The sequence below is a fragment of the Streptomyces sp. NPDC059994 genome, from assembly GCF_042737755.1.
GTDB lineage: Bacteria > Actinomycetota > Actinomycetes > Streptomycetales > Streptomycetaceae > Streptomyces.
In genome coordinates this window covers 1-57,671 of record NZ_JBHWUR010000008.1, presented here as the reverse complement: position 1 = coordinate 57,671, position 57,671 = coordinate 1, and the positions used below count along the sequence as shown (strand labels likewise).

51 protein-coding genes and 2 tRNA genes (1 of these 53 running past the window's edge) are annotated in these 57,671 nt (G+C 69.4%); 30 read left to right on the top strand and 23 right to left on the bottom strand.

Annotated features, from left to right (window positions below):
• Positions 1 to 441, top strand: partial view of a GNAT family N-acetyltransferase gene (locus ACFWA7_RS07160; RefSeq protein WP_385821501.1) — the 3' portion only. Its footprint begins 411 nt before the window's first position; 441 of the gene's 852 nt are visible here — the last part of the coding sequence; its start codon lies beyond the left edge, outside the window; its stop codon occupies positions 439 to 441.
• Positions 442 to 488: 47 nt separating this feature from the next.
• Here ACFWA7_RS07160 and ACFWA7_RS07155 read toward each other — a convergent pair whose 3' ends face one another.
• Positions 489 to 908: a heme-binding protein gene (locus ACFWA7_RS07155; protein WP_385821499.1), complete on the bottom strand. Its 420-nt coding sequence runs from the start codon at positions 906 to 908 to the stop codon at positions 489 to 491.
• Positions 909 to 972: 64 nt separating this feature from the next.
• Positions 973 to 2,184, bottom strand: coding sequence for an MFS transporter (locus ACFWA7_RS07150; RefSeq protein ID WP_385821497.1), 1,212 nt, complete (start codon positions 2,182 to 2,184; stop codon positions 973 to 975).
• A 141-nt stretch (positions 2,185 to 2,325) separates the two neighbouring features.
• Between ACFWA7_RS07150 and ACFWA7_RS07145 the strand changes: the two genes are divergently transcribed.
• Positions 2,326 to 2,784: a MarR family winged helix-turn-helix transcriptional regulator gene (locus tag ACFWA7_RS07145; protein ID WP_385536180.1), complete on the top strand. Its 459-nt coding sequence runs from the start codon at positions 2,326 to 2,328 to the stop codon at positions 2,782 to 2,784.
• A 10-nt stretch (positions 2,785 to 2,794) separates the two neighbouring features.
• Positions 2,795 to 3,247 (top strand): GNAT family N-acetyltransferase, encoded by a 453-nt coding sequence (locus tag ACFWA7_RS07140; RefSeq protein ID WP_385536178.1) that lies wholly within the window; start codon positions 2,795 to 2,797, stop codon positions 3,245 to 3,247.
• A 71-nt stretch (positions 3,248 to 3,318) separates the two neighbouring features.
• Here the strand turns inward: ACFWA7_RS07140 and ACFWA7_RS07135 are convergent, their stop codons facing one another.
• Complete coding sequence (locus ACFWA7_RS07135) at positions 3,319 to 4,695, bottom strand: serine hydrolase domain-containing protein (protein WP_385821572.1); 1,377 nt, start codon at positions 4,693 to 4,695, stop codon at positions 3,319 to 3,321.
• Between the two features lie 170 nt (positions 4,696 to 4,865).
• Positions 4,866 to 6,335 (bottom strand): replicative DNA helicase, encoded by a 1,470-nt coding sequence (gene dnaB, locus ACFWA7_RS07130; protein WP_067162191.1) that lies wholly within the window; start codon positions 6,333 to 6,335, stop codon positions 4,866 to 4,868.
• A 441-nt stretch (positions 6,336 to 6,776) separates the two neighbouring features.
• Here dnaB and ACFWA7_RS07125 point away from each other — a divergent pair, with 441 nt between their 5' ends.
• Positions 6,777 to 8,114: an MATE family efflux transporter gene (locus ACFWA7_RS07125; protein ID WP_385821495.1), complete on the top strand. Its 1,338-nt coding sequence runs from the start codon at positions 6,777 to 6,779 to the stop codon at positions 8,112 to 8,114.
• Positions 8,115 to 8,309: 195 nt separating this feature from the next.
• Here the strand turns inward: ACFWA7_RS07125 and rplI are convergent, their stop codons facing one another.
• The 4 genes from rplI to rpsF all read right to left on the bottom strand — a co-directional run bounded on the left by rplI (position 8,310) and on the right by rpsF (position 10,020).
• The gene (rplI, locus tag ACFWA7_RS07120; protein ID WP_067162187.1) at positions 8,310 to 8,756 is read right to left on the bottom strand and encodes a 50S ribosomal protein L9; all 447 of its coding nucleotides are present in this window, start codon (positions 8,754 to 8,756) and stop codon (positions 8,310 to 8,312) included.
• A gap of 18 nt (positions 8,757 to 8,774) precedes the next feature.
• Positions 8,775 to 9,011, bottom strand: coding sequence for a 30S ribosomal protein S18 (rpsR, locus tag ACFWA7_RS07115; RefSeq protein WP_005315025.1), 237 nt, complete (start codon positions 9,009 to 9,011; stop codon positions 8,775 to 8,777).
• 43 nt (positions 9,012 to 9,054) lie between these two features.
• On the bottom strand, positions 9,055 to 9,654 hold the full coding sequence (locus tag ACFWA7_RS07110) for a single-stranded DNA-binding protein (RefSeq protein WP_385536174.1): 600 nt from the start codon (positions 9,652 to 9,654) through the stop codon (positions 9,055 to 9,057).
• A 75-nt stretch (positions 9,655 to 9,729) separates the two neighbouring features.
• On the bottom strand, positions 9,730 to 10,020 hold the full coding sequence (gene rpsF, locus ACFWA7_RS07105) for a 30S ribosomal protein S6 (RefSeq protein ID WP_067162183.1): 291 nt from the start codon (positions 10,018 to 10,020) through the stop codon (positions 9,730 to 9,732).
• A 271-nt stretch (positions 10,021 to 10,291) separates the two neighbouring features.
• Here rpsF and ACFWA7_RS07100 point away from each other — a divergent pair, with 271 nt between their 5' ends.
• The 3 genes from ACFWA7_RS07100 to ACFWA7_RS07090 all read left to right on the top strand — a co-directional run bounded on the left by ACFWA7_RS07100 (position 10,292) and on the right by ACFWA7_RS07090 (position 12,954).
• Complete coding sequence (locus ACFWA7_RS07100) at positions 10,292 to 10,612, top strand: hypothetical protein (RefSeq protein WP_371653705.1); 321 nt, start codon at positions 10,292 to 10,294, stop codon at positions 10,610 to 10,612.
• A 123-nt stretch (positions 10,613 to 10,735) separates the two neighbouring features.
• Positions 10,736 to 11,854, top strand: a complete 1,119-nt coding sequence (locus ACFWA7_RS07095; protein WP_385536171.1) for a lipid II:glycine glycyltransferase FemX — start codon at positions 10,736 to 10,738, stop codon at positions 11,852 to 11,854.
• Between the two features lie 68 nt (positions 11,855 to 11,922).
• Complete coding sequence (locus ACFWA7_RS07090; protein ID WP_385536169.1) at positions 11,923 to 12,954, top strand: alanine racemase; 1,032 nt, start codon at positions 11,923 to 11,925, stop codon at positions 12,952 to 12,954.
• 79 nt (positions 12,955 to 13,033) lie between these two features.
• Here ACFWA7_RS07090 and ACFWA7_RS07085 read toward each other — a convergent pair whose 3' ends face one another.
• Complete coding sequence (locus tag ACFWA7_RS07085) at positions 13,034 to 14,542, bottom strand: glycosyltransferase family 87 protein (RefSeq protein ID WP_385536167.1); 1,509 nt, start codon at positions 14,540 to 14,542, stop codon at positions 13,034 to 13,036.
• 119 nt (positions 14,543 to 14,661) lie between these two features.
• Positions 14,662 to 17,346, bottom strand: a complete 2,685-nt coding sequence (locus ACFWA7_RS07080) for a transglycosylase domain-containing protein (protein ID WP_385536165.1) — start codon at positions 17,344 to 17,346, stop codon at positions 14,662 to 14,664.
• A 375-nt stretch (positions 17,347 to 17,721) separates the two neighbouring features.
• Between ACFWA7_RS07080 and ACFWA7_RS07075 the strand changes: the two genes are divergently transcribed.
• The 4 genes from ACFWA7_RS07075 to ACFWA7_RS07060 all read left to right on the top strand — a co-directional run bounded on the left by ACFWA7_RS07075 (position 17,722) and on the right by ACFWA7_RS07060 (position 21,503).
• Entirely contained in the window at positions 17,722 to 18,405 is a 684-nt protein-coding gene (locus tag ACFWA7_RS07075; protein ID WP_188276669.1) for a PadR family transcriptional regulator, read from the top strand.
• Positions 18,406 to 18,455: 50 nt separating this feature from the next.
• Positions 18,456 to 19,538 (top strand): inositol-3-phosphate synthase, encoded by a 1,083-nt coding sequence (locus ACFWA7_RS07070; protein ID WP_385536161.1) that lies wholly within the window; start codon positions 18,456 to 18,458, stop codon positions 19,536 to 19,538.
• Between the two features lie 80 nt (positions 19,539 to 19,618).
• On the top strand, positions 19,619 to 20,872 hold the full coding sequence (locus ACFWA7_RS07065) for an MFS transporter (protein ID WP_385536159.1): 1,254 nt from the start codon (positions 19,619 to 19,621) through the stop codon (positions 20,870 to 20,872).
• 109 nt (positions 20,873 to 20,981) lie between these two features.
• Positions 20,982 to 21,503, top strand: coding sequence for a hypothetical protein (locus ACFWA7_RS07060; protein ID WP_385536157.1), 522 nt, complete (start codon positions 20,982 to 20,984; stop codon positions 21,501 to 21,503).
• Between the two features lie 125 nt (positions 21,504 to 21,628).
• Here ACFWA7_RS07060 and ACFWA7_RS07055 read toward each other — a convergent pair whose 3' ends face one another.
• Entirely contained in the window at positions 21,629 to 23,071 is a 1,443-nt protein-coding gene (locus ACFWA7_RS07055; protein WP_385536155.1) for a CCA tRNA nucleotidyltransferase, read from the bottom strand.
• Positions 23,072 to 23,311: 240 nt separating this feature from the next.
• Between ACFWA7_RS07055 and ACFWA7_RS07050 the strand changes: the two genes are divergently transcribed.
• From ACFWA7_RS07050 to trxA, 7 genes are all read left to right on the top strand, one after another.
• Positions 23,312 to 25,660 carry a DUF6049 family protein gene (locus ACFWA7_RS07050; protein WP_385536153.1) on the top strand — a complete coding sequence of 783 codons (2,349 nt, stop codon included), beginning with the start codon at positions 23,312 to 23,314 and terminating at the stop codon, positions 25,658 to 25,660.
• Between the two features lie 54 nt (positions 25,661 to 25,714).
• Positions 25,715 to 27,886, top strand: coding sequence for a murein biosynthesis integral membrane protein MurJ (gene murJ / locus ACFWA7_RS07045; RefSeq protein WP_385821492.1), 2,172 nt, complete (start codon positions 25,715 to 25,717; stop codon positions 27,884 to 27,886).
• A gap of 129 nt (positions 27,887 to 28,015) precedes the next feature.
• Positions 28,016 to 29,743 (top strand): protein kinase family protein, encoded by a 1,728-nt coding sequence (locus ACFWA7_RS07040; RefSeq protein WP_385536149.1) that lies wholly within the window; start codon positions 28,016 to 28,018, stop codon positions 29,741 to 29,743.
• Between the two features lie 48 nt (positions 29,744 to 29,791).
• On the top strand, positions 29,792 to 30,505 hold the full coding sequence (sigM, locus tag ACFWA7_RS07035; protein WP_385536147.1) for an RNA polymerase sigma factor SigM: 714 nt from the start codon (positions 29,792 to 29,794) through the stop codon (positions 30,503 to 30,505).
• Positions 30,502 to 31,473, top strand: a complete 972-nt coding sequence (locus ACFWA7_RS07030; RefSeq protein WP_385536145.1) for an anti-sigma factor family protein — start codon at positions 30,502 to 30,504, stop codon at positions 31,471 to 31,473. Before sigM ends, ACFWA7_RS07030 begins: the two co-directional genes overlap by 4 nt.
• A 105-nt stretch (positions 31,474 to 31,578) precedes the next feature.
• Positions 31,579 to 32,541: a thioredoxin-disulfide reductase gene (trxB, locus tag ACFWA7_RS07025; protein ID WP_385536143.1), complete on the top strand. Its 963-nt coding sequence runs from the start codon at positions 31,579 to 31,581 to the stop codon at positions 32,539 to 32,541.
• A gap of 53 nt (positions 32,542 to 32,594) precedes the next feature.
• On the top strand, positions 32,595 to 32,927 hold the full coding sequence (gene trxA, locus ACFWA7_RS07020) for a thioredoxin (RefSeq protein WP_385536141.1): 333 nt from the start codon (positions 32,595 to 32,597) through the stop codon (positions 32,925 to 32,927).
• A gap of 120 nt (positions 32,928 to 33,047) precedes the next feature.
• On the opposite strand, the gene ACFWA7_RS07015 is transcribed toward trxA, so the two are convergent.
• From ACFWA7_RS07015 to rpmH, 9 genes are all read right to left on the bottom strand, one after another.
• A complete protein-coding gene (locus ACFWA7_RS07015) occupies positions 33,048 to 33,665 on the bottom strand; it encodes a GNAT family N-acetyltransferase (protein ID WP_385536139.1) in 618 nt (205 codons plus the stop codon).
• 331 nt (positions 33,666 to 33,996) lie between these two features.
• Positions 33,997 to 35,100: a ParB/RepB/Spo0J family partition protein gene (locus ACFWA7_RS07010; protein ID WP_385821489.1), complete on the bottom strand. Its 1,104-nt coding sequence runs from the start codon at positions 35,098 to 35,100 to the stop codon at positions 33,997 to 33,999.
• On the bottom strand, positions 35,097 to 36,173 hold the full coding sequence (locus ACFWA7_RS07005; protein ID WP_385821487.1) for a ParA family protein: 1,077 nt from the start codon (positions 36,171 to 36,173) through the stop codon (positions 35,097 to 35,099). The genes ACFWA7_RS07010 and ACFWA7_RS07005 overlap by 4 nt, the downstream gene beginning before the upstream one ends.
• A gap of 278 nt (positions 36,174 to 36,451) precedes the next feature.
• Positions 36,452 to 37,171, bottom strand: coding sequence for a 16S rRNA (guanine(527)-N(7))-methyltransferase RsmG (gene rsmG, locus ACFWA7_RS07000; RefSeq protein WP_385536133.1), 720 nt, complete (start codon positions 37,169 to 37,171; stop codon positions 36,452 to 36,454).
• Between the two features lie 110 nt (positions 37,172 to 37,281).
• Positions 37,282 to 37,791, bottom strand: a complete 510-nt coding sequence (locus ACFWA7_RS06995) for a protein jag (protein WP_371653685.1) — start codon at positions 37,789 to 37,791, stop codon at positions 37,282 to 37,284.
• Between the two features lie 14 nt (positions 37,792 to 37,805).
• Entirely contained in the window at positions 37,806 to 39,092 is a 1,287-nt protein-coding gene (gene yidC / locus ACFWA7_RS06990) for a membrane protein insertase YidC (protein ID WP_385536131.1), read from the bottom strand.
• Positions 39,093 to 39,095: 3 nt separating this feature from the next.
• The gene (gene yidD, locus ACFWA7_RS06985) at positions 39,096 to 39,431 is read right to left on the bottom strand and encodes a membrane protein insertion efficiency factor YidD (RefSeq protein ID WP_385536129.1); all 336 of its coding nucleotides are present in this window, start codon (positions 39,429 to 39,431) and stop codon (positions 39,096 to 39,098) included.
• Entirely contained in the window at positions 39,428 to 39,799 is a 372-nt protein-coding gene (rnpA, locus tag ACFWA7_RS06980; RefSeq protein WP_371653682.1) for a ribonuclease P protein component, read from the bottom strand. Before rnpA ends, yidD begins: the two co-directional genes overlap by 4 nt.
• An 18-nt stretch (positions 39,800 to 39,817) precedes the next feature.
• Positions 39,818 to 39,955, bottom strand: a complete 138-nt coding sequence (gene rpmH / locus ACFWA7_RS06975; RefSeq protein ID WP_006381191.1) for a 50S ribosomal protein L34 — start codon at positions 39,953 to 39,955, stop codon at positions 39,818 to 39,820.
• Between the two features lie 394 nt (positions 39,956 to 40,349).
• Between rpmH and dnaA the strand changes: the two genes are divergently transcribed.
• From dnaA to ACFWA7_RS06930, 9 genes are all read left to right on the top strand, one after another.
• Positions 40,350 to 42,125: a chromosomal replication initiator protein DnaA gene (gene dnaA, locus ACFWA7_RS06970; RefSeq protein ID WP_385536127.1), complete on the top strand. Its 1,776-nt coding sequence runs from the start codon at positions 40,350 to 40,352 to the stop codon at positions 42,123 to 42,125.
• Between the two features lie 905 nt (positions 42,126 to 43,030).
• Positions 43,031 to 44,161 carry a DNA polymerase III subunit beta gene (gene dnaN / locus ACFWA7_RS06965; protein ID WP_385536125.1) on the top strand — a complete coding sequence of 377 codons (1,131 nt, stop codon included), beginning with the start codon at positions 43,031 to 43,033 and terminating at the stop codon, positions 44,159 to 44,161.
• 121 nt (positions 44,162 to 44,282) lie between these two features.
• Entirely contained in the window at positions 44,283 to 45,161 is an 879-nt protein-coding gene (gene gnd / locus ACFWA7_RS06960; protein ID WP_067162137.1) for a phosphogluconate dehydrogenase (NAD(+)-dependent, decarboxylating), read from the top strand.
• A 43-nt stretch (positions 45,162 to 45,204) separates the two neighbouring features.
• A complete protein-coding gene (gene recF, locus ACFWA7_RS06955; RefSeq protein ID WP_385536123.1) occupies positions 45,205 to 46,326 on the top strand; it encodes a DNA replication/repair protein RecF in 1,122 nt (373 codons plus the stop codon).
• Complete coding sequence (locus tag ACFWA7_RS06950) at positions 46,323 to 46,874, top strand: DUF721 domain-containing protein (protein WP_385821485.1); 552 nt, start codon at positions 46,323 to 46,325, stop codon at positions 46,872 to 46,874. Before recF ends, ACFWA7_RS06950 begins: the two co-directional genes overlap by 4 nt.
• Before the next feature lie 428 nt (positions 46,875 to 47,302).
• Entirely contained in the window at positions 47,303 to 49,366 is a 2,064-nt protein-coding gene (gene gyrB, locus ACFWA7_RS06945; RefSeq protein WP_385536119.1) for a DNA topoisomerase (ATP-hydrolyzing) subunit B, read from the top strand.
• Between the two features lie 44 nt (positions 49,367 to 49,410).
• Positions 49,411 to 52,023 (top strand): DNA gyrase subunit A, encoded by a 2,613-nt coding sequence (gene gyrA, locus ACFWA7_RS06940; protein WP_385821483.1) that lies wholly within the window; start codon positions 49,411 to 49,413, stop codon positions 52,021 to 52,023.
• Positions 52,024 to 52,110: 87 nt separating this feature from the next.
• Entirely contained in the window at positions 52,111 to 52,698 is a 588-nt protein-coding gene (locus ACFWA7_RS06935; RefSeq protein WP_385536115.1) for a DUF3566 domain-containing protein, read from the top strand.
• Between the two features lie 111 nt (positions 52,699 to 52,809).
• Positions 52,810 to 52,883: transfer RNA gene (locus tag ACFWA7_RS06930), tRNA-Ile, on the top strand.
• Positions 52,884 to 53,083: 200 nt separating this feature from the next.
• Here ACFWA7_RS06930 and ACFWA7_RS06925 read toward each other — a convergent pair.
• On the bottom strand, positions 53,084 to 53,473 hold the full coding sequence (locus tag ACFWA7_RS06925; RefSeq protein WP_385821481.1) for a DUF6344 domain-containing protein: 390 nt from the start codon (positions 53,471 to 53,473) through the stop codon (positions 53,084 to 53,086).
• A 209-nt stretch (positions 53,474 to 53,682) separates the two neighbouring features.
• Here ACFWA7_RS06925 and ACFWA7_RS06920 point away from each other — a divergent pair, with 209 nt between their 5' ends.
• Both ACFWA7_RS06920 and ACFWA7_RS06915 read left to right on the top strand, forming a co-directional pair.
• Positions 53,683 to 53,817, top strand: coding sequence for a DLW-39 family protein (locus tag ACFWA7_RS06920; protein ID WP_003958712.1), 135 nt, complete (start codon positions 53,683 to 53,685; stop codon positions 53,815 to 53,817).
• A 143-nt stretch (positions 53,818 to 53,960) separates the two neighbouring features.
• The gene (locus ACFWA7_RS06915; RefSeq protein WP_385821479.1) at positions 53,961 to 55,274 is read left to right on the top strand and encodes a hypothetical protein; all 1,314 of its coding nucleotides are present in this window, start codon (positions 53,961 to 53,963) and stop codon (positions 55,272 to 55,274) included.
• A gap of 22 nt (positions 55,275 to 55,296) precedes the next feature.
• Here ACFWA7_RS06915 and ACFWA7_RS06910 read toward each other — a convergent pair whose 3' ends face one another.
• The gene (locus ACFWA7_RS06910; protein WP_385821477.1) at positions 55,297 to 56,670 is read right to left on the bottom strand and encodes a protein kinase; all 1,374 of its coding nucleotides are present in this window, start codon (positions 56,668 to 56,670) and stop codon (positions 55,297 to 55,299) included.
• A gap of 24 nt (positions 56,671 to 56,694) precedes the next feature.
• Positions 56,695 to 57,243, bottom strand: coding sequence for a helix-turn-helix domain-containing protein (locus ACFWA7_RS06905; RefSeq protein ID WP_385821475.1), 549 nt, complete (start codon positions 57,241 to 57,243; stop codon positions 56,695 to 56,697).
• A gap of 151 nt (positions 57,244 to 57,394) precedes the next feature.
• On the opposite strand from ACFWA7_RS06905, the gene ACFWA7_RS06900 reads away from it, so the two are divergent.
• Positions 57,395 to 57,467: transfer RNA gene (locus ACFWA7_RS06900), tRNA-Ala, on the top strand.
• Positions 57,468 to 57,671 lie beyond the last annotated feature (204 nt).

The window sequence follows — 57,671 nt, the reverse complement described above, 5'->3', positions numbered from 1 at the left end:
CTGGCCCCCACCGTGGCGACCCGCCCCGCTACCGCCGAGGACCTGCCCGCCATCCTGCGGCTGGACGCCGATGTCTTCGGCCGCGACCGCACTCATGTGATCACCCGGCTGCCCGCCTTCGCCGACCAGCTGCGGGTCGCCGAGGATTCCGGGGGCGTCATCGGCTATGCGGCGGCCTGGCCGAACATGGAGACCCATGTCGTGGGTCCGCTGGTGGCGCGTGACACCGAGACCGCGAAGGCCCTGGTCGCCTCGCTCGCCGCGGCCACGGACCGCCCGCTGCGCACCGATGTCGACGTCCGCCACGAGGAGTTGCTCGACTGGCTGAAGGCGAACGGTCTGGAACCGATCGCCTTCAACGCGGTGATGACCCGCAACATCCCCGGTCTGCCCGGCGACTGGGCCCGTCGCTTCGCACCGCTGACGGTCGCCGCGGGCTGAACACCGGCCTGCGTCGGCGGTGGCCCGGCGGCGGACTCGACAGGGGCTCAGACGAGCCGCTGGACGGCCTCCATGGCGAAGCCGTGGTCCTGCTCGGGGGATCCGCCGCCCACACCGATCGCCCCGATCAGCCTGCCGTCGCGGTGGACGGGGACGCCGCCCGCGATGAAGAGCAGCGGCCGGTCGAGCGCGGTCGGCAGGGTGTGGAAGAGCCCACCGGGCTGGACCGCGTCGACGAGGTCGGCGGTCGCGGTGCCGAGCTGGAGCGCGGTGTACGCCTTGCGGGTGCTGGTCTCGCCCGCGATCAGTACGGCGCGGTCGTCGCGGCGGAAGGCCAGCAGATGGCCGCCCGCGTCGAGCACGGTGACGGCGACCGTGGCCCCGGCCTCCTCAGCGGCGGCACGGGCCGCCTCCACCAGGGCTTCGGCGCCCTGGATGGTGAGCGGGGCGACTGCGGTGGTGGTCATGAGGGGTGACTCCTTGGTGCGGTAGAGCGGTTGGTCAGGGGCGACCGGGATGCTTCGGAGCCGGTCAGTGGTGCGCCGCAGCGACGCCGACCGGCTCGGCCGCGGTGCCCGTGAGGATCCGGCTGTCCGTCCGCGTACGGCGTTCCAGCGCGCTGGAGACGACGGCGAGGACGACCGCCGAGGCGGCGAGCGTGGCACCGACCCAGTTCGGGGCGGTGTAGCCGAGTCCGCCGGCGATCACGAGCCCGCCGAGCCAGGCGGAGAGTGCGTTGCCGAGGTTGAAGGCGCCGATGTTCACGGCGGAGGCGAGGGTGGGGGCGCCCGCGGCCTGGTCCAGGACCCGCTTCTGCAGCGGCGGTACGGTCGCGAAGCCGAGCGCGCCGATCAGGAAGACGGTGACAGCCGAGGCCGTCTTGTCGTGGGCGGTGAGGGTGAACAGGGCCAGCACGACGGCGAGGCCGCTCAGCGACACGTAGAGCATCGGCATCAGAGCCCGGTCGGCGAACCGGCCGCCGATCAGGTTCCCGGCGACCATGCCGAGGCCGAAGAGGACCAGCAGCCAGGTGACGGAGCCGTCCGCGTAGCCGGTGACATGGGTCATCATCGGCGTGATGTAGGTGATCGCGGCGAAGACGCCGCCGAAGCCCAGCACGGTCATCGCCATGGCAAGCAGCACCTGGACGTTGCGGAACGCGGCGATCTCGTGGCGCAGGCGGACGCCCTCGGCCTTGGGCATGTCGGGGACGAGCTTGGCGACGCCAAGCAGCCCGACCACACCGAGTGCGGCCACGATGAAGAACGTCGTACGCCAGCCGATCTGCTGGCCGACCAGCGTGCCCAGCGGGACGCCGATGACATTGGCCACGGTCAGGCCGGTGAACATCATCGCGATGGCGCCGGCCTTCTTCTCCGGGGCGACCAGATCGGCCGCGACGACCGAGCCGATACCGAAGAACGCGCCGTGCGCCAGGGAGGCGACGATCCGCCCGGCCAGCATCAGTCCGAAGACGGGGGCGACGGCGGAGAGCACGTTGCCGACGATGAAGAAGCCCATCAGCAGCATCAGCATGCGCTTGCGGGAGATCCTGGTGCCCAGGACGGTCATCAGCGGGGCGCCGAGCACCACGCCGAGCGCGTATCCGGTCACCAGGTAGCCGGCCATGGGGATGGTCACGTCGAAGGTGTCGGCCACCTCCGGCAGCAGGCCCATGATCACGAATTCGGTGGTGCCGATACCGAACGCCCCGATGGCCAGGGCTAGGAGCGCGAGTGGCATGGGATGTTCACCCTTCCGGGAGATTGCACGAGCGCCTTACAAGCGTCCACAATAATTGCAGACGCGGATTAATTGCAAACGCGGGCTATTGCACTCGTGACCTATCCTGGTCTCAAGCCGCTCCGGACGGAGGACAGACGCATGACCGCGACGGACCCCGCACTCACCGCCCTCTCCCAGGGCTGGTGCGCCCTCTCCCTGCTGCACGGAAGGATCGAGGCCCATATCGAGCGGGCCCTGCAGTCGGGACACGAGCTGAGCGTGCGCGAGTACTCGCTCCTGGACGTCCTCAGCCGCCAGCACAGCGGCCCGGGCGGCCATCTGCAGATGAAGCAGGTCGCGGACGCGGTCGTCCTCAGCCAGTCCGCCACCACCCGGCTGGTCACCCGCCTGGAGGACCGCGGCCTGCTGACCCGGTACCTCTGCGACACCGACCGGCGCGGGATCTACACGGACGTCACGGAGTCCGGCCAGGAGCTGCTCTCCGGGGCCCGGCCCACCAATGACCGCGCGCTGCGCGAGGCGCTCGACGAGGCCGCGCGGAACCCGGAGCTCGCCCCGCTGGTCAGGGCCGTCGAGGAACTCCGCGTCCCCGCGTAGTCTCCGGTCCATGAGCGATCTTGAGATAAGGCCGGCGGCGCCCCAGGACATCCCGGCGATCGTGGCGATGCTCGCCGATGACCCGCTGGGCGCCCAGCGGGAGTCGCCGGACGACCTCGCCCCCTACCTCGCCGCCTTCGAGCGACTGGCCAAAGACCCCAACCAGCACCTGGTCGTCGCCGTCCGCGACAACCAGGTCGTCGGCACACTCCAGCTGACCGTCGTCCCGGGGCTGTCCCGGCGCGGCGCCACCCGCTCGATCATCGAAGGCGTACGCATCCACGCCGATGAGCGCGGCAGCGGCCTCGGCACCCGGCTCATCGAGTGGGCCGTCGGGGAATCCGGGCGCCTGGGCTGCCAGTTGGTCCAGCTGACGTCGGACGCCACCCGGATCGAAGCCCACCGCTTCTATGAGCGACTGGGCTTCGAGGCGTCCCATCTGGGCTTCAAGAAAGCCCTCTGAGCCTCCGGAACCGGAACTCGCCGAGCACCCCGGGGGCACGTGGGCACGTGGGCCACGTTTCACGTGAAACATCAGACCCCGCGCCAGCCCTCGGGGTCGACACCTCCGGGGACCACCTCGCCCGGCCCGTACGGCTCCCGGGTGAAGGCGAACGACCCCAGGTCGAGATGGCTCACCGAACCGTCCGGGCGGCGCACCGCCCGCAGGATCTCGCCCTTGTAGTAGCCGTTGAGACCGATCCAGGTGCCATCGGCCCGAGCTTCGAACCTCGCCGCACGGCCGGTTCCGCGCAGCGGCTCCAGCGCCACCATGCCATCGGCGTTCAGCCGCAGGCCGTAGGCGTAAGTCCCCCAGTACCAGGGGCCGGTGAGCTCCAGCAGGTCCGGATCGACCTCTGACAGGGGCCGCCACGGCTCAGGGAGCTTCGGTTCGGCCTCGACGACGATCCGGATGAGATCGGCGGCGACCGCCGGGGCCGTCCCCGAGGTGGCATTGGCGAGCGCGACCGCCCCGATGCCGTCCTCCACGCTGATCCACAGCCCTGCGACGAACCCGGGCAGCGAGCCGGTGTGCCCGGCGAGGGTGCGGTGGTCGTCCTGGCGGCTCAGCTGAACGCCCAGTCCGTAACCGCCCTGCCAGTCCCCCGCCTCGGGCGGAGCGGACGGCGTCCGCATCTCCCGTACGGTCGCGGCGCTCAGCACACGGTCGTCTCCCCCGGCGAGGAAGGCGGCGAAGCGGCAGAGATCCGCGGCCGTCGACCACAGCTGGCCCGCGGGGGCCATGATCCCCAGGTCCTCGGACGGCTCGGGCAGCAGGGCGTCGGCCCAGGGGTGCACGGCCCAGCCGCCCGCATGCGGGGCCAACGGCTGCGTGCTCGTCCTGTTCAGCCCCAGCGGATCGAGGATCTCGCTCTGCAGCGCCTCCTCCCAGGACACTCCGCGTACCGCCTCGACCAGCGAACCGAGCAGCGTGTAGCCCGGGTTGGAGTAGTGGTGCAGCCTGCCGACCGGGTGCAGAAACGGGTTCTCGCCCAGCACGTCCGCGAGCTCCGGGCGCAGCGCCGCCGAGCTCCGCTCCCACCATGGCGCGGGCGTCTCGGCCGCCAACCCGGCGCTGTGGCCGAGGAGTTGGGCGATGGTCACCTCACCGACCCCGGTGCCGGGCAGGTGCTTCTCCAGCGGGTCTTCGAGGTCAAGCAGCCCCTCGTCCCTCAGCCGCATCACCAGGACAGCGGTGAAGGTCTTGGTGATCGAGCCGATGCGGTACTGGACGTCGGCGTCCGGCCCGTGGCCGTCGACCGAGGTGCGCGAGCCCGTCCAGACGATCCGGCCCTCGCGCACCACCGCGGCGACCAGCGAAGGGAGCCGCCCCTCGGACTGGGCGACGGCGAGGCGGTGAATCAGAGCGCGCTCTGTACTGGGCAGCAGGTCAAGGGGGGCCGTGGTCATCGGCGGGGTGATCGGCGCATGCGGGGATGAGGTCATGGGCCAAGGTCTATCCCCAGGTCATGCGGCCGTCGACTGGTTTTTCGCCCGACACGCACGAGTCGGCACGGGCCCTTCGGTTCAGGCCCCTGTGATCGGCCCGTGCGTATCGGTTCGCGTGTGTCAGGGCCCGGTCAGGTCTGTGCCATGTCCACGAAGCGCGAGTAGTGGCCCTGGAAGGCCACCGTGATCGTGGCCGTCGGACCGTTACGGTGCTTGGCCACGATCAGGTCCGCCTCGCCGGCGCGCGGGGACTCCTTCTCGTACGCGTCCTCGCGGTGCAACAGGATGACCATGTCCGCGTCCTGCTCGATGGAGCCGGACTCACGCAGGTCGGAGACCATGGGCTTCTTGTCCGTACGCTGCTCGGGGCCACGGTTCAGCTGCGACAGCGCGATGACCGGGAGCTCCAGCTCCTTGGCGAGCAGCTTGAGGTTTCGGGACATGTCCGAGACCTCCTGCTGGCGGCTCTCGGCGCGCTTGGACCCACCGGACTGCATCAGCTGCAGATAGTCGATGACGACGAGCTTGAGGTCGTTGCGCTGCTTGAGCCGACGGCACTTGGCGCGGATCTCCATCATCGACAGGTTCGGGGAGTCGTCGATGTACAGCGGGGCCTGGGAGACGTCCGGCATCCGGCGGGCGAGCCGGGTCCAGTCCTCGTCGGTCATGGTGCCGGAGCGCATGTGGTGCAGCGCGACCCGGGCCTCGGCCGACAGGAGACGCATCGCGATCTCGTTGCGGCCCATTTCAAGGGAGAAGATCACGCTGGGCAGGTTGTGCTTGATCGAGCAGGCCCGGGCGAAGTCCAGCGCCAGCGTGGACTTACCCATGGCGGGCCGGGCCGCGATGACGATCATCTGGCCCGGGTGGAGACCGTTGGTGAGCGAGTCGAAGTCGGTGAAGCCGGTCGGCACACCGGTCATCTCGCCGCTGCGGGAGCCGATCGCCTCGATCTCGTCGAGCGCGCCCTCCATGATGTCGCCGAGCGGCAGATAGTCCTCGCTGGTGCGCTGCTCGGTGACCGCGTAGATCTCGGCCTGGGCGGAGTTGACGATCTCGTCGACGTCGCCGTCCGCCGCGTATCCCATCTGTGTGATCTTGGTGCCCGCCTCGACGAGACGGCGGAGCACTGCCCGCTCGTGGACGATCTCCGCGTAGTACGAGGCGTTGGCCGCGGTCGGCACCGACTGGACCAGGGTGTGCAGATACGAGGCGCCGCCGACGCGGGTGATCTCACCCCGCTTGACCAGCTCGGCCGCGACGGTGATCGGGTCGGCCGGCTCGCCCTTCGCGTACAGGTCGAGGATCGCCGTGTAGACGGTCTCGTGCGCCGGCCGGTAGAAGTCATGGCCCTTGATGATCTCCACGACGTCCGCGATGGCGTCCTTGGAGAGCAGCATGCCGCCCAGAACGGACTGCTCGGCGTCGATGTCCTGCGGGGGGACCCGCTCGAAGCCGGACGAGCCGCCGCCGTCCCAGGATTCACTCTCGCTGCCCCGGTCGTGCTGGTCGTCGCGGCCGCGGCCCCGTCCCTCGGCGCGGCGGGGGCGGGAGACGGGCAGACGGTCACCCGGACCGCTGTCGGCCCAGGGGTCGTCCAAGGGCTCGGGAATGCTCACCGGGCCACCTCCTCCCGTCCGCTCCGCGGACCTAGCCGTGCCACTCTTTCTACGGCACGGCACTGACAAAACGAGATGCCCGACTCCGGTTCCGGCGCGTCGGGCGCCGGTCCACGTTAGGCCCGTCGGCACCGTCAGCCAATCTGGTTATCCACAGGCCATGTGGACGACGGACCAGATGCTGTGGAGAACCCCGCAGAACCTGTGCACGGACCGGGGGACAGCACTGTGGACAAAGTCATACCCACCCCGCCAACACCCACTTGACCTGCGGGTTTTCCATCCACCGGCTGTGGGGGAGAAAAACTTTCCCGGCTGGCCCAAGATCACGACAAACGGCGCACAGCCGAACCGCACTCCGGTTCCAAGGTAAGGATCACTAATGCATTGCATCTCTTACCTGTGGAAGATTAGATTGAGTTCATGACACAGGCCCCCGTGGCACCGAAGAGCATCCGGCGCCGACACGACCGCGAGATCGTCTCCCTCGCCGTGCCCGCCTTCGGCGCACTCGTCGCCGAGCCGCTCTTCGTCATGGCCGACAGCGCGATCGTCGGCCACCTCGGCACCCCGCAACTGGCCGGCCTGGGCATCGCCGCGGCGCTCCTCACCACCGCCGTGAGTGTCTTCGTCTTCCTCGCCTACGCGACCACGGCCGCCGTCGCACGCCGCGTCGGCGCCGGAGACCTGCAGGCCGCGATCCGCCAGGGCATGGACGGCGTCTGGCTCGCCCTGCTGCTCGGCGCGGCCGTCATAGCCGTTGTCCTGCCCGCGGCCCCCTGGTTCGTCGATCTCTTCGGCGCCTCGGACACCGCCGCCCCCTACGCCGTCACCTATCTGCGCATCTCCGCGCTCGGCATCCCGGCCATGCTCATGGTGCTCGCGGCCACCGGCATCCTGCGCGGCCTCCAGGACACCAGGACGCCGCTCTATGTCGCCATCGGCGGCTTCACGCTGAACGCGGCGCTGAACGTCGGGCTCGTCTACGGGGCGGACCTCGGCATCGCGGGCTCCGCCTGGGGCACCGTGATCGCCCAGTTCGCCATGGCGGCCGTCTACCTCGCGGTCGTCGTACGGGGGGCCCGGCGGCACGGCGCCTCGCTGCGCCCCGACGCGGCGGGCATCCGCGCCAGCGCCCAGGCGGGGGTCCCGCTGCTGGTCCGTACGCTCTCACTGCGGGCCGTTCTGATGATCGCCACCGCCGTGGCCGCCCGCCTCGGCGACGCCGACATCGCCGCCCACCAGATCATCCTGTCCTTGTGGAGCCTGCTGGCATTCGCCCTCGACGCGATCGCCATCGCCGGGCAGGCCATCATCGGGCGCTATCTGGGGTCCGGGGACACCGAGGGCGCCCGCCAGGCGTGCCGGCGCATGGTGGAGTGGGGCATCGCCGCCGGAGTGGCTCTCGGCCTGCTGGTGGCCGTCGCCCGGCCGCTGTTCATCCCGCTCTTCACCGGCGACCACACGGTCCAGGACACCCTGCTGCCCGCCCTCCTCGTGGTCGCCGTCTCCCAGCCGATCTCCGGCGTTGTCTTCGTCCTCGACGGCGTGCTGATGGGTGCGGGCGACGGCCCCTATCTGGCCCGGGCGATGCTGCTGACCCTCGCCTGCTTCGCTCCGGTGGCGCTCCTGGTCCCGGTACTCGGCGGCGGGCTCACGACACTGTGGTGGGCGATGAACCTGATGATGACCGTCCGGATGGTGACGCTGTGGGCTCGTGCCCGCTCGGGACGCTGGCTGGTGACAGGCGCGACGCGCTGAGGACCGCTCGGGGAGCGTCGAGGCCCCCTGTGGACTGGTCGAGGAACAGTTGAGGGCTGGTTGAGGACCGCTGTTTCACGTGAAACACAGCATCCGAAGCGCGGCGTTTCACGTGAAACATCACAGTCGCCGCACACGGCAAAGGGCCGCACCCCGGAGGGTGCGGCCCTTCTTATGCTCTGCTGAGCGCTGCGCTTAGGCGGCGACGACCTCGACGCCAACCTTCGCGGCAACCTCGGCGTGCAGACGCACGGACACCTGGTGCGCGCCCAGGGTCTTGATCGGCGAGCCGAGCTCGACGCGACGCTTGTCCACGTCCGGGCCACCGGCGGCCTTGATCGCCGCAGCGACGTCGGCCTGGGTGACGGAGCCGAAGAGACGGCCGGCGTCGCCGGAGCGAACGGCCAGACGCACCTTCACGCCCTCGAGGCGGGCCTTGATCTCGTTGGCCTGCTCGATGGTGGCGATCTCGTGGATCTTGCGAGCACGACGGATCTGCTCGACGTCCTTCTCGCCGCCCTTGGTCCAGCGGATCGCGAAACCACGCGGGACCAGGTAGTTGCGAGCGTAGCCGTCCTTGACGTCCACGACGTCGCCAGCGGCACCGAGGCCAGAGACCTCGTGGGTGAGGATGATCTTCATTTTTCGGTCACCCTTCCCTTATCGCGCGGTGGACGTGTAGGGCAGCAGCGCCATCTCACGGCTGTTCTTGACGGCCGTGGCGACGTCACGCTGGTGCTGCGTGCAGTTGCCGGTAACGCGGCGGGCACGGATCTTGCCGCGGTCGGAAATGAACTTCCGCAGCATGTTCGTGTCCTTGTAGTCCACGTAAGCGGTCTTGTCCTTGCAGAAAGCGCAGACCTTCTTCTTAGGCTTGCGCACAGGCGGCTTCGCCATGGTGTTTCTCCTGTGTGATCAAGAAGTGGGGGTACGGGCTGCCCTAGAAGGGCGGCTCGTCCGAGTAGCCGCCGCCGGAGCCGCCGGAGCTGCCGGAGCTTCCGCCCCAGCCGCCACCGCTGGCACCCTGCTGCTGGCCGCCGCCGGCCGGCGCGCCGGAGGCCCAGGGGTCGTCGGCGGGAGCGCCGCCGCCCTGGGAGCCACCGCTGGGGGCTCCGCCCCAGTTGCCGCCGCCCTGCTGCTGGCCACCGCCGCCGTAACCACCCTGGCCGCCTCGGCCGGTGGTCTTGGTGACCTTGGCCGTGGCGTTCTTGAGACTGGGGCCGACTTCCTCGACGTCCAGCTCGTAGACCGTGCGCTTGACGCCCTCGCGGTCCTCGTAGGACCGCTGCTTCAGCCGGCCCTGCACGACAACGCGCATGCCTCGCTGGAGCGACTCGGCGACGTTCTCCGCCGCCTGACGCCAGACCGAGCAGGTCAGGAACAGGCCTTCGCCGTCCTTCCACTCATTGGTCTGACGGTCGAAGGTGCGGGGAGTCGACGCGACACGGAACTTCGCGACGGCCGCACCCGAAGGGGTGAAGCGCAGCTCGGGGTCGTCGACGAGATTGCCGACGACCGTGATGACGGTCTCGCCTGCCATGGATGAACCTCTCGGCGGGGATTGCTGCTGGCTGCTGTGTTGCTACTCGGAACCCGATTGCCTCTGAGCGGAAGCTCAGTGGGTCTCGGGGCGGAGGACCTTCGTCCGGAGGACCGACTCGTTCAGGTTCATCTGACGGTCGAGCTCCTTGACGACCGCAGGCTCGGCCTGCAGGTCGATGACCGTGTAGATGCCCTCGGGCTTCTTCTTGATCTCGTAGGAGAGACGACGACGGCCCCAGGTGTCGACCTTCTCAACCTTTCCGTTGCCCTCGCGGACAACGGAGAGGAAGTTCTCGATCAGGGGAGAGACAGCGCGCTCCTCCAGATCGGGGTCGAGGATGACCATCACCTCGTAGTGACGCATGTGGAACCCACCTCCTTTGGACTCAGCGGCCACGGTCGTTCCGTGGCAGGAGGGTCGTGATGCGTAAGCAACGGTATCCGCCGCCACTGACAATCCCGCTCCGAGGGAGAGGGACCGCGTCCTGGCCAGGGCAGACACCGGTGCAGATCGTACAGAGTACCCGCACACCCGCTTCCGGTTGAAATCCGGCGGTCAGGGGACGCAATCTGTACACATCGGGTGTGCGTGGCGCTACCCTTCGCCGCGTTCCGCTACCGCCAGGAGGTGCCTCATGGCACAGGCAGTGCGATCGAACTCGTCCGTCGTCTCCCTCTTCGCCACCGACGGCAAGCCTCATCCCCTTCAGGACGCCTTCATGGCGGTGACCGTCGTGCTGGGAGCGCTGGCGTTCAGCACCGCGTTCTTCCACAGCCTGCACCTGGTCAGCTCCTGGGCGGGCCTCATCGGGATCCTCACCGGTGCGTACGGACAGTTCATCTCGGAGACGACCCGCGAGCGGTTCCTGCTGATCCTCGGGCTCGGAGCCTCCGCGGTGGGCTTCTTCCTGGGCATGGCGCACGGCGGCCTCTTCGGCGGTGTGGTCGGCGGCTGAGAGCACCCCGCACCGCCCAGGGTCCGTGCAGCCATCCGGGGCGCTCCTCGGGCGCAGTAGGCTTCGGCGCGAGAGCCGGAGCCCCTGTACCCATGGGGACACACCTGCCGAGGAGCGCCCCGCATGAGCCTGACCCTGAGGACCATCAGCCGAGAGCAGCATCTGGCGTACATCCAGAGCCTGCCCGCGGCGAGCCACTGCCAGGTCCCGGCGTGGGCTGACGTGAAGACCGAGTGGCGCTCGGAGAACCTCGGATGGTTCGACAAGAACGGCCAGATGGTCGGCGCCGGCCTGGTGCTCTACCGCCAGCTGCCGAAGATCAAGCGGTACCTCGCGTATATGCCCGAGGGCCCGGTCATCAACTGGTACGCCCCGAACCTCGACGAGTGGCTGCAGCCGATGCTGGCGCACCTGAAGCACCAGGGTGCCTTCTCGGTGAAGATGGGCCCGCCCGTCGTCATCCGGCGCTGGGACTCGGCCGCCATCAAGTCCGGCATCCAGGACCCGGACGTCAAGCGTCTGCGGGACGTCGAGGCCACCCACATCGAGCCGCGCGCCTTCGAAGTCGCGGACCGGCTGCGCAAGATGGGCTGGCAGCAGGGCGAGGACGGCGGCGCCGGCTTCGGCGATGTGCAGCCGCGCTATGTCTTCCAGGTGCCGCTCGCCAACCGCTCGCTCGACGACGTCCTCAAGGGCTTCAACCAGCTGTGGCGCCGCAACATCAAGAAGGCCGAGAAGGCCGGTGTCGAGGTCGTCCAGGGCGGCTACGAGGACCTGGCCGAGTGGCAGCGGCTGTACGAGATCACCGCTGTCCGCGACCACTTCCGGCCGCGCCCGCTCTCGTACTTCCAGCGCATGTGGACGGTCCTCAACAACGAGGACCCCAACCGGATGCGGCTCTACTTCGCGCGCCACAACGGCGTGAACCTGTCGGCGGCGACGATGCTCGTCGTCGGCGGCCACGTCTGGTACTCCTACGGCGCCTCCGACAACATCGGCCGTGAGGTCCGGCCCTCGAACGCGATGCAGTGGCGGATGCTGCGCGACGCGTACGCCATGGGCGCGACCGTCTACGACCTGCGCGGCATCTCCGACTCGCTCGACGAGACCGACCACCTCTTCGGTCTCATCCAGTTCAAGGTGGGCACCGGCGGCGAGGCCGTCGAGTACGTCGGCGAGTGGGACTTCCCGCTCAACAAGCTGCTGCACAAGGCCCTCGACATGTACATGTCGCGGCGCTGATGGTTGCGTAATCTCGTCTCTCATACCTCTGATACACCGCAGCCACCAGAAAGGTTCCGGATCCGGCCATGGCGCTCTCCCTGTACGTCGACACCGCGCGCTGGCGGGCGCACCAGAAGTCCGTGGTCGACCAGTTCCCGGGCATCATCCCGGTCTGCAAGGGCAACGGCTACGGCTTCGGCCACGAGCGGCTGGCCGAGGAGGTGAACCGCTTCGGCTCGGACGTCCTGGCGGTCGGCACCACCTATGAGGCGGCCCGCATAAAGGACTGGTTCGGCGGCGACCTGCTGGTGCTCACGCCGTTCCGCCGGAGCGAGGAGCCGGTGCCGCTGCCGGACCGCGTCATCCGCTCCGTGTCGTCCGTGGACGGGGTGCACGCCCTGGTGGGCGCGCGCGTGGTCATCGAGTGCATGAGCTCGATGAAGCGCCACGGCGTCAAGGAGGAGGAGCTCGGCATGCTCCACTCCGCCATCGACGACGTGCGCCTGGAGGGCTTCGCCCTGCACCTCCCGCTCGACCGCACCGACGGTTCGGACGCGGTCGAGGAAGTCATCGGCTGGATGGACCGGCTGCGCGCGGCCCGGCTGCCGCTGCACACCATGTTCGTCAGCCATCTGCGGGCCGAGGAGCAGGCGCGGCTGCAGCAGCAGTTCCCGCAGACCCGCTTCCGCGCCCGCATCGGTACACGGCTGTGGCTCGGCGACCACGAGGCGACCGAGTACCGGGGCGCCGTCCTGGACGTCACCCGGGTCACGAAGGGGGATCGTTTCGGCTACCGCCAGCAGAAGGCCGCCTCCGACGGCTGGCTGGTCGTGGTCGCCGGCGGCACCTCGCACGGCGTCGGGCTGGAGGCTCCCAAGGCGCTGCACGGTGTGATGCCGCGCGCCAAGGGCGTCGCCCGGGCCGGTCTCGCGACCGTCAACCGCAATCTGTCGCCGTTCGTCTGGGACGGCAAGCAGCGCTGGTTCGCCGAGCCGCCGCACATGCAGGTGTCGATCCTCTTCGTCCCGTCGGACTCCCAGGAGCCGCGCGTGGGCGATGAGCTGGTGGCCCATCTGCGGCACACCACGACGCAGTTCGACCGCCTGGTCGACCGCTAGGCGACGGCGTCGCCGCCGGACATGACGAAGGGCCCCCGCCACCGGCGGGGGCCCTTCGCGTCGCTTCCCGGCCGCCGGGCTAGGTGCCCGGCTGCCGCGTGCCCCACTCCACCCGGGGGCCCTCCACAAGGCGAGCCGCGTGCCGGGGCGGATGGGCCGCCTGCCCCAGGACGAAGACATCCTCGGCCCCGTCGAGAACGCCACCGGACGGATCGTCCGAACCGTCGCGCCGTACGACGTCCCGCTCGGGCATCATGATGTCCCGCACGATCACCGCGCACAGGTAGAGCGTCGCCAGCAGATGGGCGGCGATGGCCAGTTGGTAGCCCTCCGGCGGCAGCCCCTGGTGCTTTTCGCCGCTCATCGTGTACGCGAGGTACATCCAGATCCCGAGGAAGTAGACGACCTCCCCGGCCTGCCAGATCAGGAAGTCCCGCCAGCGCGGCCGGGCCAGCGCGGCCAGTGGGATCAGCCACAGCACGTACTGCGGCGAGTAGACCTTGTTGGTCAGGATGAACGCGGCGACGACCAGGAAGGCGAGCTGCGCGAAGCGCGGACGGCGCGGTGCGGTGAGCGTCAGCGCCGCGACGCCCGCGCACAACAGCACCATCAGCAGGGTCGCCAGGTTGTTCACCGTGCCGACGCCCAGGGACTTGCCGGTGCGCTGCGAGATGATCAGCCAGAACGAGCCGAAGTCGACGGACCGCTCCTGGCTGAACGTGTAGAACTTCTTCCAGCCTTCGGGCGCGAGCAGCATCACCGGCACGTTCACCGCCAGCCAGGCGCCCGCCGCGCCGAACACGGCCACCCCGTACTCCCGCCACTTCCCGGCCCGCCAGCACAGGAACAGCAGCGGTCCGAGGAGCAGGGCGGGATAGAGCTTGGCGGCCGTCGCGAGCCCGACGAGGATGCCGAAGGCGAGCGGGCGGCTACGGGACCACATCAGCATGGCGGCGGCCGTCAGGGCGATGGCGAAGAGGTCCCAGTTGATCGTCGCGGTGAGCGCGAAGGCGGGCGCCAGGGCGACCAGCAGGGCGTCCCAGGGGCGGCGGCGGTGCGTCCGCGCGACACAGACGGCGATGACGGCCGTGCAGACCATCAGCATCCCGGCGTTGACCATCCAGTACATCTGCTCGCGGTGCTGCATGCTGCCGCCGCTGGGCGTCAGCCAGGAGGCCACCTCCATGAACAGTCCCGTCAGGACGGGATATTCGAGGTAGTCCATGTCGCCGCTCAGCCGGTCGAAGTACGGCACGAGATCGTCGGCGAAGCCCCGACCCACGTACAGGTGCGGGATGTCGGAGTAGCAGGCGTGGGTGTACTGGGAGTTCACGCCCCGGAACCAGGCCCATTCGTAGCAGGGGGCCTTCTGCGCCATCCCGAGGGCGAACATGCCGATCGCGACGAGGGCGATCACCCGGACAGGGGTGAGCCAGTGGCCCGCCCCCCAGGCCCAGCGGCCCATCGGACCGCCCAGCAGCTCGCTGCCGGCCGCGGCGACCTCGTCCTGCTCCGTGGGCCGTACGACGGGTTCTGCGGGCTCCGCACGCCTGTCCTCGTCCGCGCGGGCACTGGTCTCGCTCGTCATGCCGCACATCCTGCCGTACACCCCTGTGGAAATGCCGAGGGGCGATGTTTCACGTGAAACACCATGTCTGGTTTCACGTGAAACACCGCCCCGCGATTCAGCCGCGTGCGCCGGGCCCGCTAGCCGTTAGGGCCTCCGAAGATATTTCCTTGGGTGCCGCTGCCCGGCTTGGACTTACTGGGCGACGGGCTGCCGGAGGGGCCGCTGGTGTCCCCGGCGGTGGTGCCCTGGTCGGTGCCCGCGTCGGTGCCGCCGGGACCGCCAGGTCCACCGGGCCCGCCGCAGCTCCAGTCCCACTTGCCACAGGACTTGCTGGGCTTCGGGGTCGGCGACGGCGTCAGCGACGGGGTGGGCGAGGGGCTTCCGGAGGGCGGCGGGGAGTCCGAGGGTGACGGGGAGGGGCTCGGGCTGGGCGACATGCCGCCGCCGTACACCTTGTCGCCGATCGCCTCGGGCGTCGGGAAGTCGACAGCCGGTACGCCGTTCAGCGCCTGCTCCATGTAGTCGTGCCAGATTGTCGACGGGAACGACGCACCGTGGATCTTCTCCTGGCCGCCGGTCCCGAACATCTTCAGGAACTCGCGCTTCTTGTTCGTCTCGTTGTCGTCGAGGCGGTACATGCTCACCGCGGTCGACAGCTGCGGCGTGTAGCCGACGAACCAGGCGGAGCGGTTGCCGTCGGTGGTACCGGTCTTGCCCGCCACATCACGGCCGCTGAGCTGGGCGTTGGTGCCGGTGCCCTTCTCCACGACGTTCTTCAGGACGTCCGTCACGTTGTCCGCGATCGCGGCCGAGAAGGCGCGGGTCGCCTTGTCGTCGTGCTGGTAGACGACCTGGCCGCGCTTGTTGACCTTCTCGACCGAGTACGGGTCGTGGTGCATCCCGCTGGTGGCGAAGGTGGCGTACGCGCCGGCCATGCGGATCGCGCTGGGGGAGGAGGTGCCGATGGAGAACGACGGCACGCTCGACGAGGCCAGGCTGTCCTTGCGCAGACCCGCGGCGAGGGCGACGTCCCTCACCTTGTCCGTGCCGACGTCCATACCGAGCTGGACGTACGGCGTGTTCGCCGACTCCTGCATCGCGTACCGCAGGTCGATGGCGTAGCTGGGCTTGTTGTACGACTCATTGCCGTCGTTGGTCTGCAGCCACTGCTCGCCCTTCTCGTTGGTCCACACGCTCCCGTCGTAGTTCTTGATCTTCAGCTTGTTCATGCCGCTGTAGATGCTCTTCGGGGAGACCGGGGTCCGCTCCGAGTCGCCCTGGTCCTTGGGGCCCTTCGGGTCGCGCTTTCCGTACTCCATGGCGGCGGCCAGCACGAACGGCTTGAAGGTCGAGCCGACCTGGGCACCGGTCTGGTCGGCGTTGTTGGTGAAGTGCTTGGTCGCGTCCTCACCGCCGTACAGCGCCTTGATGGCGCCGCTCTTGGTGTCCACCGACGCCGCGCCGAACTGGACGAACGTGTCGTACTCCGGCCGCTTCTTCGGGTCGATGTTCTTCTTGCGGACCTTCTTCACCACGTCTTCGAGCTCCTGGACCTTCTTCTTGTCGAAGGTCGTGTGGATCTCGTAGCCGCCCTTGTCCAGGTCACCGGCGGTGATGCCCTGGGTGTTGTTGTTCACCAAGTACGCCTTGGACAGGCTGACCAGATAGCCGATCTGCCCGCTGAGCTGCGCGTTCTTCTTGGGCTTGTCCGGCATCGGGAAGCTCTTGTACTTGGCCCGGTCCGCCGCGCCGAGGTGGCCGTCCTTCACTTCCTCGTCGAGGATCCAGGCCCACCGGCTCATGGCGTTCTTGGTGTTCTGCTGCGGCGTGGCCGCCGGGTCGATCTCGGTGGCGCCGGCCGGGTCGAAGTAGGTGGCGCCCTTGAGCAGCGAGGCGAGGAAGGCGCACTGGCTGGGGTCGAGGTCCTTGGCGTCCTTGCTGTAGTACGTGCGGGCCGCGGCCTGCAGACCGTAGGCGCCGCGCCCGTAGTAGGCGGTGTTCAGATAGCCCGCCATGATCTCGCTCTTCTTCTTGGTCGCGCCGACCTTGATGGAGATGAAGAGCTCTTTGAACTTACGGGTCAGGGTCTGCGACTGGTCGTCGAGCCGGGCGTTCTTCACGTACTGCTGGGTGATCGTGGAGCCACCCTGCGTGTGGCCGCCCTTGGCCATGTTCACCAGGGCGCGCGCGATGCCCTGGGGGTCGACCCCGGAGTCGGTCTCGAAGGTCTTGTTCTCCGCCGAGATCACCGCGTACCGCATGGCCGCCGGGATCTTCTCGTACGCGATGATCTGGCGGTTGATCTCGCCGCCGGTCGCGACCATCTGGGACCCGTCGGACCAGTAGTAGACGTTGTTCTCGGCCTGGGCCGCCTGGGCCACGTTCGGGACGCTCACCATCCAGTAGGCGACGCCGATGGCGACCACCAGCGTGCCGAGGAAGCCCAGAGACAGCCCGCTGACGAGCTTCCAGGAGGGCATCCAGCGCCGCCACCCGCGCTTGTTGAAGCGCGGGTAGTCGATGAAGCGCTTCTTGCCGGGCCGCCGGTTGCCGGGGCCCGTACCGCCGCGGCGCCCGCCCGGACCCGCCGGACCGCCGCCGCCGGGCTCGGCCCCTCGTCTGCGTCCGCCCCGCTGGGCGGATCGTCGCGCCTCGGCGCGCCCACTGGCCTGCCGCTCCTCTCCGTACGAACCGGAGGGGGAATCCGTGACGGAGTCCCGGGCGGGGGCCGCGCGGCGGCCGGAGGGCTGCTGGGCAGCCCGTCGGGCGGCGGCCCGGCCGCCGCCTTGCGACTCCGGCGGTTTGCGACGGTGCTCGCTCATCGAACGACTACTCCTCGGGCAGGCGAGAGCGCCTGAAAGCGACTGGTGAGTTCCGGTCCCCCCGACAGACGGACCAGCCCTGCGACGAGCCCGTCCGCCGTGCACCCGGTATGCCGATGGCGCGGTACGCGCCGACGCCCCCTGACGTCACTCGGCTCCCGGTGGTCTGCATGCCGCACAGACTACGCACGGTCAAAACCAGCCAGGGGCCGAAGTTCACCCCAAATCAGGCAACTTGCTTCCTACGAATTGAGGATGTGACGCCGTTCACCATGGCCCCTCTTGTCGCAGAGACGACACCGCTCTATCGTCAGGATGTATCGAGTCGATACATCAGCACGGCATAAAGGTCCGCGGCAGCAGAGGAGGCGAAGGTTGAGCAGGCGCTCCGGCATCCTCGAATTCGCCGTACTCGGCCTGCTTCGCGAGGCCCCGATGCACGGGTACGAGCTGCGCAAGCGGCTCAATACCTCACTGGGGATCTTCCGGGCCTTCAGTTACGGGACCCTCTACCCCTGCCTCAAGACGCTGGTCGCGAGCGGCTGGTTGATCGAGGAACCGGGCAGCGCTCCCGAGGACGCTCTCGCTGCTTCACTCGCAGGGCGCCGGGCCAAGATCGTCTACCGGTTGACGGCCGAAGGGAAGGAGCATTTCGAAGAACTGCTCTCCCACACCGGTCCCGACACCTGGGAGGACGAGCACTTCGCGGCACGTTTCGCCTTTTTCGGGCAGACGGAGCGCGAGGTGCGGATGCGCGTGCTGGAAGGTCGTCGCAGCCGGCTGGAGGAGCGCCTCGAAAAGATGCGCGCCTCCCTGGCCCGTACGCGCGAGCGCCTGGACGACTACACGCTTGAGCTGCAGCGTCACGGCATGGAGTCCGTGGAGCGCGAAGTGCGCTGGCTGAACGAGCTCATCGAGAGCGAGCGGGCGGGGCGGGATCAGCGATCCGGCCCGGCCACCGGCTCCGCTCAGCAGGACCACACATCAGGAGAGACGGGCGGCCTGCCCCGGCATCGGGACAGCACCCGGCCGGATCCGTCCGAGGACACCGCCAACTGAAGGCCCTGCGTCCGCAGGACTTCGTCGAGAACACACAGGGAGCAACCGGAATGGGTTCGGTTCGCGTAGCCATCGTCGGCGTAGGAAACTGCGCCGCCTCGCTGGTGCAGGGCGTCGAGTACTACAAGGACGCCGACCCGGCCGGCAAGGTGCCGGGTCTGATGCACGTCCAGTTCGGCGACTACCACGTCAAGGACGTGGAGTTCGTGGCCGCGTTCGACGTGGACGCCAAGAAGGTCGGCCTCGACCTCGCGGACGCCATCGGTGCCAGCGAGAACAACACCATCAAGATCTGCGACGTCCCGAACAAGGGCGTCACGGTCCAGCGTGGTCACACCCACGACGGTCTGGGCAAGTACTACCGCCAGACCATCGAGGAGTCCGCCGAGGCCCCGGTCGACATCGTCCAGATCCTCAAGGACAAGCAGGTCGACGTTCTGGTCTGCTACCTCCCCGTGGGTTCCGAGGTCGCTGCGAAGTTCTACGCGCAGTGCGCCATCGACGCCAAGGTCGCGTTCGTCAACGCCCTTCCGGTCTTCATCGCCGGCACCAAGGAGTGGGCTGACAAGTTCACCGAGGCGGGCGTCCCGATCGTCGGCGACGACATCAAGTCCCAGGTCGGCGCTACCATCACGCACCGCGTCATGGCGAAGCTCTTCGAGGACCGCGGTGTCCGCCTGGAGCGCACCATGCAGCTGAACGTCGGCGGCAACATGGACTTCAAGAACATGCTCGAGCGTGAGCGCCTGGAGTCCAAGAAGATCTCGAAGACGCAGGCCGTCACCTCGCAGATCCGCGACCGCGAGCTGGGCGAGAACAACGTCCACATCGGCCCCTCGGACTACGTGGCCTGGCTGGACGACCGCAAGTGGGCGTACGTGCGCCTCGAAGGCCGCGCCTTCGGTGATGTTCCGCTGAACCTTGAGTACAAGCTCGAGGTGTGGGACTCCCCGAACTCCGCGGGTGTCATCATCGACGCCGTGCGTGCCGCGAAGATCGCCAAGGACCGCGGCATCGGCGGCCCGATCCTCTCCGCGTCCTCGTACTTCATGAAGTCCCCGCCGGTGCAGTACTTCGACGACGAGGCTCTGGAGAACGTCGAGAAGTTCATCAAGGGCGAGGTCGAGCGCTAAGCCTCGGCTTCCGCCCGACTGTTGAGGGTCCCTGTGCCGTGCCGGCGCGGGGACCCTCTCCGTATGTGACGCTTGCACACATGCCTGTCGTGCGTGATCTGCGCATACTCCTGCGCCTGAGGAATTTCCGGCAGCTGCTGGCCGTACGGCTGCTCTCCCAGGCGTCGGACGGCGTCTACCAGGTCGCGCTCGCCACACACGTCGTCTTCTCCCCCGAGAAGCAGACCTCGCCCACGGCGATCGCCTCGGCCATGGCCGTTCTGCTGCTGCCCTACTCGGTCGTCGGCCCCTTCGCGGGCGTCCTCCTGGACCGCTGGCAGCGGCGCCAGGTCTTTCTGTACGGCAATCTGCTGCGGGCCCTGCTGGCCGGCTGCACCGCGCTGCTCCTGCTCACCTCGGCGCCCGACGCGCTCTTCTACACCTCCGCGCTCTGCGTCACGGCCGTCAACCGCTTCGTCCTCGCGGGACTTTCGGCCGCGCTGCCCCGGGTCGTGGACGAGGAACGGCTCGTCATGGCCAACTCCCTCTCACCGACCGCCGGAACGCTCGCCGCGACAGCGGGCGGCGGGCTGGCCTTCGGGCTGCGTCTGGTGCTCCCGGCGGACGCCGCCACCGTGCTGCTCGGCTCGCTCCTCTATCTGTGCGCGGCCCTGTGGTCGCTGCGCCTGCCGCCCGGACTGCTGGGGCCCGACCCCGCCGCGGTGCGGCCCGGGATCGGCGCCGCGATCGGCACGGCGGCACGCGGACTCGCCGACGGGCTGCGCCACTTGCGGGAGCGCCGCGCGGCCGCGCACGTGCTGATCGCGATGACGCTGATGCGCTTCTGCTACGGGGCGCTGACCGTGCTGGTGCTGATGCTCTGCCGGTACGCCTGGGCCGACGGCACCTCCGACGGGCTGGCGTTGCTGGGGCTGGCGGTGGGCATCTCGGGGGCGGGGTTCTTCGCGGCGGCCGTGGTGACTCCGGGGGCGGTGGCGCGGCTGGGGCCCTACAGATGGATGGCGGTGTGCGCGGGGACGGCGGCGGTCCTGGAGCCCGCCCTGGGGCTGCCGTTCGCCCCCGCGCCCGTGCTCGTCGCCGCCTTCGTCCTGGGGCTGGTCACCCAGGGCGCGAAGATCTCCACGGACACCGTGGTGCAGTCCTCGGTGGACGACGCCTACCGCGGCCGGATCTTCTCGCTGTACGACGTGCTCTTCAACGTCGCCTTCGTCGGCGCCGCCGCGGTTGCCGCGCTGATGCTGCCGCCTGACGGAAAGTCGGCACTTCTGGTTGTCACGGTCTCTGTGATCTACGCGGCAGTAGCAGTGTTTATGACCCGCTTTCAGCGCGGCTGAGTGTCACATCAGGGCCACAGAGTCCCCTCCGGTAGCAGGGATGTCAGCCGGGCCCGCTACCTTACGGGCGTCATACATCATCTGTTTTTCACCAAGGGGGAACCCCCAAGTGTCCACTCCGCCGCCCCAGGGCCAGAACCCGTACGCGCCGCAGCCCAACGCTCCCTACGGACAGCCGCAGGGCGCAGCCCCGTACGGGCAGCCGCAGGGAGGCGCGCCGTACGGTCAGCAGCCGGGTCAGCCGGGAGTCCCGCCGCAGCAGTCGCCCTACGTCAACCAGGGCGGACCGATACCCCACGCGCCGGCGCCCGCCCCGCCGCGCCGCAACGTCAAGAAGATCGTCCGGATCGTCGTCGTGGTGAGCGTCATCATCGCCGCGGCCGTGGGCTGGTACACCAGCCGTCATGACGCCGACACCGCCAAGGTCGGCGACTGCATGAGCATCGGCAACCCCGACTCCACGACCAACCCGGACCTGAAGGTCGTGGACTGCGGCGACTCCAAGGCCAAGTACAAGGTTGTCGAGAAGAAGGACGACGCCGGCGGCTGCGACCGCAACAAGTACTCGGAGTACACCGAGACGGGCGGCAGCAAGGACTTCACCCTCTGCCTGGAGAACTACAAGAAGTAGTCGCAGCAGGGACCTGAGGGGCGGTGTTTCACGTGAAACACCGCCCCCCGGCATATCGACCGCTCGCCGTGGTTTCACGTGAAACCACGGCGCATGTTTCACGTGAAACGGCCTCGTGGCCGACCTCAGCCCTGCTGGGCCCACCACTCCTTGAGCGCCGCGACGGCCGCGTCGTGCTCCATCGGCCCGTTCTCCAGGCGCAGCTCCAGCAGGTGCTTGTACGCCTGACCGATCGCCGGGCCGGGCCCGATCCCCAGGATCTCCTGGATCTGGTTGCCGTCCAGGTCCGGGCGGATCGAGTCGAGCTCCTCCTGCTCCTGGAGCTGCGCGATCCGCTCCTCCAGCCCGTCGTAGGCCCGCGACAGCGCGGTCGCCTTGCGCTTGTTGCGCGTGGTGCAGTCCGAGCGGGTCAGCTTGTGCAGCCGCGCCAGGAGCGGCCCGCCGTCGCGTACGTACCGGCGCACCGCCGAGTCGGTCCACTCGCCGGTCCCGTAGCCGTGGAAGCGCAGATGCAGCTCCACCAGACGCGAGACGTCCTTGACCATGTCGTTGGAGTACTTCAGCGCGGTCATGCGCTTCTTGGTCATCTTCGCGCCGACGACCTCATGGTGGTGGAAGGAGACCCTGCCGTCCTGCTCGAACCGGCGCGTCCTCGGCTTGCCGATGTCGTGCAGCAGCGCGGCGAGGCGAAGCACCAGGTCGGGGCCGTCCTTCTCCAGGGCGATGGCCTGGTCGAGCACCGTGAGCGAGTGCTCGTAGACGTCCTTGTGCCGGTGATGCTCGTCACTCTCCAGCCGCAGCGCGGGAAGCTCCGGCAGCACGTGGTCCGCGAGCCCGGTCTCCACGAGCAGCCGCAGCCCCTCGCGCGGGTGTACGGAGACCAGCAGCTTGTTCAGTTCGTCCCGCACGCGCTCGGCGGAGACGATCTCGATCCGCTCGGCCATCGACGTCATCGCGGCGACGACCTCGGGGGCCACCTCGAAGTCGAGCTGGGCCGCGAAACGCGCGGCCCGCATCATCCGCAGCGGGTCGTCGGAGAAGGATTCCTCCGGGGTGCCGGGGGTGCGCAGGATGCGCTCCGCCAGATCCTCCAGGCCGCCGTGCGGGTCGATGAACTCCTTCTCGGGGAGTGCCACGGCCATCGCGTTGACGGTGAAGTCGCGGCGGACCAGGTCCTCCTCGATGGAGTCGCCGTAGGACACCTCGGGCTTGCGCGAGGTGCGGTCGTACGCCTCGGAGCGGTACGTGGTCACCTCGATGAGGTAGCCGTCCTTCTGGCAGCCGACAGTGCCGAACGCGATCCCGACCTCCCAGACCGCGTCCGCCCACGGGCGCACGATCTTCAGCACGTCCTCGGGGCGGGCGTCGGTCGTGAAGTCCAGGTCGTTCCCGAGCCGGCCGAGGAGCGCGTCCCGTACCGACCCGCCTACCAGGGCAAGCGAGAACCCGGCCTCCTGGAAGCGGCGGGCGAGGTCGTCGGCGACCGGGGAGACCCGCAGCAGTTCGCTGACCGCGCGGCGCTGCACCTGGCTCAGGGCGCTGGGGTTGTCTTCGTTGGCGTTCGGCACAACAGAAAAGGGTACGTGCCCCGGCCGACCGGGGCGTCACCGTTTCCGCCCGCCCCGGCTCACCCGTCCTCGCGGGCCCTCCACGGCCCCGGGAAGCCGCCTCGCCTGGCTCCCTGGCACACTCTTCCGATCATGTGGAGCAGTGCATGGCACTTCGCCACAGTCCACCTCGTTACCATGCGTGGACGCAGGAATCGACAACCACCGACACAGCTGACGACGACGAGGGACGGGCGACGCGTGGCCGAGGCGGCAGATTCTCAGGGGATGGGCCCCTCTCCTGCCCGCCGGTGGCTGCGCCGCACAGCGGCGCTGCTCGTCGGCGCCCCCCTGATCGCCGGTCTGCTCTCCGGCACGGCCGCCCCCACGGCGGCCCACGCCACCGTGGCGGCCGCACCGGGCAGAGCGGCTCCGGTCTCGCGCACCGTCCAGGTGACGCTCGACTCGATGTCCCCCAGCGCCCCCGTCAAGAGCGACACGCTGACGATCTCCGGCACGGTCACCAACACGGGCAAGCAGACCGTCACAGGCGCCCATGTGGGCCTGCGGGTGGGCCAGCGGCTCAACGGCCGGACCGCGATCGACGACGCCTCCCAGCGCAGCGGCTACGCGCCGGGCCTGGACCCGGCCGAGGTCGGTGACAAGTACACGGTCAAGTTCGCGAAGCTGGCCCCCGGGATCAGCCGGGACTTCACCCTCTCGGTGCCGGTGAGCAAGCTGGGGCTGGGCGGCGACGGCGTCTACCAGCTGGGCGTCTCCCTGTCCGGGCAGACGGCGAACCAGCAGTACGAGCAGGTCCTGGGTATCCAGCGGACCTTCCTGCCGTGGCAGCCCGAGGCCGTCGACGGCAAGAAGTCGCAGCTCACCTATATGTGGCCGCTGATGTCGTCGACCCACCTCACCGCGCAGACCGGCTCGGACGAGCAGCAGACCCCGGTCTTCGCCGACGACACGCTGGCCGCGGAGCTCGCGCCCGGCGGCCGGCTGGAGCGGATGGTCTCGCTGGGCAGCCAGCTGCCGGTGACCTGGGTGATCGACCCCGATCTCCTCGCCGGCGTCGACGCGATGACCCGCAACTACCGGGTCAAGTCCGGCGACACCGATGTGCCGGGCACCAACCAGGACGTGGCCAAGCAGTGGCTGGGCGAGCTTGAGGACGCGGTACAGGGCGAGAAGGTCGTCGCGCTGCCCTTCGCCGACCCGGACCTGGCCTCGCTCGCCCATCGCGGCAAGGACGTCTCCGGGTCGCTGAGCCATCTGCAGGGGGCCACCGAGGTGGCCGAGAAGACCGTGGAGACCATCCTCCATGTGACGCCTTCGGTCGACTTCACCTGGCCGGTGGAGGGCGCGGTCGACCCCTCGATCGTCGACGTGGCCACCTCGGCGGGCGCCCACAACGTGATCGCCCGCAGCGACAGCCTCCGCGAGACCGGCGGCCTCCTGTACTCGCCGTCGGCCGCGCGGCCGATCGGCGGCGGCACCACGGCCGTGGTCTCCGACGCCCGCCTCTCGACGGCGTTCGAGGGCGACATGTCCAGGGCCGGGAACTCCACCCGGGCCGTCCAGGAGTTCCTCGCCCAGACGCTGGCGATCACGCTCCAGGACACCGAGAAGCAGCGCAGCATCGTCGTCGCCCCGCAGCGGATGCCGTCCGCCAGCCAGGCCCAGACGATGGCGAACGCCATCCGCGCCCTGAGCGCGCAGCGCTGGACCGAGCCCCTCGACCTCACCGCGGCCGCCACGGCCAAGCCGGACGCGCGCGCCACCGCCCGGGTGCCCGGCTCCTCCTCGTACCCCGGGGCGCTGCGCAGGCAGGAACTGCCGGTGCAGGCGTTCCAGGACATGAAGAGCACCCAGGGCACCCTGGACAAGTTCAAGGTCATCCTGACCGCGCCCGACCGCGTCGTCACGCCCTTCGGCAACGCCGTCAACCGCGAGATGTCGACGTCCTGGCGCGGCGACCGCGAAGGGGCCGTGATCTACCGGGCCGGGGTGCAGAGCTATCTGGACGGGCTCACCGGCGAGGTGCGGCTCATCCAGAAGTCCACGGCGACCATGTCGGGACGCAGCGCTACCCTTGCCGTCACCGTGCAGAACCAGCTGGTCCAGCCCGTGGGCAATCTGGTGCTGAAGCTGGAGCCGAGCAATCCCTCCCGCCTGAAAGTGACCACCAACGAGGACGCGAACGGCGGACAGCCGGTCAAGATCGACGGCGGTCACAGCCAGTCGGTGAAGTTCACGGCCACCGCTAACGCCAACGGCCCCGTACAGGTGACCGCCCGGCTCTACACGCAGGACGGCACGCCGTACGGCGATCCGATGGAGTTCACGGTCAAGGTCTCCGAGATCACCCCCACCGTGATGCTGGTGATCGCCGGTGGTGTCCTGCTGCTCGTCCTCGCGGGCATCAGGATGTACACCCAGCGCAAGCGGTCGACGGCCCGGAAGGCGGCGGCCGGGGAGACCGGCGAAGGCGACGGAGCGGAGGCGGCCGGCGGCGACGATCCCGAGCAGCCGAGTGACCCGACACCGGACACCGGTCCGCAAAGCGGGGCCTCGCCCGGCACGGGTGAGAAAGTGGAGCATTGAGCTATCGCTATGCACCGTGGCCGGCCAGGCCGGGGACGATGAGGTGGGGTAACCATGAACGCGCCGTACGACGGTGACCGCGGGCAGGGCGCGGGCGGCGGCTCCGCGTCGTCCGGCAACACGCCCCCGGTGCCTCCCTACGCCGAGCAGGTGCCGCCGCAGCAGCCCGTGCCGGACCCGTACTTCCAGGACGCCTACGGCAACGATCCGTACCGGGCGCAGGACCTGTACGCCCAGGACCCGGTGACCGAGGCGCTGTACGACCGCGCCGCGCACCCGCCGCCGCCCCCGGGCACCTACGCCGAGCCGCAGCCGCTCTACCAGCAGCCGCCCGCCCAGCAGTACGCACCGGACCCCCGGATCTGGGCCCAGACCCCGCCGCCCGAGCCGGACGGCCCCTCACGCCATCTGCCGTACGGCGACACCGCCGGCACCACGCAGTTCGTGGGCGTCGACGACCTGGTCACCCGGGCGGGCGAGGAGCCGTCCGAGCAGGACGCCTTCGCGTACCTCTACCGCGACCAGCAGGGGTCCGGTCCGGCACCGGCCTCCCCGGAGCCCGAGCCGCTGCCCGCCACGCCACAGCAGAAGTCCGGCGGTCGCGCCTCCGGGCTGCTCAAGTCGAGCGCCGTGATGGCAGCGGGCACGCTCGTGTCGCGCCTGACCGGCTTCGTCCGCAGCCTGGTGATCACCGCCGCGCTGGGCACCTCGCTGCTGGGCGACACGTACACCATCGCGTACACCCTGCCGACGATGATCTACATCCTCACCGTCGGCGGTGGCCTCAACTCCGTCTTCGTGCCGCAGCTGGTGCGGTCCATGAAGGACGACGAGGACGGCGGCGAGGCGTACGCCAACCGACTGCTCACCCTGGTCATGGTGGCGCTCGGCGCCATCGTGGCCGTCGTCGTCTTCGCCGCTCCACTGTTGATCAAGCTGATGTCGGGCACCATCTCCGACGACACGGCCGCCAACAGCGTCGCCGTCACCTTCGCCCGCTACTGCCTGCCCACGATCTTCTTCATGGGTGTGCACGTGGTGATGGGCCAGATCCTCAACGCCCGCGGCAAGTTCGGCGCGATGATGTGGACCCCGGTCCTCAACAACATCGTCATGATCGGCACGTTCGGCCTGTTCATCTGGGTGTACGGCACGTCGGCCGAGTCCCGCATGGGCGTGCAGACGATCCCGCCGGAGGGCATTCGCCTCCTGGGCCTCGGCACCCTGCTCGGCCTGGTCGTCCAGGCCCTGGCGATGATCCCGTACCTGCGGGAGACCGGCTTCCGCTTCCGGCCGCGCTTCGACTGGCGGGGCCACGGTCTGGGCAAGACGGTCCAGCTCGCCAAGTGGACCGTCCTGTTCGTGCTCGCCAACCAGGCCGGCGTGCTCGTCGTCACCCAGCTCGCCACGGCGGCCGGAAAGGCCTCCGGGGAGCACGGCGCCGGCTTCCTCGCCTACTCCAACGCCCAGCTGATCTGGGGCATGCCGCAGGCGATCATCACGGTCTCGGTGATGGCGGCGCTACTGCCGCGCATCTCCCGGGCCGCGCACGACAACGACCCGGGCGCGGTCCGCGACGACATCTCGCAGGGTCTGCGCAACTCGGCGGTCGCGATCGTCCCCGTCTCCTTCATGTTCCTCGCGCTCGGCGTCCCGATGTGCACCCTGCTGTACTCCAGCAGCGGCGTCGAGGCGGGCCGGTCCATGGGCTTCATCCTGATGGCGTTCGCACTGGGGCTGATCCCGTACTCGGTCCAGTACGTCGTGCTGCGCGGCTTCTACGCGTACGAGGACACGCGGACGCCGTTCTACAACACGGTCATCGTGGCCGCGGTGAACGCCGCGGTCTCGGCCGCCTGCTATGTGATCCTGCCCGCCCAGTGGGCAGTCGTGGGAATGGCGGGCGCGTACGGTCTGGCCTACGCGGTGGGCGTCGGGGTGGCCTGGCGCCGGCTGCGCAACCGTCTGGGCGGCGACCTGGACGGAACGCGCGTCCTGCGTACGTACGCGAGGCTGTCCCTGGCGGCCGTCCCGGCGGCCGCGATGGGCGGCGCGCTGGGCTACGTCGTCCTCAAGGGGCTCGGCCAGGGGGCGCTCGGCTCGCTGGCCGCCCTCGTGGCGGGCGGGACCGTGCTGCTCGGTGTCTTCTTCGTCGCGGCGAAGAAGATGCGGATCGAGGAGCTCAACTCCATGGTCGGAATGGTGCGGGGACGGCTCGGACGCTGAGTCCGTTCACTCGCGCACAACCATCGTCCGCCGCCGTGTGTCGTGCATAGCGCCGGACTGTGGGCACAATTGGCAGGACTTTGCATGGCTGGCCGACAGCACGCAACGGATGGGGAGGCAGGAACGACGGTGGCGGAACGTAGCACGGCTGCCGTCGACGTGGCCGACAACAGCGGCGACAACCCGCTGACCGCCAAGGCGGACGGGGCCACGACCGACGGGGTGGCGGAATCCATCGATACGGCAGACACGGCGGAGCAGGGCCCCGGCGACACGGGCGGTGAACGGAAGCCCGCCGAGCCCTCCATCGCCACACCGGAGTTGCACAGCGGCCACAAGCTCGCCAGACGCTACCGGCTCGAAGAGTGCGTCACCCGTCTGGACGGTTTCAGCAGCTGGCGGGCGGTCGACGAAAAACTCCGCCGCGCCGTCGGGGTCCATCTGCTCCCGGCGGACCACCCGCGGGCGCGTTCCGTGCTGGCGGCCGCCCGCTCGTCCGCGCTCCTGGGGGACCCGCGCTTCGTCCAGGTCCTGGACGCGGTGGAGGAGAACGACCTCGTCTACGTGGTCCACGAGTGGCTGCCGGACGCCACCGAGCTGACCGCGCTGCTGGCCTCCGGCCCGCTGGAGGCGCACGACGCCTACCAGATGGTCACCCAGATCTCCCAGGCCATGGCGGCGGCCCACCGCGAGGGCCTCGCGCATCTGCGGCTGACTCCCGGCGCGGTCCTGCGGACCTCCTCGGGGCAGTACCGCATCCGCGGGCTCGCGGTGAACGCCGCACTGCGCGGCATCACCTCCGACACGCCCCAGCGGACCGACACGGAGGCGGTCGGCGCGCTGCTGTACGCCTCGCTGACCCAGCGCTGGCCGTACGACAGCGATGCCTACGGCCTGCACGGGCTGCCCAAGGGCGTCGGCCTGATCGCTCCCGACCAGGTGCGCGCGGGCGTCCACCGGGGTCTTTCCGAGCTCGCCATGCGGGCGCTGGCCAACGACGGCGCCACCGCGTCGCGCCAGGAGCCGGCCTGCACCACGCCGGACGAGCTGGTCAAGGCCGTCTCTGCGATGCCGCGGATCCGCCCGCCGGAGCCCGCGTTCACCGCGCCGCCCGAGTACCAGCGCACCACCTACCAGCAGGGCACCTACGGCCGCCCGCCCGCTGGACCGCACCCGGCGGTCACCCAGGTCGTGCCGGCCCCGCCGCCCACGCTCCAGGGCCGTACCGGCAAGGCGATCAAGTGGGCCGTATCGGCGCTGCTGATCGCCGCGCTCGGCCTCGGCAGCTGGCAGCTCGCGGACAGCCTCCTGGGCCACGACAAGGGCTCCGGCGAGTCCGGGACGTCCCAGCAGCCGAACAAGAGCGACGGCGACAAGCCGAAGGCGCCGGTGCCACTGCGGATCCAGGGCGCTGAGGAGTACGCCCCGGACGGCAAGCCGCAGAAGCCCGAGGCGGTGGGCAAAACGTACGACGGCGACTCCTCCACGTACTGGAACTCCAAGAGCTACATCGGCGGCCCCAAGCTCGCCCCCTTCAAGCAGGGTGTGGGCATCGTCTACGACCTCGGGTCCGAGAAGGACGTGTCGGCGGCGTCGATAGCGCTCCGGTACGGCGGCGACCACACCACGCTGGCGCTGTACGCGGCGGACTCCATGTCGCCGAGCACGCCGGTCGGCTCGATGACGCAGATCGCGACCACGACGACGAGCGGCACCTCGGCCGATCTCAAGGCGGCGAAGCCGGTGAAGACCCGCTACGTCGTCCTGTGGCTCACGGCAGTGCCGGACGCGCCCAGAGACGAATTCAGCGGCGCCGGTTTCAAGCAGGCCATAACGGACGTCAAGTTCACCGGCTGATCCGGAAGTACGACAGAAGATCCGACAGCGCGGGGAGGGGGCTCACCGTTGGACGACGCCACATACGGCGGCGCGAGCGACCAGGACCTTCTGGCCCGCCATGTCGACGGTGACCCCGACGCCTTCGGCGAGCTGGTCCGGCGCCACCGGGACAGACTCTGGGCGGTCGCCCTGCGGACGCTCGGCGACCGCGAGGAGGCCGCCGACGCCGTCCAGGACGCCCTGGTGTCGGCCTACCGGGCCGCCCACACCTTCCGCGGCCAGTCGGCCGTCACGACGTGGCTGCACCGCATCACGGTGAACGCCTGCCTCGACCGGGCCCGCAAGGCGGCGTCCCGCAAGACCTCGCCGGTCGACGACGCGGAACGCCTGGAGCTGCTCCTGGAGCCCCACGAGTCGGCCGAGGCACCCGCGGAGCGCCAGGACCTCCACCGGCAGCTGGTGAAGGCGCTGGGGACGCTCCCGGCCGAACAGCGCGCCGCCCTGGTCCTGGTCGACATGCAGGGCTATCCGGTGGCGGAGGCGGCGGAGGTTCTCGACGTGCCGGTGGGAACCGTCAAAAGCCGCTGCGCCCGGGGCCGGGCCCGGCTGCAACCCCTGCTCAGTCATCTGCGCGGTGATGCGGGCGATACCGGGGATAGCCAGGAGCGCGGTGGGGGAAGGAACCGGACGCCGGGGACATCCGTCCCACCTGCGTCGGGACCAAGGGACGCAGGACCGAATGATCCTGCTGCTGTGAAGGGCGGAGGTGGGCGCACGTGACATCCACGGCCGACATGGCTCAGCACCCGGACGTCTCGGAGATCTCCGACCTCCACGAGGGCCTGCTGCCCCCCTCCCGTACGGCCGCCGTGCGCCGGCACCTGGACGGCTGCGACCTCTGCGCGGACGTCCACGCCTCCTTGGCGGAGATCCGCGAGCTGCTCGGCACCCTGCCCGGGCCGCCGCGTATGCCCGCCGACATCGCGGGCCGGATCGACGCGGCGCTGGCCGCCGAGGCTCTCCTCGACGCCACGGCGCCCAACGGGACGCCCGTTCCCGTGGGGGCGACCGCGGTATCCGTCGCCACGGAAACGCCCGTCAGCGCCGAGACGGGCGAAGACGCGGCGCATGTTTCACGTGAAACATCGCTCGGATCCGTCGCTGCCGACGCTCTTGCGGCGGGCCGCCCGGCCGGGCGCCCCCGGGCAGCCACCGGACCCGGCCGCCCCCGCACCCCTCGGCGTCGCCGCACGGCCGTGCTCGGAGCTGTCTTCGGCGCGGCGGCGATCGGGGTGGGTGTCTTCCTGGTGCAGACGCTCCAGCCGTCCGATGACAACCCCGCCCAGAAGTCCGACATCGCATCCCCCCAGCAGCACGGGGATGTCTTCTCCGAGGCCTCCCTCGCCGGGCAGGTGCAGACCCTGCTGTCCTCGCGGCCCGCGCTGGAGAGCGCCGGGACCTCCCCGTCGGGCAAGAAGCCGGACCTCGGCGTCACGTCCAACTCCCCGAAGCTCGGCGTCGATGTCACCGTGCCGCCGTGCGTCCAGGCGGGCACCGGCCGGACCTCGCAGCCCCCGCTCGCCGTCGAAACGGGCGAGTACCAGGGGACCCGGGCCTACCTCGTCGTCCTTCCGCACCCCACGGACACCTCACAGGTCCAGGCGTACGTCGTCGACGCGGCCTGCGAGACCGCGGCGCCCGACGCCAAGGGCAAGCTGCTGCTGACCCACGCCTATCCCCGTCGCTGAGACGCTCCGGGAATGCTCGCCCCGTAGGATCCGTTGGGTGGGGTGAGAGTCCTGGACCGGGCCCCGGTAGGCAGTAGGCAGTCCGCAGAGACGAGGAAGAAATCCGTGAGCGACGTCCGTAACGTGATCATCATTGGCTCCGGGCCGGCCGGCTACACGGCTGCGCTCTACACCGCGCGTGCGTCGCTTCAGCCGCTGGTGTTCGAAGGCGCCGTCACCGCCGGTGGCGCCCTGATGAACACCACCGAGGTGGAGAACTTCCCCGGCTTCCGCGACGGAATCGTGGGCCCCGACCTCATGGACAACATGCGGGCGCAGGCCGAGCGCTTCGGCGCCGAGCTGGTCCCGGACGACGTCGTGACCGTCGACCTCAGCGGCGAGATCAAGACCGTCACGGACACCGCCGGCACCGTCCACCGCGCCAAGGCCGTGATCGTCACGACCGGCTCCCAGCACCGCAAGCTCGGGCTGCCGAACGAGGACAAGCTCTCCGGGCGCGGTGTCTCCTGGTGCGCCACCTGCGACGGGTTCTTCTTCAAGGACCAGGACATCGCCGTGGTCGGCGGCGGCGACACCGCGATGGAGGAAGCGACCTTCCTCTCGCGCTTCGCCAAGTCGGTCACCATCGTCCACCGCCGGGACAGCCTGCGCGCCTCCAAGGCGATGCAGGAACGCGCCTTCGCCGACCCGAAGATCAAGTTCGCCTGGGACAGCGAGGTCGCCGAGATCCACGGCGACCAGAAGCTTTCCAGTCTGACCCTGCGCAACACCAAGACCGGTGAGACCTCCGAGCTGGCGGTGACCGGCCTCTTCATCGCCGTGGGCCACGACCCGCGCACCGAGCTCTTCAAGGGCCAGCTCGACCTGGACGACGAGGGCTACCTCAAGGTCGCCGCGCCCTCCACCCGTACCAACCTGACCGGTGTCTTCGGCGCCGGTGACGTGGTGGACCACACCTACCGCCAGGCGATCACCGCCGCCGGTACGGGCTGCTCCGCCGCTCTCGACGCCGAGCGCTTCCTGGCCGCGCTCGCCGACGACGAGAAGGCCGCCGCGGCCGCCGTCTGAACCATCCTGACCTCCCTCCCCACCCCTCACCCCACACCCGCAAGGAGGCTGCCGTGGCCGGCACCCTGAAGAACGTGACCGACGCCGACTTCGACGAGGTCGTCCTCAAGAGCGACAAGCCCGTACTCGTGGACTTCTGGGCGGCGTGGTGCGGCCCGTGCCGCCAGATCGCCCCGTCCCTGGAGGCCATCGCGGCGGAGCACCGCGACCAGATCGAGATCGTCAAGCTCAACATCGACGAGAACCCGGCCACTGCCGCCAAGTACGGCGTGATGTCCATCCCGACCCTGAACGTCTACCAGGGCGGCGAGGTCGCCAAGACCATCGTGGGCGCCAAGCCGAAGGCTGCTCTTCTGCGCGACCTCGACGGCTTCCTCGGCGAGTAGGTCCCAGCCGCGCTGTTTCACGTGAAACAGCGCGAACGGGCCCGCCCCTCATCAGAGGGCGGGCCCGTTCGCATGTCCGGACGCCCGAGAGCCGCGGCGTTCCGCGAGTGCCGTGAAGTTCTACAGCGGCCGCAGGGCGGGCTCCTTCTGGACGGCTCCCAGCAGCCGGTCCAGGGCCAGTTCGACGTCTTCCTTCCAGGAGAGCGTCGTCCTCAGCTCCAGCCGCAGCCGGGGATACCGGGGATGCGGCCGTACGGTCTTGAAGCCCACCGCCAGCAGATGGTCGGCGGGCAGCACACACGCGGGCTCGTGCCAGCGGGCGTCCCCGAACGCCTCGATGGCCTTGAAGCCCCGGCGCAGCAGATCCTTGGCGACCGTCTGCACCATCACTCTCCCCAGCCCCTGGCCCTGATAGCCGGGCATGATCCACCCCGTTATCAGCTGCACCGCGTCGGGGGACACCGGGCTGGTAGGGAAGGCCGTGGCGCGCGGCACATACGCGGGCGGGGCGTAGAGGACGAAGCCCACAGGCACGTCGTCGACATAGACGACCCGGCCACACGAGCCCCACTCCAGGAGCACGGCCGATATCCAGGCTTCCTTTTCGAGCTCGGGCGTCCCCGCCTTTATCGCGGCCTCTCCGCTGACTGGGTCAAGTTCCCAGAAGACACAGGCGCGGCAGCGCTTGGGAAGGTCCGGAAGGTTGTCCAGCGTGAGCGGTACAAGCCGACGCCCCATGAAGGCTGTTCCTCGCTTCCCTCGCCTGCCGCCCCGTGGGCGGCTGCCAGTGCACTCCGTTCCCGGAGAAGACTGCCGACGAACCCGCCGACCGCCCCGAGGCCCAGCCCCGCTGTCACCAGTCGGGTACGGCTCACCGTTCGCATGGCTCACCGCCCTCCCTCCGAAGTGGCCCAAGGTGGATGTGCCATACCAGAACGCATCGTATCCACCCAACGCCAGTGCGGATACCGCACAACAGCAAAGGGCGGGCTGTGTTCCTGTATGCATCGGAACACAGCCCGCCCTTCACGACAACTGCCGTGGCTCAGACGGGGAGCAGGTCACCGGCTCAGACTTCGTCGCCGTCCTCGGAGTCCTCGGCGAGGCCCTTGTTGAGGACCCGTCCCTCGCCAGGGGCGAGGGTGCCGAGGATTCGCTCCAGATCGTCCATCGACGCGAACTCGACGACGATCTTTCCCTTCTTCTGGCCGAGGTCGACCTTCACCCGCGTCTCGAAGCGGTCCGAGAGCCGGGAGGCCAGATCGGAGAGCGCCGGCGCCAGCCGGGTCCCGGCGCGCGGGCCCTTCGCCTTGGCGGCGCTCTTGGGCTCCGAGTTCAGCAGGGTCACGATCTCCTCGACCGCCCGCACCGAAAGCCCCTCAGCCACGATGCGGTGCGCCAGCCGGTCCTGCTCGTCCGAGTCGTCGACGGAGAGCAGCGCCCGGGCGTGGCCCGCCGAGAGGACCCCGGCCGCCACCCTGCGCTGAACCGGCGGCGAGAGCCGCAGCAGGCGCAGGGTGTTGGAGACCTGCGGGCGCGAGCGGCCGATGCGGTCGGCCAGCTGGTCATGCGTGCACTCGAAGTCCCTCAGCAGCTGGTCGTACGCCGCAGCCTCTTCCAGCGGGTTCAGCTGGGAGCGGTGCAGGTTCTCCAGGAGTGCGTCCAGGAGCAGCTTGTCATCGTCCGTGTCCCGCACGATCGAGGGGATCCGCTCCAGGCCCGCCTCGCGGCAGGCCCGCCAGCGCCGCTCTCCCATGATGAGCTCAAAGCGCTCGGGCGTCAGCTGCCGTACGACGACGGGCTGGAGAAGCCCGACTTCCTTGATGGAAGTGATGAGCTCGGCGAGGGCGTCCTCGTCGAACACCTCACGCGGCTGGCGCGGGTTGGGCGTGATCGCGTCCAGTGGCAGCTCCGCGAAATACGCCCCCGCGGGCGCCTTCAGCTGCGGCACCACCGGCTCGGGTGCCTGGACCGGCACCGGTGTTTCACGTGAAACAGAAGCCGCCGGGAGCGTGCCCAGCTTCGCCGCCGCCACCCCGCGCTCCGCGGTCAGCACCGGCACCGCCGCCGGGGACGTGGAAGCCGTCCCCACCGAGGGCACGGACTTCTCCTGCGGGGCGGCGGGGATCAGCGCACCGAGCCCGCGCCCCAGACCTCTACGTCGCTCACTCACTGGATCCCCTCCGACATGCTGTGCTGGTTGTTCTGACTGCCCACGGGGATGTGCGTCGGGTCGTAGTTGATGCCGACCCCGCGCAGTGCGATCTCGCGGGCGGCTTCGAGATACGAGAGCGAGCCGCTGGAGCCCGGGTCATAGGTGAGCACCGTCTGGCCGTAGCTCGGAGCCTCCGAGATACGTACCGATCGCGGGATGCTCGTCCGCAGGACCTCGTGGCCGAAGTGGCTGCGCACCTCGTCGGCCACCTGGGAGGCGAGCCTGGTCCTGCCGTCGTACATGGTGAGCAGGATCGTCGAGACATGCAGCGTGGGGTTCAGATGCCCTCGCACCAGGTCGACGTTCCGCAGCAGCTGGCCCAGTCCCTCCAGCGCGTAGTACTCGCACTGGATGGGGATCAGGACCTCGGCACCGGCGACGAGAGCGTTGACGGTGAGGAGCCCCAGGGACGGCGGGCAGTCGATCAGGATGTAATCCAGCGGCTGCTCGTACGCCTGGATGGCGCGCTGCAGACGGCTCTCCCGTGCCACCAGGGACACCAGCTCGATCTCCGCGCCGGCCAGGTCGATCGTGGCCGGGGCACAGAAGAGGCCCTCCACGTCCCGGACCGGCTGGACGACCTCGGAGAGCGGTCTGCTCTCCACCAGGACGTCATAGATCGAGGGGACGTCGGCGTGGTGGTCTATCCCCAGCGCGGTGGAGGCGTTGCCCTGCGGGTCGAGGTCGACCACCAGAACCCGGGCACCGTGCAGCGCCAGGGAGGCGGCGAGATTGACCGTGGTAGTGGTCTTTCCCACTCCGCCCTTCTGGTTGGCGACCACCATGATGCGTGTCTGCTCCGGCCGGGGCAGGCCCTCGCCGGTACGGCCGAGAGCTTCCACCGCCAGCTGGGCAGCACGACCGATGGGGGTGTCGTCCATCGGGGGCGGTGTTTCACGTGAAACATCCTCCCCCGCCGATTCGGTACGGGGACCGGGGACCGGATCGGTCATCGGTCCCGCGATGTTGGCGTCGGACCGCAAGGATTCACTCTCCTCGACTTCAGGCTCGCAATGCACAGAGCCTGCCATGCTTTCGGGGTCGTGAACCAGCGAGGCCCGTTCTTCTGTGGATGAATCCACCTCTGTGGACAACTCCGTAGCCCGTGAAGGGGACTCCAGGGCCCCGCCCAAGGGCTTGCGGTCGCGCGGCGCGGCATTACGACCGCGGCTGATGATTCCATGCAGCAGAGAGCGACGTTTCACGTGAAACACGATGCACGCGCCCTGCGGTCAGATCGTCACGACACTCCGAAATGCGTACGTATCGCACCTTCTATGGAGCATCCGCCCCTCGGCAGGCCTGCGGGTCAGCGGCGGCGCCTGGTACGGCTGGTCCTGGCGGCCTTGGCCCGCTTGGCGGCGAACCGCACACCGCCCGGGCTCTCCCCGACCTCGACCCGCACCACCGTCGACAGCGGGTCCACGATGCCCTCGCCGACATGCAGCACTGAGGTATTCACCACACCGAGCTTGCTCAGCGCGGCCCGCGCACCCTGGATCTCCTCCTCGGCGGTGTCGCCCTTGAGCGCCAGCATCTCGCCGTAAGGACGCAGCAGGGGCACACCCCACCCGGCCAGCCGGTCCAGCGGGGCCACCGCACGGGCCGTGACCACATGCACCGGCTGCACCTTGCCCAGCATCTCCTCGGCCCGGCCGCGCACCACGGTCACATGGTCCAGGCCCAGCAGCTCCACGACTTCCTGAAGGAAATTGGTGCGCCGCAACAGCGGCTCAAGGAGCGTGATCTTCAGATCCGGGCGCACCAGCGCCAGCGGAATACCGGGCAGACCGGCGCCGGAGCCGACATCGCAGACCGTGACGCCCTCGGGGACGACCTCGGAGAGCACGGCGCAATTGAGCAGGTGGCGCTCCCAGAGGCGGGGCACCTCGCGCGGGCCGATCAGGCCGCGCTTGACTCCCGCGTCCGCGAGCAGCTCGGCGTACCGGACGGCTTCCGGAAAGTACTCGCCGAATACCGCGCGCGCCTCTTCGGGCGCCTGGGGAAGCTCTGCTGCTGCCTCCGTCACGGGGGACCGTCCTTCCGTACCGCGCTTCCCGCGCTGGGGTGGCTGACTATCAGGCTGACAAAGTTCGGCCCCGCCTGCGAACAGACGGGGCCGAACAAGCAATGAACCGCTCAGGCGGGGAGCACGACGACGAAGCGCTGCGGCTCCTCGCCCTCGGACTCGCTGCGCAGACCGGCGGCGGCGACCGCGTCGTGCACGACCTTGCGCTCGAACGGCGTCATGGGCTGGAGCTTCACCGGCTGGCCGGAGTCCTTGACCTCGTCCGCCGTCTTGGCACCCAGCTCGGACAGTTCCGTGCGCTTCTTGGCCCGGAAACCCGCGATGTCGAGCATCAGACGGCTGCGGTCGCCGGTCTCCCGGTGCACGGCCAGTCGCGTCAGCTCCTGGAGCGCCTCCAGCACCTCACCGTCACGGCCGACGAGCTTCTGCAGGTCACGGCTGTTGGCGTCGCTGATGATCGAAACCGCGGCACGGTCCGCCTCGACGTCCATGTCGATGTCGCCGTCCAGGTCGGCGATGTCGAGCAGGCCCTCAAGGTAGTCGGCGGCGATCTCCCCCTCCTGCTCCAGGCGGGACAGGGTGTCAACACCCTCGGCGGCCGGGATGGTGCCTTCCGTCACGGATGGACTCCTTCTTACTTCTTGGACGGGTGCTTGGGCCGCTGCTGACCCTTGCGCTGTCCGGACTGGGCCTTGCTGCGTGCGGTACCGGAGGCGGGCTTGCCCGCCGTCTTGGACTTGGCGTTCTGCGGCGCGTCCTGCTTCTCCGCGGAGTCCTCGTCCGACGTGCCCTTTTCCAGCGAGGTCTTCGCCGGCTCCTCACCATCGCCGCCACCCTGCACGGCGGTCGCACCGGACTGGCGCTGGGCCTTGGTCTGACGCTTGGGCTGCTGCCGCTTGGGCGCGCCGCCCTCCGCCTCGGCCACGGCCGTCTCGCTCTTGGCCACGGAGCCGTCGGCCTGGGCCGCGAAGCCCTGCTTGGCCAGGCCGCTGATGAACTTGCGCTCGTTGTCGTTGCGGTCCGGGCCCTTGGCCACGATCGCCTGGACCACCGCGCGACGGCGCTTGCCGCGGACGTCATTGTGGGCGGCGATGCTCTTGCTCAGCCGCTCCAGGTAGCTGGCCTGCGCCTTCGAGCCCGGCGTCGGGTTCTGGTTGATCACGTACATCTGCTGGCCCATGGTCCACACGTTGGTGGTCAGCCAGTAGACGAGGACACCGACGGGGAAGTTGATACCCATCACGGCGAACATGACCGGGAAGACGTACATCAGCATCTTCTGCTGCTGCATGAACGGCGTCTTCACCGAGAGGTCCACGTTCTTCGTCATCAGCTGGCGCTGGGTGAAGAACTGCGAGGCGGACATCATCACGATCATGATCGCGGTCACGACGCGGACGTCGGTCAGCGTGGCGCCCAGGCTCTCGACCTTGGAGGCGCTGTCCGTGAACTTGGCCGCCAGCGGGGCGCCCAAGATGTGCGCCTTCTGGGCGCTCTCCAGCAGCGGCTGGTTGATGACGCCGATGGTCTTGCCGCTCGCGATGCCCGACAGCACGTGGTAGAGCGCGAAGAAGAACGGCGACTGCGCCAGGATGGGAAGACACGAGGAGAGCGGGTTGGTGCCCGTCTCCTTGTACAGCTTCATCATCTCTTCGGACTGTCGCTGCTTGTCGCTCTTGTAGCGCTCCTGGATGGCCTTCATCTTCGGCTGGAGCGCCTGCATGTTCCGGGTCGACTTGATCTGCTTCACGAAGAGCGGGATCAGGCAGATACGGATCAGCACCACGAGGGACACGATCGACAGGCCCCAGGCCCAGCCCGTGTCCGGCCCGAAGATCGCGCCGTACAACCTGTGGAACTGGACGATGACCCAGGAAACAGGCCAGGTGATAAAGCTGAACAGACTGGCAATCGTGTCCACTAATCAGGCTCCTTGAGCATTGGGCGAGGTCTCTGCGGCCGGGCTGGGCTCGGTCTCTGCGGCAAAGTGCCCGCCCTTGCTGCCGCGCCAGGCGTTGCGCAGCGCCTCGTGCCAACGAGGGCGCTTGCGTTCGGGGACGTAGTCCACGCCGCCCGGTGACCACGGATTGCACCGCAGAATCCGCCAGGCGGTCAGTGCCGTGCCCTTCACCGCGCCATGCCGGTCAATGGCCGTGAATCCGTAGTGGGAACACGACGGGTAGTACCTGCAGACGGGCCCGAGCAGCGGGCTGATCGTCCACTGGTACAGCTTGATCAGGGCCAGCAGCGGGTACTTCATCGCGCACCCCCTCCCAGCAGCCGCTGAAGGGCGGCGTCCAGGTCTCGGGCCAGATGTGCATGATCGGCATCGCCCGCGCCGGGCAATGCTCGTACGACCACCAGGCTACCGGGGGGCAGCTGGGACAGCCGATCGCGCATCAGATGGCGAAGCCTTCGCTTCACCAGGTTGCGGACGACCGCCACACCCACGGCCTTGCTGACGACGAAACCCGCACGCGTCGGGGGAGCGCTCTCCCCAGGCGCGTGCGGGTCCGTTGCACCGCTGCGTAGATGGACGACAAGGAGCGGGCGACCGGCCCGGCGTCCTCGGCGTACCGCGGTCGCGAATTCTTCGCGCCGCCTCAGCCGATTCTCGGTAGGCAGCACGTCATGACCTGTATGCGATTAGGCGGACAGGCTGGCGCGGCCCTTGCCACGACGGTTCGCAAGGATGGCGCGACCGGCACGGGTACGCATCCGCAGGCGGAAGCCGTGGGTCTTGGCGCGACGACGGTTGTTCGGCTGGAAGGTGCGCTTGCTCACTCGGGGGCTCCAGAAATGATTCGGTGGTGGCGGGACATCGCCTGGCTGTCACCGTGCGCCCACGAGAAGCTCGCAATTCGCGAAGCTCGCAATACGCCCGAGTGCACCGCTTCACGATCACAGACCGTGATCTTTGCCCATCGGAGGCAGGCGGCAGCAGCCATCGACAACTCGACCTGGTTACGGTACGCGCGGCTACGCCATCCGGTCAAACCAGCGTCTTCATGGGGCCCACTGTGCACAGCCTGTGGACAACAACTTGAACCACGTCAGTCGCCGCGACTACCGTGGCTCGACCCTGACCTTTTCCTCTCTGTCCTTGCCTGTCCTTGCCTGTCCTTCCATCCCGTCCCGAGAACCACACATTCGTGGGACCTGCGAGAGAGCGTGCCTTGTGGCTGACGTACCTGCCGATCTTGCCGCAGTGTGGCCACGAGTGCTGGAGCAGCTCCTCGGGGAGGGCCAGCAGGGCATCGAGCCCAAGGACAAGCAGTGGATCGAGCGCTGCCAGCCGCTCGCCCTGGTCGCCGACACGGCGCTGCTCGCCGTGCCCAACGAGTGGGGCAAGCGCGTCCTGGAAGGCCGCCTGGCCCCGCTGATCAGCGACACGCTCAGCCGTGAGTGCGGCCGCCCGATCCGGATCGCGATCACCGTCGACGACTCCGTGGGCGAGCCCCCGGGCGGCGGTCCGCAGTCCGCGCCGCCCCAGCAGCAGCCCCCGCGCTACCAGGACGACGCCTACGGCCGCCCGGCCGACGACGGCCTGCCGACCGTGCGCCCCGCGTACCCGGACTACCAGCAGCAGCGCCCCGAGCCCGGCGCCTGGCCGCGCGCCCAGGAAGACCTGTCCTGGCAGCAGCCCCGCCTCGGCGGCTTCCAGGACCGCGACCCGTACGCGACCGCCCGCCCGCAGCAGCCGCAGCACGACTACCGGCAGCCGCAGATGCCCGAGCGCCCGCAGTACGAGCAGCAGTCGCAGCCGTACGAGCAGCAGCGGCCGGAGCGCCACGAGCGCCACGATCTCTCCGAGCCGCAGTCCCAGCAGCACCACGGCGGCCCGCAGGGCGGCGGCGGCCCGCGTCCGATGGGCGGCCCCTCGTCGTCCTCGGCGGCCCGGCCCGGCGGCCCCGGCGAGCCGCACGCGCGCCTCAACCCCAAGTACCTCTTCGACACGTTCGTCATCGGTTCCTCGAACCGGTTCGCGCACGCGGCGGCCGTCGCCGTCGCCGAGGCGCCGGCCAAGGCGTACAACCCGCTCTTCATCTACGGGGAGTCGGGCCTTGGCAAAACGCATCTGCTGCACGCCATCGGGCACTACGCCCGCAGCCTCTACCCGGGCACGCGTGTGCGCTACGTGAGCTCCGAGGAGTTCACCAACGAGTTCATCAACTCGATCCGCGACGGCAAGGGCGACACCTTCCGCAAGCGGTACCGGGACGTGGACATCCTCCTGGTCGACGACATCCAGTTCCTGGCGAGCAAGGAGTCGACGCAGGAGGAGTTCTTCCACACCTTCAACACGCTCCACAACGCCAACAAGCAGATCGTGCTCTCCTCCGACCGGCCGCCCAAGCAGCTGATGACGCTTGAGGACCGGCTGAGGAACCGTTTCGAGTGGGGTCTGACCACCGATGTTCAGCCGCCGGAGCTGGAGACGCGCATCGCGATCCTCCGTAAGAAGGCGGTGCAGGAGCAGCTCAACGCCCCGCCGGAGGTGCTGGAGTTCATCGCGTCCCGGATCTCGCGGAACATCCGTGAGCTGGAGGGCGCACTGATCCGGGTGACGGCGTTCGCGTCGCTCAACCGGCAGCCGGTCGACCTGGGACTCACCGAGATCGTGCTGAAGGACCTGATCCCCGGCGGCGAGGACTCGGCGCCCGAGATCACGGCCGGCGCGATCATGGCGGCGACCGCCGACTACTTCGGGCTCACCGTCGAGGACCTGTGCGGATCCTCGCGCAGCCGGGTCCTGGTGACGGCCCGCCAGATCGCGATGTACCTGTGCCGCGAGCTCACCGACCTCTCGCTGCCGAAGATCGGGGCGCAGTTCGGCGGCCGCGACCACACGACGGTGATGCACGCCGACCGGAAGATCCGCGCGCTGATGGCCGAGCGGCGCTCCATCTACAACCAGGTCACCGAGCTCACCAACCGCATCAAGAACGGCTGAGCAGACCGCTCACAGAGCCTCTCAGGGCGCCCGGACACCCCGTCCCGGGCGCCCTTCGCGTTGCCCAGGAGCCCCCGTACGTCCGCCGCATTCGTACGTATGGCGTCGTTCCCGCCCCTGTGTACGGCCCGCCGCGACCGGTCCGTAGGGCTCGCCCCGGCCCCCGGTGTTCGAATACGCGCCGGTCCGAGGGGGTTCTCCACAGATCCGGGTACTTTTCCCCGTCCACACCCTGGGGACTGTTCAGTTGTCCAGATTGCTTCCACAGGCCGACGCCCTGATACTCCATCACCCCAGGTCAGATACTTGTGGATTTGTGCGCAAGCTTCGTCCACAGGCTGTGGACGAATTCTCTGTCCACAGCCTGTGGTCAAAGTTGTCCACCGACGGCCCACAGGCTGTGGCCCGTTGCCCACAGCTTCTCCACAGCGCTGTCCACTGTTCGGCAACGCAACACCCCCCGTCACCGGGTCGAGTGAAAGGCGTCACACCAACGAGGCCGGTTGGGCTGTGGGGAACGTGGGTAAAGCTGGGGACAGCCCTGGGGAGAAGTCGACCCTTCCTGTGCATCGGGTGTGCAGAACTTTCGGGTGTCCACAGAACCGGTGAGTTGTCCACCGGCTCCACCCACAGGCGCGGTGGATAAAAAAATGGGTCTGACCTGGGAAAACAGGGTTATCCACCGTTTCCACAGGCCCTACTACTACTGCCACTTAGAGTTAGCTCGAAATCCGCTTCGAAGTGGGGCCTGTGCACAACTTGAGCCCGGCGGCTCCCTGGCCTCTCGCCACGACTTGACCCCGACTCGCACCGAGTGTCAGCGGCGTACGTCAGACTGGTCCCCGGCGATACAGCCGACGACGAAAGCCAGCAGGGCGAGCCAGCAACAGCAGGAGGCGGTTCCGGTGAAGATCCGGGTGGAGCGCGATGTTCTCGCGGAGGCGGTGGCGTGGGTGGCCCGCAGCCTCCCGGCCCGTCCGCCCGCGCCGGTGCTCGCGGGCCTTCTTCTGAAGGCGGAGAACGGCGCCCTCAGCTTCTCCAGCTTCGACTACGAGGTCTCGGCGCGGGTCTCGGTCGACGCCGAGGTCGACGAGGACGGCACGGTGCTCGTCTCCGGCCGCCTGCTCGCCGACATCTGCCGCGCCCTGCCCAACCGCCCGGTGGAGATTTCCACAGACGGTGTACGGGCGACGGTGGTCTGCGGCTCCTCCCGCTTCACCCTCCACACCCTGCCTGTGGAGGAGTACCCGGCGCTGCCGCAGATGCCGACCGCGACCGGCACCGTTCCCGGTGAGGTCTTCGCCTCCGCCGCCGCCCAGGTCGCCATCGCCGCCGGGCGCGACGACACCCTGCCGGTGCTGACCGGCGTCCGGATCGAGATCGAGGGCGACACGGTCACCCTGGCCTCGACCGACCGCTACCGCTTCGCGGTCCGCGAGTTCCTGTGGAAGCCGGAGAACCCGGACGCCTCCGCGGTCGCCCTGGTGCCCGCCAAGACGCTCCTGGACACCGCCAAGGCCCTGACCAGCGGTGACACGGTCACGCTTGCGCTGTCGGGCTCGGGCGCCGGCGAGGGCCTCATTGGCTTCGAGGGCGCCGGCCGGCGCACCACCACCCGGCTGCTCGAAGGCGACCTGCCGAAGTACCGGACGCTGTTCCCCACCGAGTTCAACTCGGTCGCGGTGATCGAGACCGGGCCCTTCGTCGAGGCCGTCAAGCGCGTCTCCCTGGTCGCCGAGCGCAACACGCCGGTCCGCCTCAGCTTCGAGCAGGGCGTGCTCATCCTGGAGGCCGGTTCCAGCGACGACGCACAGGCTGTGGAAAGGGTCGACGCCAACCTGGAGGGCGACGACATCTCGATCGCCTTCAACCCGACCTTCCTGCTCGACGGCCTGAGCGCCATCGACTCGCCGGTAGCCCAGCTCTCCTTCACCACCTCGACCAAGCCGGCGCTGCTGAGCGGCAAGCCCGCGCTCGACGCCGAGGCGGACGACGCGTACAAGTACCTGATCATGCCGGTGCGTCTCTCCGGCTGATCCACCCGGCTGACCTGCGCGGGGCACGTTCGTCTGAGCGGCCGACCCCACAGGTGTGTGCCCGTGTCCGGGCGTAGTCTCGGACACGGGTACGAACGCCACAACGTCAAAGGATCATGTGATGGAGCTCGGTCTCGTCGGCCTCGGCAAGATGGGCGGCAACATGCGCGAGCGGATTCGCCGCGCAGGCCACACCGTCATCGGTTACGACCGCAACCCGGACGTCGCCGATGTCCACAGCCTCGAAGAGCTTGTGGGCAAGCTCAAGGGTCCGCGCGTGGTCTGGGTGATGGTCCCGGCCGGTGCCGCGACCCAGTCGACCATCGACGAGCTGGCCGAGCTGCTCTCCCCCGGCGACGTGGTCGTCGACGGCGGCAACTCGCGCTGGACCGACGACGAGAAGCACGCCGTCGAGCTGGGCCTCAAGGGCATCGGCTTCGTCGACTGCGGTGTCTCCGGCGGCGTCTGGGGCCTGGAGAACGGCTACGCGCTGATGTACGGCGGCGACGCCGAGAACGTGGCGAAGGTCCAGCCGGTCTTCGACGCGCTCAAGCCCGAGGGCGAGTTCGGCTCGGTCCACGCGGGCAAGGTCGGCGCCGGCCACTTCGCCAAGATGGTCCACAACGGCATCGAGTACGCGATGATGCAGGCGTACGCCGAGGGCTGGGAGCTCCTGGAGAAGGTCGACTCCGTCACCGACGTCCGCGAGGTCTTCCGCAGCTGGCAGGAGGGCACGGTCATCCGTTCCTGGCTGCTGGACCTGGCGGTCAACGCCCTTGACGAGGACGAGCACCTCGACCAGCTGCGTGGCTTCGCCGCGGACTCCGGCGAGGGCCGGTGGACCGTGGAGGCGGCCATCGACAACGCCGTGCCGCTGCCCGCGATCACCGCGTCGCTGTTCGCCCGGTTCGCGTCCCGGCAGGACGACTCCCCGCAGATGAAGATGATCGCGGCGCTGCGCAACCAGTTCGGCGGCCACGCGGTCGAGTCCAAGAAGTAATCCACAGGCTGTTGGCAGGGCCGGGGGAGGTCGGCGCACCACCATGCACGTCACGCATCTCTCGCTGGCCGACTTCCGCTCGTACGCCCGGGTCGAGGTTCCGCTCGACCCGGGCGTCACCGCTTTCATGGGCGCCAACGGCCAGGGCAAGACCAATCTCGTCGAGGCGGTCGGCTATCTGGCGACCCTCGGCAGCCACCGGGTCTCCTCGGACGCGCCACTGGTGCGCATGGGCGCCGAGCGGGCGGTCATCCGTGCGGCCGTGACCCAGGGCGAGCGCTCCCAGCTGATCGAGCTGGAGCTGAATCCGGGCCGTGCGAACCGGGCCCGTATCAATCGGTCCTCGCAGGTCAGACCGCGTGACGTGCTGGGGATAGTGCGGACCGTGCTCTTCGCGCCGGAGGATCTGGCGTTGGTCAAGGGCGACCCCGGCGAGCGCCGAAGGTTCCTGGACGAGCTGGTCACCGCGCGCTCTCCGCGCATGGCGGCCGTCCGCTCCGACTACGACCGCGTTCTCAAGCAGCGCAACACCCTGCTGAAGTCGGCCGCGATGGCCCGGCGCCACGGCGGCCGTGGCATGGACCTGTCGACGCTCGACGTGTGGGACCAGCATCTGGCGCAGGTCGGCGCGGAGCTGCTCGCCCAGCGGCTCGACCTGATCGCGACGCTCCAGCCGCTCGCCGACAAGGCGTACGAGCAGCTGGCGCCCGGCGGCGGTCCGGTGGCGCTGGAGTACCGCGCGTCGGCGCAGGGCGGGGCCGCCACCCGTGAGGACCTGTACGGACAGCTGATGGCCGCGCTCGCCGAGGTACGCAAGCAGGAGATCGAGCGGGGCGTGACGCTGGTCGGGCCGCACCGCGACGACCTGCTGCTCAAGCTCGGCCAGCTCCCGGCCAAGGGGTACGCCAGCCACGGCGAGTCCTGGTCGTACGCACTGGCGCTGCGGCTCGCCTCGTACGACCTGCTGCGGGCCGAGGGCAACGAGCCGGTCCTGGTCCTGGACGACGTCTTCGCGGAGCTGGACGCCAGGCGCCGTGAACGACTGGCGGAGCTGGTGGCTCCGGGCGAGCAGGTGCTGGTGACGGCGGCCGTGGACGACGATGTGCCGGGTGTCCTCGCGGGGGCGCGGTACGAGGTCGCCGCGGGAGAGGTGGCGCGGGTATGAGCGAGCACTCCGGTAACGAGACGCCGGTACCCAAGGTTCCCGAGTCCTCCGGCGTCGACCTCGCGCGCGTGGCGCTGCGCGCCGCCAAGGAGCGGGCCAAGGCGCGGGGCGCCGCCGCGCAGCAGAAGAAGCAGGCCCGCCGGGGCGGCGGCCTGCGCTCGGGCGCACGGGCGGACGGGCGCGACCCGCAGCCGCTGGGCGCCGCGATCAACCGGCTGATCACCGAGCGCGGCTGGGAGACCCCGGCCGCGGTGGGCGGAGTGATGGGCCGCTGGCCGGAGATCGTCGGCGACGACCTGGCCAAGCACTGCGTTCCGCTGCGCTACGACGAGGAACCCGACGAGCGCGTCCTCACGGTGCAGTGCGACTCCACGGCGTGGGCGACGCAGCTGCGCCTGCTCGCGCCCCAGCTGGTGGCCCGGCTGAACGCGGACCTGGGGCACGGCACGGTCCGGATGATCAAGGTTCTGGGGCCGGGCGGCCCGCCCACGCGGTACGGGCGCCTGCGGGCCCCGGGGAGCACGGGGCCGGGCGACACGTACGGGTGAGGCAGGGCGCCCCCCGTACGCTCCGCCCCGTACGCTCCGCCCCCCGACGAACCGGCCCCGCACCCGAATAACCCGCCACGTTCCCGCTGTTGGCGGACCTCGCGCGGCAGGAAACCGGGCGGTACGGGTGAGGCGTCCCTCACGGTAGCCGGAGGTTGACAGGCCGAAGCGCTGAATGCCGGTGTGAGGCTCCTAGGGCCCCTATCTGGATATGGGGAGTCGGTAGCCGCCCGCTCAGGGCGGCACATGCGGACTCAGGTACCGGCAAACCCCCATTCATGTCGGCGCTACCGGTAGACTGGTCAATAATCCCGCCCTCCTCGCGGGACCCACCGAATGACGCGGTCGGACGCGCTGCCCCTCCCGGGCGTCGCCCGACGCTGACCATCGCTGAACGATGCAGCCGCTCCTGTCTGCCCAGGACGGCTGTGCTGTGCCAGAAAGGGCGCTTCGTGGCCGATTCCGGCAACCCCAACGAGAACACCCCGTCCGCTGCCGCTGGTGGGAACGGCGAGGTCACCGCCTCGTACGACGCCAGCGCCATCACCGTCCTCGAAGGTCTGGACGCGGTCCGTAAGCGACCCGGCATGTACATCGGCTCGACCGGTGAGCGTGGCCTGCATCACTTGGTGCAAGAGGTCGTCGACAACTCGGTCGACGAGGCCCTCGCCGGTCACGCGGACACGATCGACGTCACGATCCTCGCCGACGGCGGCGTGCGCGTGGTCGACAACGGCCGTGGCATCCCCGTGGACATGCACCCCGTGGAGAAGAAGCCGGCCGTCGAGGTCGTACTGACCGTGCTGCACGCGGGCGGCAAGTTCGGCGGCGGTGGCTACGCCGTCTCCGGTGGTTTGCACGGTGTCGGCGTCTCCGTCGTCAACGCCCTCTCGACCAAGCTCGCGGTCGACATCAAGCGCGACGGCTACCGCTGGACGCAGGACTACAAGCTCGGTGTCCCCACCGCGCCCCTGGCCAGGCACGAGCCGGTCGAGGACAGCGGCACCACGGTGACGTTCTGGGCCGACCCGGACGTCTTCGAGTCCACCGAGTACTCCTTCGAGACGCTCGCGCGGCGCTTCCAGGAGATGGCTTTCCTCAACAAGGGCCTGACGATCAAGCTGACGGACGAGCGGGAGTCGGCGAAGGCCGTCTCCGGGGCGGACTCGGCCGAGGAGTCGGAGGTCGAGCAGGCGCTCACGGTCTCGTACCACTACGAGGGCGGCATCGTCGACTTCGTGAAGTACCTCAACTCGCGCAAGGGCGAGCTGATCCACCCGACCGTGATCGACGTGGAGGCCGAGGACAAGGAGCGCATGCTCTCGGCCGAGATCGCGATGCAGTGGAACTCTCAGTACAGCGAGGGCGTTTACTCCTTTGCGAACACCATCCACACGCACGAGGGGGGTACGCATGAGGAGGGATTCCGCGCCGCGCTCACGGGCCTGGTCAACCGGTACGCCCGTGACAAGAAGCTGCTGCGCGAGAAGGACGACAACTTCTCCGGCGAGGATATTCGCGAGGGTCTGACGGCGATCATCTCCGTCAAGCTGGGCGAGCCGCAGTTCGAGGGCCAGACCAAGACCAAGCTGGGAAACACCGAGGCGAAGACGTTCGTCCAGAAGGTGGTGCACGAGCACCTGACCGACTGGTTCGACCGGAACCCCAACGAGGCCGCGGACATCATCCGCAAGGCCATCCAGGCGCAGACGGCACGTGTCGCCGCCCGCAAGGCGCGCGACCTGACCCGCCGCAAGGGTCTGCTCGAAAGCGCCTCTCTCCCCGGCAAGCTCTCCGACTGCCAGTCCAACGACCCGACGAAGTGCGAGATCTTCATCGTCGAGGGTGACTCCGCCGGTGGTTCGGCGAAGTCCGGCCGGAACCCGATGTACCAGGCCATCCTGCCCATCCGCGGCAAGATCCTGAACGTCGAGAAGGCCCGCATCGACAAGATCCTGCAGAACACCGAGGTCCAGGCGCTGATCTCGGCCTTCGGCACCGGAGTCCACGAGGACTTCGACATCGAGAAGCTCCGCTATCACAAGATCATCCTGATGGCGGACGCCGACGTCGACGGCCAGCACATCAACACCCTGCTGCTGACCTTCCTCTTCCGCTTCATGCGGCCGCTGGTCGAGGCCGGGCACGTGTACCTGTCGCGCCCGCCGCTCTACAAGATCAAGTGGGGCCGGGACGACTTCGAGTACGCGTACTCGGACCGCGAGCGCGACGCGCTCGTGGAACTCGGCAAGCAGTCGGGCAAGCGGATCCGCGAGGACTCGATCCAGCGCTTCAAGGGCCTCGGCGAGATGAACGCCGAGGAGCTGCGCATCACCACGATGGACGTCGAGCACCGCGTCCTGGGCCAGGTCACCCTGGACGACGCGGCCCAGGCCGACGACCTGTTCTCGGTGCTGATGGGCGAGGACGTCGAGGCGCGGCGCTCGTTCATCCAGCGCAACGCCAAGGACGTCCGCTTCCTCGACATCTGAGTCGGTCTGTCGCTGACCGCTTCGAAAGGACTTGAGAACCAGCAATGGCCGACGAGAACACTCCCGCGACCACTGAACCCACCGAGGAAGACCCTGTAATGCGCATCGAGCCCGTCGGGCTTGAGACGGAGATGCAGCGTTCCTACCTCGACTACGCGATGTCCGTCATCGTGTCGCGCGCGCTGCCGGACGTACGGGACGGCCTGAAGCCCGTCCACCGCCGAGTGCTGTACGCGATGTACGACGGCGGCTACCGGCCCGAGAAGGGCTTCTACAAGTGCGCCCGCGTCGTCGGCGACGTCATGGGCACCTACCACCCGCACGGCGACTCCTCGATCTACGACGCGCTCGTCCGCCTCGCCCAGCCCTGGTCGATGCGGATGCCGCTGGTCGACTCCAACGGCAACTTCGGTTCCCCGGGCAACGACCCGGCCGCCGCCATGCGGTACACCGAGTGCAAGATGATCCCGCTGTCCATGGAGATGGTCCGGGACATCGACGAGGAGACCGTCGACTTCCAGGACAACTACGACGGCCGCAACCAGGAGCCGACGGTCCTGCCGGCGCGTTTCCCGAACCTGCTGGTCAACGGCTCCGCCGGTATCGCCGTCGGTATGGCCACCAACATCCCGCCGCACAACCTGCGCGAGGTCGCGGACGGCGCCCAGTGGTTCCTGGCTCACCCGGAGGCCTCGCACGAGGAGCTCCTGGACGCGCTGATCGAGCGCATCAAGGGCCCCGACTTCCCGACCGGCGCCCTGGTGGTCGGCCGTAAGGGCATCGAGGAGGCGTACCGCACCGGGCGCGGCTCCATCACCATGCGCGCGGTGGTCGCGGTCGAGGAGATCCAGAACCGCCAGTGCCTGGTGGTCACGGAACTTCCGTACCAGACCAACCCCGACAACCTCGCGCAGAAGATCGCCGACCTGGTGAAGGACGGCAAGGTCGGCGGCATCGCCGACGTCCGGGACGAGACCAGCTCCCGTACCGGCCAGCGCCTGGTCATCGTGCTCAAGCGGGACGCGGTCGCCAAGGTCGTCCTGAACAACCTGTACAAGCACACCGACCTCCAGACGAACTTCGGCGCCAACATGCTGGCGCTCGTCGACGGTGTGCCCCGCACGCTCTCGGTGGACGCGTTCATCCGTCACTGGGTGACGCACCAGATCGAGGTCATCGTCCGGCGCACCAGGTTCCGGCTGCGCAAGGCGGAGGAGCGGGCCCACATCCTGCGCGGTCTGCTCAAGGCGCTCGACGCGATCGACGAGGTCATCGCGCTGATCCGGCGCAGCGACACCGTCGACATCGCGCGCGAGGGCCTGATGGGCCTGCTCTCCATCGACGAGATCCAGGCCAACGCGATCCTGGAGATGCAGCTCCGCCGGCTCGCCGCCCTGGAGCGCCAGAAGATCGTCGCCGAGCACGACGAGCTCCAGGCGAAGATCAACGAGTACAACGCGATCCTCGCCTCGCCCGAGCGCCAGCGCCAGATCATCAGCGAGGAGCTGGCCGCGATCGTCGAGAAGTTCGGCGACGACCGGCGCTCCAAGCTGGTGCCCTTCGACGGTGACATGTCCATCGAGGACCTGATCGCCGAAGAGGACATCGTCGTCACCATCACCAACGGTGGCTACGTCAAGCGCACCAAGACCGAGGACTACCGCTCGCAGAAGCGCGGCGGCAAGGGCGTGCGGGGCACCAAGCTGAAGCAGGACGACATCGTCGACCACTTCTTCGTCTCCACCACCCACCACTGGCTGCTGTTCTTCACCAACAAGGGCCGCGTCTACCGGGCCAAGGCGTACGAACTGCCGGACGCCGGCCGGGACGCGCGCGGCCAGCACGTGGCGAACCTGCTGGCCTTCCAGCCGGACGAGAAGATCGCCCAGATCCTCGCGATCCGCGACTACGAGGCCGCGCCTTATCTGATCCTGGCCACCAAGGGCGGCCTGGTGAAGAAGACCTCGCTGAAGGACTACGACTCGCCCCGTTCGGGTGGCGTCATCGCGATCAATCTGCGGGAGACCGCGGACGGCAGCGACGACGAACTGATCGGCGCCGAGCTGGTGTCGGCGGACGACGATCTGCTGCTCATCAGCAAGAAGGCGCAGTCCATCCGCTTCACGGCGACGGACGACGCCCTGCGCCCGATGGGCCGCGCCACCTCGGGCGTCAAGGGGATGAGTTTCCGCGAGGGCGACGAGCTGCTCTCGATGAATGTCGTCCGGACCGGTACTTTCGTGTTCACCGCCACCGACGGCGGGTACGCGAAGCGGACCCCCGTCGACGAGTACCGCGTCCAGGGTCGCGGTGGCCTCGGTATCAAGGCCGCCAAGATCGTCGAGGACCGGGGCTCGCTGGTCGGCGCGCTGGTGGTCGAGGAGACGGACGAAATCCTCGCCATCACGCTCGGCGGTGGTGTGATTCGTACGCGAGTCAACGAGGTCAGGGAGACGGGCCGTGACACCATGGGCGTCCAACTGATCAACCTGGGCAAGCGCGATGCCGTCGTCGGCATCGCTCGTAACGCCGAGGCCGGTCGCGAGGCTGAAGAGGTCGACGGTCCCGAAGGGACCGAGATCGACGCGGCCGAAGGCGAGTCTGCCGAGGGCGCAGTCGAGGGCAAGGAGCCTTCGGCCGGGGAGCACGAGGAGTAAAGCGTGAGTGGATCCACGGGCGCCGGATCGGCCGCTTCCGGAGCGAACGGTGCCCGTGGCCCTGCCGCGGACTCCCAGGGGGTAACGGTGACCGACACCCGCGGGCCTGAGGCCCGGTCCGACTACGCCGCCGGGGCGCTCCCCGGCGAGCGCGAGAAGCCCGCGTCGGGCCCCGCGCAGCCGTACCACCCGCCGCAGGCCTACCCGCCGTCCCAGAACGGGACCCAGGGCGGCCAGCAGCGCGGCGCCGGCTCGTCGTCCGCCGCCATCCGCCGCCCCCGCACAGGGGCGCGTACGACACCGCGTACGCGCAAGGCACGGCTGCGGGTGGCGAAGGCCGACCCGTGGTCGGTGATGAAGGTCAGCTTCCTGCTCTCCATCGCGCTGGGCGTGTGCACGGTGGTGGCGGCGGCGGTGCTGTGGATGGTCATGGACGCCATGGGCGTCTTCTCGTCGGTGGGCGGGACCATCAGCGAGGCCACCGGCTCCAACGAGTCCAACGGCTTCGACCTGCAGTCCTTCCTGTCGCTGCCGCGTGTGCTGATCTTCACTTCGGTGATCGCGGTCATCGACGTGGTGCTGGCCACCGCGCTGGCGACGCTCGGCGCGTTCATCTACAACCTCTCGGCCGGTTTCGTGGGCGGCGTCGAGCTCACGCTGGCCGAGGACGAGTAAGCGCGGGTTGCCGCAGTTCAAACGGGGGGCGGCCATCGATTTTGGGACTGGCCCCCACGTGCGCTAATCTTCAGAGGTCAGCGCGCGGGGGGACACCCCGCAGAGCGCGGCGGGGCTATAGCTCAGTTGGTTAGAGCGCATCCCTGATAAGGATGAGGCCACAGGTTCAAATCCTGTTAGCCCCACAGTGCAGAAGGTCCCCGGACAAGAGTCCGGGGACCTTTTCGTTGTGCCATGGGCGTCGGTTCCCGGGCGTCCCGCGGGCCGGGGTCCCGATGCGTGTCCTGCTGCGTACGTACTACGTACGTACGCACATGAAGAAGCCCGGCAACTCGGGGGAGTTGCCGGGCTCGTGCTCGCAAGCTCGGGCAGGAGCTGGGAGGGGTCAGGAGGACGGGGTGGGATCCCCGTCGTCCAAGGCGGGTGTTTCGGCGGTGTCGTCGGGCGTGGAGCTTTGTGCCCCGTCGCCGCCCTCGTTGTCGCCGCCCTCGTTCTCGTCGTGGGCTCCGGGCAGGTGCCGGGTCGAGGGTGTGGAGCCGTGGGCCTCGGCGCGGATTCGCTGCTTCATCGTGGGCGGCAGAGCCGAGGCACTGGGCAGGGCCCACCGCACGTTCGGCGTCTCGGGGGCCAGGTTTTCGCCCCGGTGGTGCGCGGCGCCCTGTTGCGGTACGGAAGCGGCGGCGGTGGCCTGGCCGGCCAGGCCGAGGAAGGCGAGGAGGGTGACGAGCGCGCCGATGAGTGCGGTCCACCACGTCGTGAGCTTGCTGGTTGCCATGACTTCCTCGCTTCTGTGCCGTTTCGGGTTGCCCGATTTGCGTTGTATCTCATGATGTGTACGAGCGGCGGCGGCGAGGGCGCGACGCACCGGTATGGGCGGATCTTCCGATGAACTGCACTCGGATGGACCATCACCGATTGATATCGATCGGTGTGTATAGTCGGGCGACAGAGGTCCCTTACGTCAAGGAAAGACGAGGTCGCGCGGTGAAGAAGCTCCTCCTGGTCGCACTGGCCGCCATCGGCGGGCTCCTCGTGTACCGCCAGATCCAGGCGGATCGCGCCGAGCAGGACCTGTGGACGGAGGCGACCGACTCCGTGCCCGCAGGTTCGGGTGTGTGAGCCCCACAGAGTCCAGTTGCAGAGCCCCGGCCGCCGACGCGGCCGGGGCTCTGTGCTGTCATGTGCCCGGGGCAGTCGTCCCCACGGGTTCACCTGCGCAAATCAATGGCTTGCAGAAGCGAAATTGAAGGGGGCGCGGCGGCATGACGAACCAGCGTGGGAAGGGCCGGGCCGCAGCCGCCGTGGCCGCGTTGTGCACGCTGGCGGCCTTCCAGGGCCAGGGGGCGGAAGCCGCGAACGGGCAGCAGCCGCACCGCCCGTACCGCGCTGACGGCCCCTACCGCTACGAACCTCACGCCCAGCCCGTCACCGGAGCCGCGACCGGCCAGGGCGCGCCGCAGCTGGCGCCGGGAGCGGTGTACCGGTCGGCAGTCGGGCCCGGCGCGAAGGCCTACTTCCAGGTCGACCTGGGCGGCACCGGAGACGCCTATGTGTCGGCCGTGGCCGTACCGAAGGCCGACACCAAGGTCGCCTTCGGCGACGGCATCGAGCTCACGCTCCAGGACCGCGACGGCAACACCTGCGACACCGGCCGCGCGGTCTTCGGCCCGCCCGAGTACCCGAGGCCGATCGCCGCGTACGTCTCACGGGGCCTGACCCGCAACCGGACGTCCTGTCAGGCGGCGGGCCGGTACTCCGTGTTGGTCCAGCGCATCGGGGACGCCGCCTCCGCGCCCGGGGAGTGGGGGCTGGAGCTGCGGCACACGAGGGAGCCGAGGCTCACGGCCGACGCCCCGACGAACGCGCCCACGCACTGGGCGACCGCCACGCCGCCCGCGCCCTCCTCGGCCGCGCACACGGTCCACGGCGGTACGGGCTTCGCCGACGCGCCCCGGCTGAGCGGCGGCGCCTGGCGCGACACGCTGCGGCCGGGCGCCACGCTCTTCTACCGCGTCCCGGTCGGCTGGGGACAGCAGATGTCCGCCACCGCCGAACTGGGCCGCGCCGGCGGAAGCGGATACGTGGCCCAGGCCATCGACCTCCAGCTCTACAACCCGGCGCTCGGCCCGGTCGCGGACGTGTACACGGGGTACGACGGGAAGCCCGCGTCCGTCGCCTTCCAGCCGCTCGCGCCGGTGGCGTACGAGAACCGCTACTCCACCTCCGGCCCGGTCGGCGCGCTGCGCTTCGGGGGCGACCACTACCTGGCGGTCAGCCTCAGCCCCCAGGTCGCCCGGACGCTCGGCCCGGGGACGTACCCGGTCACGCTGCGGTTGGGCGTGCGGGGCGAGGCGAAGCCGGGGCCCGCGTACGAAGGGGCCGCGCCCGACTTCGCGGCCACCGGCCGGGCCACCGCCCACGCCCCGGCCGCGGCCCCGCCCGGGCACGACGGCGGCTCGACGAGGATGCGGCTGCTCGCGGCGGCCGGGATCGGGACGGGCACGCTGCTGGTGCTGTGGCTCGGGGTGCGGACGCTGGTCGCCCGACGGCGGGCGCAGCCGGTCAGGCCCGGCTGAGAGCAGGGCCCAGAAGCCACGTTCACACCTGGCTGAGCGCCCAGAAGCCGACGGCGAAGCAGAGCAGGGCGAGGAGCAGCACCGGGACCGTCACCTTCGGGGGCGGTCCCGGTCGCTTGTGCCGGGCGGCGGCGGGCGCCGGGGTGGTCGGGCCGGGGAGCGGGCTGCGGACGGGCCCGTGAACCGGTGGCGCGCTCGGCCCGTGAACCGGTGGCGCGCTCGGCCCGGAAACCGGTGGCGCGGGAGTGGGAACCCGCGCGCTCTGGCCGGTGTACCTCTTGGTGACAGGGGTGGGTGTGTAGGAGGGCGGATAGGGGGGCGGGACCGGATGGAAGCCGTCGGCCGTGGGCGGGGTGGGCAACTGGTGTGCAAGGGGAGGCTGTTGGCGTTCCTGGCCCTGGGCATGGCTTTGGGCATGGCTCTGGGTATGGCTCTGGGTATGGTCATGGCCCGGCTCCTGGGAGAGGTGAGCCGATTGCTGTGGCGTCCCGGACGTCCGCGGGTGCCGCAGGAGCGGCGGGAGCTCGCGTGGCACGAACCCTTCGGGAAGCGGGCCGATCTGGTCGAACACCTCGACCGGTTCCTCCTCGGGCCCGGCATCCGGCAGCAGCTCGACGGCCGAGGCCAGCGCCTTGCGCGCGCCCGTGGCCGTCCGGAACCGGACGTGCGGGTCCGGCTGCAGCAGGCCCGCCAGGACCTGCCACAGCGGCTCCGGGACGCCTTGTGGCGCCCCCGGCGTGCCGTGGGTGGTGAAGTACTCCACCAGGGCCCGGGCGTCCGGCTTCTGCCCCTCCAGCAGATACAGCGCGACCAGGCCGACCGCGAACAGGTCGGACGGGAAGTCCGGTTCCGCGCCCATGATCTGCTCGGGCGCGAAGTACCCCGGCGTCCCCATCACATAGTTCGTCTCGGTGAGCCGTGGCTCGCCCTTGCGCATCGCGATGCCGAAGTCGGACAGCCGCAGATGCGGCCGCCCGGTGCCGGTGGCTTCGAGGAGGATGTTGGCCGGCTTGATGTCGCGGTGGACGACCCCCTCGGCGTGCACCGCGGCGAGCCCGGCGAGCAGCTGGTCGAGCAGGACGCAGACGAACCGGGGCGGCAGCGGCCCGTAGTCGCCGATCAGATGGGCCAGCGAGCCGCCGGTCACCAGGTCCATGGTGAACAGGACCTTGTCGTCGTCGGCGGCCCAGCTCGCCGGGGCCAGCACATGAGGGTGGTCGATCCTCAGGGCCTGCTCGCGGACGAAGCGCAGCAGGGTGTGCGCGTCGCTCTGCTGGAGGACCTTCGCCGCCACGCAGCGGCGGCGGCGGTGGTCCCAGGCGCGCCAGACGGCGCCTACGCCACCACGGCCGATCGGGTCGATGAGTTCGTACCGACCGGCGAAGACCTCACCCACCCGACATCCCCGCCCCCATGGCCGTCAGCTCTGGTGCGCCTCGTAGTGGGCGACCGCCTCCGCGGTGCGTCCGGCGCCGTACACCCGGAGGAACTCTGCCAGCTCGGGGTGGGCCGGGGCGAGGGTGTCGGCGGCGTCGATGATGTCCCCGGCGGCGGCGACCGAGCGGAGCAGCGACTGGATCTCGCGCACCACGCGGCGCACGGTCGGAGCGCCCGAACTCGTCGCGGTCTGGCCGGTGTTGGTGAGGACGGAGCCGCCCTGGGACTTCTTGATCTCGTCCATCCGGTCGGTGGCCTCGGCGGCGCTGACGCTGCCGTCGGCGACCTGGCCCGCCAGGTCCTGGAGGGCCTGGACGCGCTGGACGACGGCCGGGTTCCCGATCTTGGCGCGCTGACCGCTCATCAGCTGGGACAGCATGGGGGCCGACAGGCCGAGGACGGCGGCGAGCCTGGCCTGGTTCAGGCCGAGATCGTCTATCAGCCGGCGGAAGAGCGCCCCCAGCGGCTCTCCGTACCAGCTCCGCTGAAGCTCCCTCGCTCTTGCGGTCGCTTCTTGCTGCGTTGCGTCCATTGCGCGTCTCCCCATCGCTTCCCCATTGAGGCGCTTCGCTGTCGCGAACCCCGACGAGCATCTTACGGAGAGTGGTCGTCCACCGGGAGTCCCAATCCTTTTGCGGGATACCCGGTTCCACCCGGTACTCTGGTCTGCGCATCACCTTTCCGGGGCCTTAGCTCAGTTGGTAGAGCGCTGTCTTTGCATGGCAGATGTCAGGGGTTCGACTCCCCTAGGCTCCACATCCAGGACCGGTCAGACGCCCTTCGGGGCGGCTGGCCGGTCCTTGTTTTTCGGTGACCTGAGTCACGCGGCAGGCTTCGCAGCCGTTGCAGTTGTTTGCGCAAATGATCGGCCTGTGTGCGGGCGTCGACGGCGCCCCACCCGTGGCCGACGCGGCGCGAGGGCGGTCCGTGCCGCCGTCGGAGCCTCGTGTGAGCTGCTGC

Bases quoted from the DNA above. Each gene is read 5' to 3' on its own strand.
- ACFWA7_RS07155 (WP_385821499.1), bottom strand. From the start codon at position 908: ATGACCACCACCGCAGTCGCCCCGCTCACCATCCAGGGCGCCGAAGCC.
- ACFWA7_RS07150 (WP_385821497.1), bottom strand. From the start codon at position 2,184: ATGCCACTCGCGCTCCTAGCCCTGGCCATCGGGGCGTTCGGTATCGGC.
- ACFWA7_RS07145 (WP_385536180.1), top strand. From the start codon at position 2,326: ATGACCGCGACGGACCCCGCACTCACCGCCCTCTCCCAGGGCTGGTGC.
- ACFWA7_RS07140 (WP_385536178.1), top strand. From the start codon at position 2,795: ATGAGCGATCTTGAGATAAGGCCGGCGGCGCCCCAGGACATCCCGGCG.
- ACFWA7_RS07135 (WP_385821572.1), bottom strand. From the start codon at position 4,695: ATGACCACGGCCCCCCTTGACCTGCTGCCCAGTACAGAGCGCGCTCTG.
- ACFWA7_RS07125 (WP_385821495.1), top strand. From the start codon at position 6,777: ATGACACAGGCCCCCGTGGCACCGAAGAGCATCCGGCGCCGACACGAC.
- rplI (WP_067162187.1), bottom strand. From the start codon at position 8,756: ATGAAGATCATCCTCACCCACGAGGTCTCTGGCCTCGGTGCCGCTGGC.
- rpsR (WP_005315025.1), bottom strand. From the start codon at position 9,011: ATGGCGAAGCCGCCTGTGCGCAAGCCTAAGAAGAAGGTCTGCGCTTTC.
- ACFWA7_RS07110 (WP_385536174.1), bottom strand. From the start codon at position 9,654: ATGGCAGGCGAGACCGTCATCACGGTCGTCGGCAATCTCGTCGACGAC.
- rpsF (WP_067162183.1), bottom strand. From the start codon at position 10,020: ATGCGTCACTACGAGGTGATGGTCATCCTCGACCCCGATCTGGAGGAG.
- ACFWA7_RS07100 (WP_371653705.1), top strand. From the start codon at position 10,292: ATGGCACAGGCAGTGCGATCGAACTCGTCCGTCGTCTCCCTCTTCGCC.
- ACFWA7_RS07095 (WP_385536171.1), top strand. From the start codon at position 10,736: ATGAGCCTGACCCTGAGGACCATCAGCCGAGAGCAGCATCTGGCGTAC.
- ACFWA7_RS07090 (WP_385536169.1), top strand. From the start codon at position 11,923: ATGGCGCTCTCCCTGTACGTCGACACCGCGCGCTGGCGGGCGCACCAG.
- ACFWA7_RS07085 (WP_385536167.1), bottom strand. From the start codon at position 14,542: ATGACGAGCGAGACCAGTGCCCGCGCGGACGAGGACAGGCGTGCGGAG.
- ACFWA7_RS07080 (WP_385536165.1), bottom strand. From the start codon at position 17,346: ATGAGCGAGCACCGTCGCAAACCGCCGGAGTCGCAAGGCGGCGGCCGG.
- ACFWA7_RS07070 (WP_385536161.1), top strand. From the start codon at position 18,456: ATGGGTTCGGTTCGCGTAGCCATCGTCGGCGTAGGAAACTGCGCCGCC.
- ACFWA7_RS07065 (WP_385536159.1), top strand. From the start codon at position 19,619: ATGCCTGTCGTGCGTGATCTGCGCATACTCCTGCGCCTGAGGAATTTC.
- murJ (WP_385821492.1), top strand. From the start codon at position 25,715: ATGAACGCGCCGTACGACGGTGACCGCGGGCAGGGCGCGGGCGGCGGC.
- ACFWA7_RS07015 (WP_385536139.1), bottom strand. From the start codon at position 33,665: ATGGGGCGTCGGCTTGTACCGCTCACGCTGGACAACCTTCCGGACCTT.
- ACFWA7_RS07005 (WP_385821487.1), bottom strand. From the start codon at position 36,173: ATGGCAGGCTCTGTGCATTGCGAGCCTGAAGTCGAGGAGAGTGAATCC.
- yidD (WP_385536129.1), bottom strand. From the start codon at position 39,431: ATGAAGTACCCGCTGCTGGCCCTGATCAAGCTGTACCAGTGGACGATC.
- gnd (WP_067162137.1), top strand. From the start codon at position 44,283: ATGGAGCTCGGTCTCGTCGGCCTCGGCAAGATGGGCGGCAACATGCGC.
- recF (WP_385536123.1), top strand. From the start codon at position 45,205: ATGCACGTCACGCATCTCTCGCTGGCCGACTTCCGCTCGTACGCCCGG.
- ACFWA7_RS06950 (WP_385821485.1), top strand. From the start codon at position 46,323: ATGAGCGAGCACTCCGGTAACGAGACGCCGGTACCCAAGGTTCCCGAG.
- gyrA (WP_385821483.1), top strand. From the start codon at position 49,411: ATGGCCGACGAGAACACTCCCGCGACCACTGAACCCACCGAGGAAGAC.
- ACFWA7_RS06925 (WP_385821481.1), bottom strand. From the start codon at position 53,473: ATGGCAACCAGCAAGCTCACGACGTGGTGGACCGCACTCATCGGCGCG.
- ACFWA7_RS06915 (WP_385821479.1), top strand. From the start codon at position 53,961: ATGACGAACCAGCGTGGGAAGGGCCGGGCCGCAGCCGCCGTGGCCGCG.
- ACFWA7_RS06905 (WP_385821475.1), bottom strand. From the start codon at position 57,243: ATGGACGCAACGCAGCAAGAAGCGACCGCAAGAGCGAGGGAGCTTCAG.